Source organism: Tychonema sp. LEGE 06208 (assembly GCF_015207505.1).
GTDB lineage: Bacteria > Cyanobacteriota > Cyanobacteriia > Cyanobacteriales > Microcoleaceae > Microcoleus.
Genome location: NZ_JADEWT010000033.1, coordinates 1 through 53995 on the forward strand (window position 1 = coordinate 1; position 53995 = coordinate 53995).

General features: G+C 45.4%; 57 protein-coding genes and 2 pseudogenes. 30 read left to right on the forward strand and 29 right to left on the reverse strand.

Annotated features, from left to right (window positions below):
* Window positions 1-163 precede the first annotated feature (163 nt).
* The 3 genes from glpX (at window position 164) to IQ263_RS11240 (ending at window position 5944) form a co-directional block, all read left to right on the forward strand.
* Complete coding sequence (glpX, locus tag IQ263_RS11230) at window positions 164-1201, forward strand: class II fructose-bisphosphatase (RefSeq protein WP_194067500.1); 1038 nt, start codon at window positions 164-166, stop codon at window positions 1199-1201.
* 180 nt (window positions 1202-1381) lie between these two features.
* Window positions 1382-2674, forward strand: a complete 1293-nt coding sequence (locus IQ263_RS11235) for a glutamyl-tRNA reductase (RefSeq protein WP_194067501.1) — start codon at window positions 1382-1384, stop codon at window positions 2672-2674.
* 258 nt (window positions 2675-2932) lie between these two features.
* The gene (locus IQ263_RS11240; protein WP_194067502.1) at window positions 2933-5944 is read left to right on the forward strand and encodes a UPF0182 family protein; all 3012 of its coding nucleotides are present in this window, start codon (window positions 2933-2935) and stop codon (window positions 5942-5944) included.
* A gap of 183 nt (window positions 5945-6127) precedes the next feature.
* On the opposite strand, the gene IQ263_RS11245 is transcribed toward IQ263_RS11240, so the two are convergent.
* The 9 genes from IQ263_RS11245 to IQ263_RS11290 all read right to left on the reverse strand — a co-directional run bounded on the left by IQ263_RS11245 (window position 6128) and on the right by IQ263_RS11290 (window position 13178).
* On the reverse strand, window positions 6128-8815 hold the full coding sequence (locus IQ263_RS11245) for a two-partner secretion domain-containing protein (RefSeq protein ID WP_194067503.1): 2688 nt from the start codon (window positions 8813-8815) through the stop codon (window positions 6128-6130).
* A 606-nt stretch (window positions 8816-9421) separates the two neighbouring features.
* Window positions 9422-9751 (reverse strand): HesB/IscA family protein, encoded by a 330-nt coding sequence (locus IQ263_RS11255; RefSeq protein WP_194012285.1) that lies wholly within the window; start codon window positions 9749-9751, stop codon window positions 9422-9424.
* Window positions 9752-9971: 220 nt separating this feature from the next.
* Window positions 9972-10391, reverse strand: a complete 420-nt coding sequence (locus IQ263_RS11260; protein ID WP_194012284.1) for a phosphomannose isomerase type II C-terminal cupin domain — start codon at window positions 10389-10391, stop codon at window positions 9972-9974.
* A 362-nt stretch (window positions 10392-10753) separates the two neighbouring features.
* Entirely contained in the window at window positions 10754-11095 is a 342-nt protein-coding gene (locus IQ263_RS11265) for a DUF5615 family PIN-like protein (protein WP_194067504.1), read from the reverse strand.
* Window positions 11096-11098: 3 nt separating this feature from the next.
* Window positions 11099-11446 carry a DUF433 domain-containing protein gene (locus IQ263_RS11270; RefSeq protein ID WP_194067505.1) on the reverse strand — a complete coding sequence of 116 codons (348 nt, stop codon included), beginning with the start codon at window positions 11444-11446 and terminating at the stop codon, window positions 11099-11101.
* A gap of 164 nt (window positions 11447-11610) precedes the next feature.
* Window positions 11611-11967, reverse strand: coding sequence for a type ISP restriction/modification enzyme (locus IQ263_RS11275; protein ID WP_370589095.1), 357 nt, complete (start codon window positions 11965-11967; stop codon window positions 11611-11613).
* Between the two features lie 163 nt (window positions 11968-12130).
* Window positions 12131-12268, reverse strand: coding sequence for a VapC50 family PIN domain-containing toxin (locus IQ263_RS11280; RefSeq protein ID WP_194067507.1), 138 nt, complete (start codon window positions 12266-12268; stop codon window positions 12131-12133).
* Window positions 12269-12721, reverse strand: a complete 453-nt coding sequence (locus tag IQ263_RS11285; protein ID WP_194067508.1) for a PIN domain-containing protein — start codon at window positions 12719-12721, stop codon at window positions 12269-12271. It abuts the gene before it with no gap.
* Entirely contained in the window at window positions 12699-13178 is a 480-nt protein-coding gene (locus IQ263_RS11290) for a helix-turn-helix domain-containing protein (protein ID WP_194067509.1), read from the reverse strand. Before IQ263_RS11290 ends, IQ263_RS11285 begins: the two co-directional genes overlap by 23 nt.
* A 365-nt stretch (window positions 13179-13543) precedes the next feature.
* On the opposite strand from IQ263_RS11290, the gene gltB reads away from it, so the two are divergent.
* The 15 genes and pseudogenes from gltB to IQ263_RS11370 all read left to right on the forward strand — a co-directional run bounded on the left by gltB (window position 13544) and on the right by IQ263_RS11370 (window position 24111).
* A complete protein-coding gene (gene gltB, locus IQ263_RS11295; RefSeq protein WP_194067510.1) occupies window positions 13544-18130 on the forward strand; it encodes a glutamate synthase large subunit in 4587 nt (1528 codons plus the stop codon).
* 95 nt (window positions 18131-18225) lie between these two features.
* Window positions 18226-18750 carry a hypothetical protein gene (locus tag IQ263_RS11300; RefSeq protein WP_194067511.1) on the forward strand — a complete coding sequence of 175 codons (525 nt, stop codon included), beginning with the start codon at window positions 18226-18228 and terminating at the stop codon, window positions 18748-18750.
* Window positions 18751-18993: 243 nt separating this feature from the next.
* Window positions 18994-19659 (forward strand): Panacea domain-containing protein, encoded by a 666-nt coding sequence (locus tag IQ263_RS11305; RefSeq protein WP_370589094.1) that lies wholly within the window; start codon window positions 18994-18996, stop codon window positions 19657-19659.
* Complete coding sequence (locus tag IQ263_RS11310; protein WP_194067512.1) at window positions 19652-20044, forward strand: hypothetical protein; 393 nt, start codon at window positions 19652-19654, stop codon at window positions 20042-20044. The genes IQ263_RS11305 and IQ263_RS11310 overlap by 8 nt, the downstream gene beginning before the upstream one ends.
* 145 nt (window positions 20045-20189) lie before the next feature.
* The gene (locus tag IQ263_RS11315) at window positions 20190-20510 is read left to right on the forward strand and encodes an RNA-binding protein (protein WP_194067513.1); all 321 of its coding nucleotides are present in this window, start codon (window positions 20190-20192) and stop codon (window positions 20508-20510) included.
* Between the two features lie 30 nt (window positions 20511-20540).
* A pseudogene (locus IQ263_RS11320) lies at window positions 20541-20957 on the forward strand (element excision factor XisH family protein).
* Window positions 20945-21286, forward strand: a complete 342-nt coding sequence (locus tag IQ263_RS11325) for a XisI protein (protein ID WP_194067514.1) — start codon at window positions 20945-20947, stop codon at window positions 21284-21286. Before IQ263_RS11320 ends, IQ263_RS11325 begins: the two are co-directional and overlap by 13 nt.
* 93 nt (window positions 21287-21379) lie before the next feature.
* Complete coding sequence (locus tag IQ263_RS28465) at window positions 21380-21664, forward strand: DUF2281 domain-containing protein (protein ID WP_228049972.1); 285 nt, start codon at window positions 21380-21382, stop codon at window positions 21662-21664.
* Between the two features lie 147 nt (window positions 21665-21811).
* Window positions 21812-22021: a type II toxin-antitoxin system RelE/ParE family toxin gene (locus tag IQ263_RS29805; RefSeq protein WP_339384840.1), complete on the forward strand. Its 210-nt coding sequence runs from the start codon at window positions 21812-21814 to the stop codon at window positions 22019-22021.
* A 2-nt stretch (window positions 22022-22023) separates the two neighbouring features.
* Window positions 22024-22272, forward strand: coding sequence for a DUF4926 domain-containing protein (locus IQ263_RS11340; protein WP_194067515.1), 249 nt, complete (start codon window positions 22024-22026; stop codon window positions 22270-22272).
* Between the two features lie 53 nt (window positions 22273-22325).
* Window positions 22326-22736 carry a hypothetical protein gene (locus tag IQ263_RS11345; protein WP_194067516.1) on the forward strand — a complete coding sequence of 137 codons (411 nt, stop codon included), beginning with the start codon at window positions 22326-22328 and terminating at the stop codon, window positions 22734-22736.
* Window positions 22736-23218, forward strand: coding sequence for a type II toxin-antitoxin system HicB family antitoxin (locus IQ263_RS29810; RefSeq protein WP_333090360.1), 483 nt, complete (start codon window positions 22736-22738; stop codon window positions 23216-23218). The genes IQ263_RS11345 and IQ263_RS29810 overlap by 1 nt, the downstream gene beginning before the upstream one ends.
* Window positions 23205-23408, forward strand: a complete 204-nt coding sequence (locus tag IQ263_RS11360) for a hypothetical protein (RefSeq protein ID WP_194067517.1) — start codon at window positions 23205-23207, stop codon at window positions 23406-23408. The genes IQ263_RS29810 and IQ263_RS11360 overlap by 14 nt, the downstream gene beginning before the upstream one ends.
* A gap of 182 nt (window positions 23409-23590) precedes the next feature.
* The gene (locus tag IQ263_RS11365; RefSeq protein ID WP_194067518.1) at window positions 23591-23839 is read left to right on the forward strand and encodes an AbrB/MazE/SpoVT family DNA-binding domain-containing protein; all 249 of its coding nucleotides are present in this window, start codon (window positions 23591-23593) and stop codon (window positions 23837-23839) included.
* A complete protein-coding gene (locus tag IQ263_RS11370) occupies window positions 23833-24111 on the forward strand; it encodes a type II toxin-antitoxin system PemK/MazF family toxin (protein WP_228049973.1) in 279 nt (92 codons plus the stop codon). Before IQ263_RS11365 ends, IQ263_RS11370 begins: the two co-directional genes overlap by 7 nt.
* 117 nt (window positions 24112-24228) lie before the next feature.
* On the opposite strand, the gene IQ263_RS11375 is transcribed toward IQ263_RS11370, so the two are convergent.
* The 3 genes from IQ263_RS11375 to IQ263_RS11385 form a co-directional block, all read right to left on the reverse strand.
* On the reverse strand, window positions 24229-25005 hold the full coding sequence (locus IQ263_RS11375) for a class II glutamine amidotransferase (protein ID WP_194067519.1): 777 nt from the start codon (window positions 25003-25005) through the stop codon (window positions 24229-24231).
* Between the two features lie 350 nt (window positions 25006-25355).
* Window positions 25356-26246, reverse strand: coding sequence for a thermonuclease family protein (locus IQ263_RS11380; RefSeq protein WP_194067520.1), 891 nt, complete (start codon window positions 26244-26246; stop codon window positions 25356-25358).
* 125 nt (window positions 26247-26371) lie between these two features.
* Complete coding sequence (locus IQ263_RS11385) at window positions 26372-26971, reverse strand: acyl carrier protein phosphodiesterase (RefSeq protein WP_194067521.1); 600 nt, start codon at window positions 26969-26971, stop codon at window positions 26372-26374.
* A 43-nt stretch (window positions 26972-27014) separates the two neighbouring features.
* Here IQ263_RS11385 and IQ263_RS11390 point away from each other — a divergent pair, with 43 nt between their 5' ends.
* Entirely contained in the window at window positions 27015-27302 is a 288-nt protein-coding gene (locus IQ263_RS11390) for a hypothetical protein (protein ID WP_194067522.1), read from the forward strand.
* 82 nt (window positions 27303-27384) lie between these two features.
* Here the strand turns inward: IQ263_RS11390 and acs are convergent, their stop codons facing one another.
* The 3 genes from acs to IQ263_RS11405 all read right to left on the reverse strand — a co-directional run bounded on the left by acs (window position 27385) and on the right by IQ263_RS11405 (window position 30165).
* Window positions 27385-29355, reverse strand: coding sequence for an acetate--CoA ligase (gene acs / locus IQ263_RS11395; protein WP_194067523.1), 1971 nt, complete (start codon window positions 29353-29355; stop codon window positions 27385-27387).
* A gap of 119 nt (window positions 29356-29474) precedes the next feature.
* Window positions 29475-29837 carry a DUF5615 family PIN-like protein gene (locus tag IQ263_RS11400; protein WP_194067524.1) on the reverse strand — a complete coding sequence of 121 codons (363 nt, stop codon included), beginning with the start codon at window positions 29835-29837 and terminating at the stop codon, window positions 29475-29477.
* Window positions 29815-30165 carry a DUF433 domain-containing protein gene (locus IQ263_RS11405; protein WP_194067525.1) on the reverse strand — a complete coding sequence of 117 codons (351 nt, stop codon included), beginning with the start codon at window positions 30163-30165 and terminating at the stop codon, window positions 29815-29817. The genes IQ263_RS11400 and IQ263_RS11405 overlap by 23 nt, the downstream gene beginning before the upstream one ends.
* A 255-nt stretch (window positions 30166-30420) precedes the next feature.
* Here IQ263_RS11405 and IQ263_RS28470 point away from each other — a divergent pair, with 255 nt between their 5' ends.
* Both IQ263_RS28470 and IQ263_RS11415 read left to right on the forward strand, forming a co-directional pair.
* A complete protein-coding gene (locus tag IQ263_RS28470; RefSeq protein WP_228049974.1) occupies window positions 30421-30609 on the forward strand; it encodes a hypothetical protein in 189 nt (62 codons plus the stop codon).
* 453 nt (window positions 30610-31062) lie between these two features.
* On the forward strand, window positions 31063-32268 hold the full coding sequence (locus IQ263_RS11415; protein WP_194067526.1) for a DUF4336 domain-containing protein: 1206 nt from the start codon (window positions 31063-31065) through the stop codon (window positions 32266-32268).
* A gap of 248 nt (window positions 32269-32516) precedes the next feature.
* Here IQ263_RS11415 and IQ263_RS11420 read toward each other — a convergent pair whose 3' ends face one another.
* A complete protein-coding gene (locus IQ263_RS11420) occupies window positions 32517-34301 on the reverse strand; it encodes a metallophosphoesterase family protein (protein ID WP_194067527.1) in 1785 nt (594 codons plus the stop codon).
* Window positions 34302-34957: 656 nt separating this feature from the next.
* Here IQ263_RS11420 and IQ263_RS11425 point away from each other — a divergent pair.
* Window positions 34958-35242: a hypothetical protein gene (locus tag IQ263_RS11425; RefSeq protein WP_194008076.1), complete on the forward strand. Its 285-nt coding sequence runs from the start codon at window positions 34958-34960 to the stop codon at window positions 35240-35242.
* A 239-nt stretch (window positions 35243-35481) separates the two neighbouring features.
* Here IQ263_RS11425 and galT read toward each other — a convergent pair whose 3' ends face one another.
* From galT to IQ263_RS11440, 4 genes and pseudogenes are all read right to left on the reverse strand, one after another.
* Entirely contained in the window at window positions 35482-36507 is a 1026-nt protein-coding gene (gene galT / locus IQ263_RS11430) for a galactose-1-phosphate uridylyltransferase (RefSeq protein WP_194067528.1), read from the reverse strand.
* Between the two features lie 343 nt (window positions 36508-36850).
* The gene (locus IQ263_RS28475; protein WP_228049975.1) at window positions 36851-36970 is read right to left on the reverse strand and encodes a CRISPR-associated endonuclease Cas2; all 120 of its coding nucleotides are present in this window, start codon (window positions 36968-36970) and stop codon (window positions 36851-36853) included.
* A gap of 20 nt (window positions 36971-36990) precedes the next feature.
* Window positions 36991-37086, reverse strand: a complete 96-nt coding sequence (locus IQ263_RS29815; RefSeq protein WP_333196492.1) for a CRISPR-associated endonuclease Cas2 — start codon at window positions 37084-37086, stop codon at window positions 36991-36993.
* A gap of 23 nt (window positions 37087-37109) precedes the next feature.
* Window positions 37110-37409 (reverse strand): annotated as a pseudogene (locus IQ263_RS11440) (DEAD/DEAH box helicase); the annotation flags it as partial.
* A 164-nt stretch (window positions 37410-37573) separates the two neighbouring features.
* On the opposite strand from IQ263_RS11440, the gene leuB reads away from it, so the two are divergent.
* On the forward strand, window positions 37574-38659 hold the full coding sequence (gene leuB / locus IQ263_RS11445; RefSeq protein ID WP_194067529.1) for a 3-isopropylmalate dehydrogenase: 1086 nt from the start codon (window positions 37574-37576) through the stop codon (window positions 38657-38659).
* 86 nt (window positions 38660-38745) lie between these two features.
* On the opposite strand, the gene IQ263_RS11450 is transcribed toward leuB, so the two are convergent.
* Window positions 38746-40224, reverse strand: coding sequence for a bifunctional orotidine-5'-phosphate decarboxylase/orotate phosphoribosyltransferase (locus tag IQ263_RS11450; RefSeq protein WP_194067530.1), 1479 nt, complete (start codon window positions 40222-40224; stop codon window positions 38746-38748).
* Between the two features lie 397 nt (window positions 40225-40621).
* Between IQ263_RS11450 and IQ263_RS11455 the strand changes: the two genes are divergently transcribed.
* The 3 genes from IQ263_RS11455 to IQ263_RS11465 all read left to right on the forward strand — a co-directional run bounded on the left by IQ263_RS11455 (window position 40622) and on the right by IQ263_RS11465 (window position 42612).
* The gene (locus IQ263_RS11455) at window positions 40622-40798 is read left to right on the forward strand and encodes a pentapeptide repeat-containing protein (RefSeq protein ID WP_194067531.1); all 177 of its coding nucleotides are present in this window, start codon (window positions 40622-40624) and stop codon (window positions 40796-40798) included.
* Window positions 40799-40930: 132 nt separating this feature from the next.
* A complete protein-coding gene (locus tag IQ263_RS11460; RefSeq protein WP_194067532.1) occupies window positions 40931-41641 on the forward strand; it encodes a DUF547 domain-containing protein in 711 nt (236 codons plus the stop codon).
* A gap of 542 nt (window positions 41642-42183) precedes the next feature.
* Window positions 42184-42612: a hypothetical protein gene (locus IQ263_RS11465; RefSeq protein ID WP_194067533.1), complete on the forward strand. Its 429-nt coding sequence runs from the start codon at window positions 42184-42186 to the stop codon at window positions 42610-42612.
* Between the two features lie 215 nt (window positions 42613-42827).
* Here IQ263_RS11465 and IQ263_RS11470 read toward each other — a convergent pair whose 3' ends face one another.
* Window positions 42828-43742, reverse strand: a complete 915-nt coding sequence (locus IQ263_RS11470; RefSeq protein ID WP_194067534.1) for an SH3 domain-containing protein — start codon at window positions 43740-43742, stop codon at window positions 42828-42830.
* Window positions 43743-44367: 625 nt separating this feature from the next.
* Between IQ263_RS11470 and IQ263_RS11475 the strand changes: the two genes are divergently transcribed.
* Complete coding sequence (locus IQ263_RS11475; protein WP_194067535.1) at window positions 44368-44811, forward strand: hypothetical protein; 444 nt, start codon at window positions 44368-44370, stop codon at window positions 44809-44811.
* 201 nt (window positions 44812-45012) lie between these two features.
* On the opposite strand, the gene IQ263_RS11480 is transcribed toward IQ263_RS11475, so the two are convergent.
* The 3 genes from IQ263_RS11480 to IQ263_RS11490 form a co-directional block, all read right to left on the reverse strand.
* Entirely contained in the window at window positions 45013-45156 is a 144-nt protein-coding gene (locus IQ263_RS11480; protein WP_194067536.1) for a hypothetical protein, read from the reverse strand.
* Window positions 45157-46161 (reverse strand): phenylalanine--tRNA ligase subunit alpha, encoded by a 1005-nt coding sequence (pheS, locus tag IQ263_RS11485; protein ID WP_194067537.1) that lies wholly within the window; start codon window positions 46159-46161, stop codon window positions 45157-45159. It lies immediately after the preceding gene.
* A 457-nt stretch (window positions 46162-46618) separates the two neighbouring features.
* On the reverse strand, window positions 46619-46897 hold the full coding sequence (locus tag IQ263_RS11490) for a hypothetical protein (protein WP_194067538.1): 279 nt from the start codon (window positions 46895-46897) through the stop codon (window positions 46619-46621).
* A 94-nt stretch (window positions 46898-46991) separates the two neighbouring features.
* Between IQ263_RS11490 and IQ263_RS11495 the strand changes: the two genes are divergently transcribed.
* Window positions 46992-48110 (forward strand): hypothetical protein, encoded by a 1119-nt coding sequence (locus tag IQ263_RS11495; protein ID WP_194067539.1) that lies wholly within the window; start codon window positions 46992-46994, stop codon window positions 48108-48110.
* 233 nt (window positions 48111-48343) lie between these two features.
* Here the strand turns inward: IQ263_RS11495 and IQ263_RS11500 are convergent, their stop codons facing one another.
* Window positions 48344-48637: a hypothetical protein gene (locus tag IQ263_RS11500; RefSeq protein ID WP_228049976.1), complete on the reverse strand. Its 294-nt coding sequence runs from the start codon at window positions 48635-48637 to the stop codon at window positions 48344-48346.
* A gap of 3 nt (window positions 48638-48640) precedes the next feature.
* Entirely contained in the window at window positions 48641-49282 is a 642-nt protein-coding gene (locus tag IQ263_RS11505; RefSeq protein WP_194067541.1) for a class I SAM-dependent methyltransferase, read from the reverse strand.
* A 100-nt stretch (window positions 49283-49382) separates the two neighbouring features.
* Here IQ263_RS11505 and hemH point away from each other — a divergent pair, with 100 nt between their 5' ends.
* Entirely contained in the window at window positions 49383-50546 is a 1164-nt protein-coding gene (gene hemH, locus IQ263_RS11510) for a ferrochelatase (protein WP_194067542.1), read from the forward strand.
* A 194-nt stretch (window positions 50547-50740) separates the two neighbouring features.
* On the opposite strand, the gene IQ263_RS11515 is transcribed toward hemH, so the two are convergent.
* Entirely contained in the window at window positions 50741-51352 is a 612-nt protein-coding gene (locus tag IQ263_RS11515) for a DUF4126 domain-containing protein (protein WP_194067543.1), read from the reverse strand.
* Window positions 51353-51689: 337 nt separating this feature from the next.
* Here IQ263_RS11515 and IQ263_RS11520 point away from each other — a divergent pair, with 337 nt between their 5' ends.
* Window positions 51690-52976, forward strand: a complete 1287-nt coding sequence (locus IQ263_RS11520) for a Glu/Leu/Phe/Val family dehydrogenase (protein WP_194067544.1) — start codon at window positions 51690-51692, stop codon at window positions 52974-52976.
* A gap of 200 nt (window positions 52977-53176) precedes the next feature.
* On the opposite strand, the gene IQ263_RS11525 is transcribed toward IQ263_RS11520, so the two are convergent.
* Window positions 53177-53866 (reverse strand): formylglycine-generating enzyme family protein, encoded by a 690-nt coding sequence (locus tag IQ263_RS11525; protein ID WP_339384842.1) that lies wholly within the window; start codon window positions 53864-53866, stop codon window positions 53177-53179.
* Window positions 53867-53995 lie beyond the last annotated feature (129 nt).

The following is a 53995-nucleotide window of genomic DNA, read 5'->3' on the forward strand; positions in this document are numbered from 1 at the left end:
GTCCCCATCTCCCCCATCTCCCCTCCGAGTCTGAAAGAAGCAAAAGTTAACACAAACAAAGCAAGTGCTTACGCTCGCAGAGATCCCCGCCTCTGATAAACTTGATGGCTGGGAGTGCAAAAGAGCACAAGGCACGCAGGACTCAGTTGGGAGGATATAGTTCGTGGACAATGTAATCGGTTTAGAGATTATCGAAGTAGTCGAGCAGGCAGCTATCGCCTCCGCTCGCTTGATGGGCAAAGGCGAAAAAGATGAAGCCGACAGAGTGGCTGTAGAAGCCATGCGCGAGCGCATGAACAAAATTCATATGCGCGGCCGCATCGTGATCGGTGAAGGGGAACGCGACGACGCACCCATGCTTTACATTGGCGAACAAGTAGGTATTTGTACTCGCGAAGATGCTAAAGATGTCTGCAACATCGATGAATTGATCGAAATTGACATCGCTGTTGACCCCTGCGAAGGTACTAACCTGGTTGCTTACGGTCAAAACGGTTCGATGGCAGTTTTGGCAATCTCTGAAAAAGGTGGTTTGTTTGCTGCACCGGATTTCTACATGAACAAATTGGCTGCTCCTGCGGCTGCTAAGAATCATGTAGATATTCGCAAAACGCCAACTGAAAACCTCAAAATTATCTCTGATTGCCTCGGCCGCAGTATTGAAGATTTGGTGGTGGTGGTGATGGATCGCCCCCGGCACAAAGATTTAATTAATGAAATTCGGCAAGCGGGTTCAAGAGTTAGACTGATCAGCGACGGCGACGTTTCGGCAGCGATTTCTTGCGCGTTTTCTGGTTCCAACATCCACGCACTGATGGGTATTGGCGCAGCACCCGAAGGTGTGATTTCTGCAGCAGCAATGCGCTGCTTGGGCGGTCACTTCCAAGGGCAGTTAATTTACGATCCGGCTGTTGTCAAAACTGGTTTGATCGGTGAAAGCAAAGAGAGCAATCTCGCCCGCCTTAAAGAAATGGGTATCACAGACCCAGATAAGATTTACAATGCTGAAGAGTTGGCATCTGGAGAAACTGTTCTGTTTGCAGCTTGCGGAATTACTCCCGGAACGCTGATGGATGGAGTTCGCTTCTTTGGCGGCGGCGCTCGTACTGAGAGTTTGGTAATTTCTTCTCAGTCGAAAACTGCTCGGTTTGTGGATACTATCCATATGTTTGACCAGCCGAAATCTCTGCAATTGAATTAGTCATTAGTTAGCGGTTAACTGTTGGCTGTTGACTGTTGACTGTTGACTGTTGACTGTTAGCTGTTGACTGTTGACTGTTAGCTGTTAACAGTCACCCGTGATTGGTAATTAGCGATAAACTAAGAACTAATAACAGGTGACTGTTAACAAGTAAGAAATAAATAGTGACAAATCACAGATATGAATATTGCAGTCGTAGGTCTCAGCCACAAAACAGCCCCGGTTGAAGTTCGTGAAAAACTGAGCATTCCAGAACAGAAGATTGAAGCGGCGATCGCCCAATTGCGCGGCTACCCCCACATTCAAGAAGTTGCCATCCTCAGCACTTGCAACCGCTTAGAAATTTATATTGTTACCAGCGAGTCGGAGCCTGGAGTGCGAGAGGTGATTCAGTTTCTTTCTGAATGCAGCAAAGTTCCCTTGCTGTCTTTGCGCCCTCACCTGTTTATTTTGCTGCACGAAGATGCGGTGATGCACTTGATGCGAGTTGCTTCTGGCCTCGATAGTTTGGTGCTGGGAGAAGGACAAATTTTGGCTCAGGTGAAACAAACTCACAAACTCGCCCAGCAGTACAAAGGTGTGGGCAGAATTTTAGAGCGTTTGTTCAAGCAAGCTCTCACAGCAGGGAAGCGAGTTCGCACCGAAACTAGCATCGGTACGGGTGCGGTGTCGATCAGTTCGGCGGCGGCAGAATTGGCTCAATTGAAAGGTCAGCATTTAGCTAGCAGCCGCATTGCGATTATCGGTGCTGGTAAAATGTCGCGGCTTTTGGTGCAGCATTTGCTCTCGAAAGGAGCGAGCCATATTGCGATCGTCAATCGATCCGTGCGGGGCGGCCAGGAGTTAGCCAATCACTTTAAAGATGCCCAATTGCACTTGTATCTGCTGTCGGAAATGATGCAGGTAATTGCAGATTCTGACTTGGTTTTTACCTGTACGGCTGCTACAGATCCGCTGTTAAATAAAGCTAAATTAGAAGCTGTTTTAATCGTGAACCGCCCTTTGATGTTGGTGGACATTTCAGTGCCGCGCAACGTTGATTCGGACGCGAAGGAAATCGCTCATGTCAAGTCGTTTAATGTGGACGATTTGAAAGCAGTGGTAGCTCAAAATCACGAAAGCCGCCGCAAAATGGCAATGGAAGCTCAGGGCTTGCTGGAACAGGAAGTAGAGGCTTTTGATGTCTGGTGGCGCAGTCTGGAAACTGTTCCTACTATTAGCTGTTTGCGGGATAAGATAGAATTGATTCGGGAACAAGAGTTAGAAAAAGCTTTGTCGCGTCTGGGCTCTGAATTTTCGGAGAAACATCAAGATGTGATTGAATCTTTAACAAGGGGGATTGTAAATAAAATTTTGCACGATCCGATGGTACAGTTGCGCGCTCAGCAGGATATTGAGGCACGCAGACAAGCGATGCAGACTTTGCAAACGCTGTTTAATTTGGATGTGGATGTCAATCAGCAGTACAGCTAGCTGGTCATTAGTCCTTAGTCATTGGTCATTAGTCATTAGTGCTGTCTCCACTCGCGAACGTTATTAGTCATTGGTCGCTTGTTATTGTTGAAAATTATCAATTATTCTCAACTAATGACTATTCCCAACTAATGACTAGCCTGCGACTTCGCTCTTCGGCTAAAATGACTAATGACTAATGACTAAGGACTAAGGACTAATGACTAATGACTAATGACTAATGACTACTGACTAATGACTATTTTCAAATAATTATTAATGACTATTAAGCGAATTTATCAATTAATTTTATTGCTTGTAGGGCTGTGGTTAATTTTTGAATTTTCCTCTCGTATTGCGGCAGAAATTTTCTGGTTTCAGGAAGTGGGATATCTTCAGGTTTTGCTGTTGAAGCTGACAACTCAAGGGTTGCTGGGGACGATCGCAATTACGGTTTCTTCTGCCTTTTTGCTGGGAAATTTGGCTTTGGCGCGCCGCCTGCAACATCCGGCTGAGGAAATCAAATCGCCGGGGGCGGCGGGGCTATTCACTTCGCCCTGGGCGAACAAAACGGGGAAGAATTACGACGAATTACCTGTTGCTAAATCTCAAATTACTTTTTATTGGCTGCTGTTGGCGGTATTCGGATTGAGTTCGATCGCCACTTTGACAGTAATTCACTGCGGGCTGTTAGCTGCCAACAGCCTCACCTATCTGGGTATAGGGGGCAATGTGCCTCCACTGCCCATAAAGTTAGGAATTGAGTCAATTCAGCCAGGGCTGGTACAGCTATTTTCTGGGCGGTGGCAGTTGGGCTTGCTGGTGGGGACAATGTTAGCTGTGGCAATTAAGCCGGATTTTTGGCTGCGGGCGATCGCTCTTTTTCTTAGTGTGGCGATCGGGATTGTTGCCGTCAGTCGCTGGACAAATGTTTTGCAATATTTCCACCCTACTAATTTTAATACAACCGACCCTATTTTTAACCAAAATATTAGCTTTTATGTATTTATTTTTCCAATTTTAGAGTTGCTAAGCTTAGGGCTGACAGTTGTATTTTTGTACGGTTTAGTCTCTGGTGCTTTAACATATTTGCTGTCGGGAGATAGCCTGAGTAAAGGTAGATTTTTGGGGTTTTCGCGATCGCAGCAGCGCCATTTGTACGGCTTAGGTGCAGCTTTCATGTTAGCCACCGCACTCCGGTACTGCCTGGGGCGGTACGCATTGATGTACTCGCGCGGAGACGTTACCTACGGAGCGAATTACGCTGATGTGACGGTGCGGCTGCCCGTCTACGGATTGTTGAGCGTGTTGGCTGGGGCGATCGCACTTTTGATGCTGTACCAGGTTTGGCAATTCAAAACTCCCAATAAACTGATTAAAAAGATTATTTTAGTGTGGATAATTTTGAGTGTTTTGGGAGGTTGGCTGCTGCCAAAAATTGTGCAGCAACTGCTAGTCAAGCCCAACGAAATAGTGCGAGAACAGCCGTACATCAAGCGCAGCATTGCCTTTACTCAAGAAGCTTTCGGTCTCAAGCAAATCGAAATAAAAACTTTCGATCCGGCCGGGAAACTTACATACGAAGACTTAGAAAGAAATCAACTAACTGTTAGCAACATCCGGCTGTGGGACAAGCGGCCGCTGCTGGAAACCAACCGACAGTTACAGCAAATCAGACCGTATTATACATTTCCTGATGCGGATATCGATCGCTACACGATCAAAAAGAAAACCGCAAAAAAGGGAGATACTGAAAGCCAACAAGTAATTCTGGCGGCGCGGGAACTAGATTATGCAGCAGTTGCGCCGGAAGCTCAAACTTGGGTGAACGAACATCTGGTGTACACGCACGGTTACGGCTTTACTCTTTCTCCCGTAAACACAGTCGGTGTCGGCGGTTTACCCGATTATTTTGTTAAAGATATTGGAGTTCCAGCCGAGAAAGGAGAGACTGCTTTAGATATAACTAGCGATCGAATTAGGGTGAGTCTCCCGATCGGCTATCCGCGCATTTACTACGGTGCCCTCACAGATACAAACGTGATGACACCGACACAAGTCAAGGAATTCGACTATCCCAGCGGCGAAGAAAATGTTTACAACAATTACAACGGCAGAGGCGGAATTGCGATCGGTTCTCTGTGGCGGCGCTGGCTGTTTGCTAATTATCTCAAAAATTGGCAAATGGCGCTGACTCGCAATTTTACGCCCGAAACTAAATTATTGTACCGCCGAAACATTAACCAAAGAGTTCAGGCGATCGCTCCTTTTTTGCGCTACGATTCCGACCCCTATTTGGTAGTAGCAAACGCCAATCTGAGTAAAGATGATATAGAAAAAAATAACAATAAAAATGGTAATAAAAATCAGCCATCTTCCTCAAATACTAATAGTGACGATCCTCCTAACTATCTTTACTGGATTATCGATGCCTATACAGCGAGCGATCGCTACCCGTATTCAGATCCGGGTCAAAATGAATTTAACTACATCCGCAACTCAGTAAAAGTAGTCATTGACGCTTACCACGGCTCGGTTGACTTCTATGTTGCCAATCCCTCAGACCCGATTATCAACAGTTGGGCTCAGATATTTCCCGGACTATTCAAACCCCTTGACCAAATGCCTCTGGCTATCCGCAAACATATTAGGTATCCCGTAGATTTGTTAAACGTTCAATCAGAACGCTTGCTAACTTATCACATGGAAGACCCGCAGGTATTTTACAATCGGGAGGATTTGTGGCGAGTTCCTATGGAAATTTACGGCAGCGAACAGCAGCCGGTAGCACCGTACTATTTGATTACGAAACTGCCGACGGAAACTTCCGAAGAGTTTATTTTGCTGCTGCCATTTACACCAGTAGGGCGCAACAATTTAATTGCTTGGATTGCAGGGCGATCGGACGACAAAAACTACGGAAAATTGCTGTTATACCAGTTTCCCAAACAGCGATTAGTTTACGGGCCGGAACAAATAGAAGCATTAATCAATCAAGATCCGGTTATTTCCGAACAAATATCTCTCTGGAATCGCCAGGGTTCAAAAGCAATTCAAGGAAATTTATTAGTCATTCCAATAGAACAATCTTTGCTGTACGTTGAACCTCTTTATTTAGAAGCTGAGCGCAATAGTTTGCCAACTTTAGTCAGAGTTATTGTTGCCTACGAAAACCGCATCGTCATGGCCGAAAATCTAGACTTAGCACTCAAGGCAGTTTTTCAAGAAAAATCTACGAATAAACCGCCAATTATTCGACCTGTAGAATCACCAGTTCCGGCGGTGAATTGAGCGGCGATACCGGGAGGGAAACGGTCTTAAATCCTGTCCGGTCTAAAATTGATTGGTTCGCAGTGCGGACGACCGTCCGCTTTTTTACAATACTGTTCACTTAGGATCGACAATGAGATCAAAAGAAACAGCATTTTTAGGGCCTGGTTCAAAGCCCGCCGCACAAGATATATCGATCGCGAATCAGTGGCAAACAGGCGCTCTCCCAGGGCTGTAAGGAACCACAGCAGCCGAATTTGCCACCAATTCAATCTCCCCCTTAGCATTAATTATCCAGCCTTGAGCCTCCACAATCGGCTCCTTCACGGCCTCAAAATTATGCTCGCTGCTGACTCGTTCCCTGGGACTAGGGGGCAAACCGCCGCGCCCGGTGATGACAAACCGACTTGTCCTTTGGCCTCTAGTTTGACAAGTTTGTGCAGGTGCCGGGGGAACTCCGAGGATTTCTGGTTGATTTAATCCTTTTACGGGGTCAGTATCGGGTGTTCTGAGTTCGACATTGCCGTCAATTCCTAATTCTGAACTGGCGTCGATGTCGCTGTCTAAAGATTGAAAAATGCCTTCTGCAGTAATGATAATATTTCCGCCTCGGCCTCGGACTGCGTTAGCGCGGATGTCGCTATTTTCTAAAGCAGCTACAGCCCCAGCTTCGATATTAATATTGCCGCCAGTCGCAGTTCCAGACGCATTAGTAGTAATTTGACTGTTACGACGCATTTGCAAATTTCCAGTTTGCAAGGTGATGTTGCCAAAGTTTCCGGCTTGAGTTGTGGCTGATATCGTGCCATTATTTAAACGAATTGAGTCTGCCGCAACTCTCAAATTTCCGGCCGCTCCTTTGCCGTCCGCACTGACAGTAACTTTAGCTCCATCTCTAACTATTAACTGGCCGGTTATAATATTTAAATTGCCGCCTGCACCTGCGGAATCTTTCCCCGTACTAGCAAATAGTCCGCTAGCGGCACCTTCATTGTTACCGACGATGTTTGTATTGAATAGCGAGGCTCGATCGGGGAAGTTGTGATCGCTCCCAGAGAGAACAATTTTATCAGCAGCATTCACTGTCAAATTACCAGCTTGACCGCTGCTGCGAGTTGTGGCGATCGCCTGTCCGCCACCACGAGCTTCAAAGATATTGGAGTTAATGGTGATATTTCCCCCAAGATATTCGTTCTGGGTTTGAGAGTTAACAACCGCTCCATCTGAAACTCGAAAAATATTAGTATTAATTGTAATGTCTCCACCTCTGCCACCAGCCCCTGGTTCTGTTGGAGCTAGCAAAGCACTAGATGAGTTATCTGAACCTACCCCATCAACAGTAACGAAATCAGCAGCATTCACTGTAATATTTCCAGCTCGCCCCTGCCCTTCTGTTCTGGTAACAATAACACCACCATTTGCGATCGACAGAGAGCCAGTGGTGACGCGAATATTTCCACCTTCACCGACTCCTGTTCTTTTGACACTGCTGAACAAACCGCTGGATTGTTGGAATTGAAGCACTTCGCCAGATGCGTAAATAATTTCCTGTAACGGCCCCAATCCATCCAAAACAGTATCGTTGCGGACGTAAATCTCGACATTTCCTGCATTGCCGCGTCCTTGAGTGCTAGCTGTAATCACAGCACCGTTTGTGACGAAAAGGGAACCAGTCGAGATGTTAATATTTCCTCCATTACCCACTGCTTCGTTAGCTTCCGCTCTGCTGTAAACGCCGCTGAGGTTGCCGTTAGTATCCGCACCCTCAAAGGAGCTGACATTGCGAATACGAATGTTAACATTGCCGGCATTTCCCTCTCCTAATGTGCTGGCTTTTACTTGAGCTCCATTAGTTAAAGAAAGTGTTTCGGCTGTGATATTAATATCACCCCCTTCACCAACAGCTTCGACTGTCACCAGATTGTACGCACCGCTGGGTACATCGCTGTTACCGACTCCATCAAAAGTGATAGCCCCCGTCGCATTAACATTAATGTCTCCCGCCAAGGCATCAGGCGCACCCAATATTTCCGCTATCCCCGCCTGCAGTTTACTTCCTTCTGAAAAATTCAAGTTATGAGTGTTGACAACTATATCCCCGCCACCTCCAGCGCGTACATTCACGTCAGCGCCGTTTGTGAGAGATATATTGGCTCTGGCTATCTGCGCCGGAAAATTTAAACTCACATTGTTACCGAAGGCATTCAGCCCGACAGTTTCCCCTGCTGAAACGGCCGCGAGTTCGACTCGGCCGCCCGGTGCCAAGATTTTTCCGCCGTCGAATCTCACATCGCCGCCGGCAAGTATCAGACTGTTGCCCGATCGCACTTGCAATCCGTCGGTCGATCGATTTACTATACTTCCAGAAGACTGTCCGTATTGCAGGCCCAGAGGCACGCTAACGATTAACAAAGGCGTATTTTGTCGAGCAAAAGTGGCCGAGAAATTCGCCCCACCGCCAAAATCTACAGCATTCGCCGTAGTCGCCAAAAACGAACCGCCAATATCTAACGAAGCATTCGGGCCAAAAATAATCCCGTTAGGATTGAGCAAAAATAGATTTGCAGCCCCGTTAGCCTTCAACTCGCCGTCAATATTAGAAATCGAGCCGCCGGTAACGCGGGTAAAAATATTTTGGATGTCTGCGGAATTGTTGAAAACAGCCGTGTTTCCCGTCAAAACCGAAAATTCTCGAAAACTGTGAAATAGGTTGCTTCCGGCTGTCGTACCGCCCTCTATCGAGCTGTTTTTGCCGCTGACTGTCACAGTAGAATTGACTGGCAGCGTGGCATCGGGGACGATTTGGGCTATGCTGGGGGTGATGCTGGGGGCGATCGGGTTAAAGCTACAAAATATTATACTGAACCATAATTTGCGAGTTCTCAGTTTCATTAATTAACTATTTTTAAATTAACCTCAAATTGTACTGTTTGGTGTGTTAATTGTATATAGAAATTTTGGCGGGACTTTGATTTTTTTTATAAACCGCGAAGACGCAAAGGACGCGAAGGAAGAAAAGAGAAAAAGCGTTAGATTTTTTTAGCAATATGAAAGGCGGAAAGATAGGAAGCTTTGATGCTGTGGCCGCAGTTTTTTTCTAGCGCTTCTCCCAAATTTGCTAACAAAGAATTTCTATTCTCTTCTTTCGCGTCCTTTGCGTCTTCGCGGTTCGTTCAAATTACTTATATTAAAATGCGAAATTATGCTTGAGTTTCTGCTTCAGTAAAAATAGGCGGCCACAGTTGACAAATTGGCAATTCCCAACCGGGAAAAAGTTCGGCTACTGTCAAAACATCTTCGTTTCCCAATACAATAGTTTCGCATTCCTGACGGTACTTTTGTGAGAACCGCTATATTGGAGCGATATTTTACTCTGAAAACCGCAGATTTTCAGCAGATGTAACGCGGATAAACGGAGATGATTTTAAGAAAATTTGGTTGCGAATGCCGTGGGTTTCTTGGAGATTGAAGAATTGTCTGCGACTGACTGCTGTTTGATTATTCTTTTGCAGAAAAGGAGTTGCCGCAGCTACAGCTTTGGGCTGCATTGGGATTGTGGAACCGGAAACCTCCGCCCATCAAGTCTTCTGAATAATCTAAGGTTAGTTGATTGAGATATTTTAAGTGCTGGGGGTCGATCGCTACTTGAATTCCCTCGGACTCGTATACAGTGTCTTCTGGGCTGGCGGCATCGTCAAATGCCATTGTATAGGATAAACCGGAGCAGCCGCTCGATTCTACGCCCAGACGAAATAAAGCATTGCGGTTTGAATGTTTTGACTTGAGGCGCTTTACTTCTGTGGCTGCTGTTGGGCTCAGATTAATCATGATTGGTTATTAGTTATTGGTTACTGGTTACTGGTTATTGGTTACTGGTTACTGGTTACTGGTTACTGGTTACTGGTTATTAGTTACTGGTTATTGGTTACTGATTATTGGTTACTGATTTGTGCGAATAACAAATAACAAACAACAAATAACAAATAACAAACAACAAATAACAAATAACAAACAACAAATAACAAATAACAAATAACCAGTTAATCAGTTACTTGGCTTTTTCGGTGCGGGCGTAATCGTCTTGAAAGCGGATAATATCATCTTCTCCGAGATATTCGCCGTTTTGTACTTCAATTAAAATCAGGGGAATAACTCCGGGGTTTTCCAAGCGGTGAGAAATGCACTGAGGAACGTAGGTAGATTGATTTGTAAACAAAACTTGTTCTGTTTCGCCGCAGGTAACTTTTGCGGTACCGCAAACTACGATCCAGTGTTCGCTGCGGTGGTGGTGCATTTGCAGGCTGAGGCGGTGTCCGGGTTTAACTTCGATTCGCTTAATTTTATATCCAGGGCCTTCTTCTAGGGTGGTAAACGAGCCCCAAGGGCGCAATTCTGTAGCGGCTATTCCGTTGGATGCTGCTGATGCCAGCAGAGTAGATATTTGAGAAATTTCTTGAGTTTGAACCATGATTTTGACTCCTTGAGGATTGCTTTCTGAATCCTTTGGTAAACGACGTTGGGTTTTGAGGGCAGCTAATTTGTTGTTAAAATCGCAGCCCACCCGCGCGGACGAGTTAGCGAACTGTACAGTTTTACCGAGAAATCTTATCAGCCCGATCGACCTGCCTTAACAACCATAGCAAAATTACCCTAGCTACTGTCACCCGGTATGCGATCGAATTTACCAATCTACATCAACTCTTCACAGAACTTACGCATTTCAACATAATTGTGATTCTATACGCAGTCAAGGCTACGTACATAATCTCACAATTGCTGTGGATTTAACAAGGGCGATCGCGCCCAGGCCCCGCAAGCTACTGCTTTTTTTCACATCAAAGGACGGTTAACTCGAATCAATTTACCACTCAAAGTATTCAGGGTAGAAATAGCATCATTAATTCGCGTTGCCAGCCTTTCAAAATTCGGGTCTTCCGTGCAAACAACAATACCACTATGGTCAGAGTTTTGAAGGTGTAATCGCATGAAATGACGGCGATTTCGCGTTAAAACTGTTCGGTAATTGCTTGCAGCAAAAGCTAACACATCTTCGTCAGGAATTTGAAGATTTGCATTCCCTGCTTCCCTCGCTGTTAATACATCGTGACCCAAAGCCCGTAATAATTCTACGACTGCTAGCGGGAAGTTTTCATCTGTGTAAAAACGTGCCAACTTTTAATAAACCTCGCTTTCTTCCATAACTTCATCATTTTCTTTAATTGCCTGTTCAATTTCCTCTGGATAAGCATCAGCATAAGCCCAAGCATTTACCAAGTCAGCGGCGGTTAGATCGGGAAATGATTCTAGGATGATACCATCGGAAGCACCTAAACGTCGATCGCACACCAGTGACCAAACTGGTATGCGAGTATTGCCAACACAGGCATCGCCGCCACACACGCCGGGAGTCTTTTTAATGCCTAGAGAACCGTTGGTTAAAGTTTGAAGTAAAATTTCTATAGCGGCTGCTTTGTCGGCTGAATTTAAGGAGGCTAGATCGATTTTTAATTGGGTGAGTGTCATTATTTACTATCCCGTTTTTACAGATAGAATATTCTAGCTAAATTATAACGTAATAGGACTTACGCATAGCCCCAGAAACCGGGTTTTTTACAAAAAAACTTCGTTACTGTACACAGATTCGGTAAAAACCCGGTTTCTTTGTCGGAGTCAGTAAGTCCTGAACTTTACTCTATCGGAAAACCAGGAATCAGTCGCTCTATTTCTACCATCAGTTCCATAGTTTCTTTGAGCGCCACCACCACCTTTTGATAGTGCAGCACATCATCAAAGGACAAAGTGCGTTTGGCTTTTTTGCGGTCTTTCAGCCATTTTTCCAACACCTGATAACCGCCAATTTGAAACTCCCAAACTTCGGATGCGATGCCTTCAAGATAGTGGGTTTTGTTAATGTAAACTCGTTGTCCTGCAGGTTTATAGGTAACTTCGGTAACGGCATTGTCACCATCGCCATTCATTTTAATAATCAGCTTGTTCAGCGGTTGGGAAAAATTGCAGACAATGTATTGCTTAAAGCTATGCACTGACAATCATAACTTGTTCTCTGGTTGCCATTGCTAAAATGGCTAAAACTTTGGGAGCTAAAGGCTTCCAATCTGCCAAGCGATTGGATGGTGCTTGCATAACAATGACCGAAATATCGAACTGTGGGAATTTTTGTGCATAGCGATCGCCCTTAACTACAATCTACGAAATATTCTCATAATAGCGTTGAATATTATCTGCAAAAACCGGAACTTCTTCCCTCAACCTGACAAGTAATTCATCAACAGTCAGGGGTGGATTTTTCAAATCCTCAACTTGTTTGCTGACTACATTAGCCATCTAATCCGGTGCAACCTCATAAAGACGATTCAGAAAAACATCGGGGTGCATAGCTGTAATTCCCCAAGTATTTAAAGACTCTCGTGGAAAATCTCTCAGGTTGGATGTAACAATAACTTGAGCTTTAGCAACTACCGCAGCCGCAGAGACATGGCGATCCCCTGGATCGTTAGTCATCTGTTGAATCAAATTCTCTGGAACTTCAACCATTGCATTAGAAAAAGCTGCCTTAAGTGCAGCCTCAAAACGCGCCGCCCTCTCACTTTTCATCCTTCCAGTATTAACAAGATTGCGAGTTGCACCGTCTAAAATTTCTTGCGACCAATATAAATCATACAACCCAATCTCCGCAGCACGAAATAGCGTATCGCGCAAGTGCATAGGAAATATCACGCAGGAATCCAAAACAACAGGATAAGGAATCAACCTGCTAGCTGTATACTCTGGTCTCATGCAATTCCTCTTCTTGGCTAAACTCAGCTAATTCCTTGAGAATTTCACGGCGCTTAACACTGCGCTGCTGTTTGTACGCGATCGCACTTGCCAAACTAATCCGTCGCTGATTTCCTACTTTTCCATAGGCAATTTCCCCGTCATCGAGCAATTTGACCACAAATTCTGGTGACACATTCAGCAAACTAGCAGTTTCTTCAACAGTCATATCTTGCTCAATTGGCACTAAAGATACTGCTTTACCAGCCGCCATCAAATGTGTGGCTTGACACAACAATTGATAGAGAGATTCAGGAACTGCGATTTCTTCCCCGCCCACTTCCACAAGTTTTACTTTTAATGTCTCAGAATCACCCTTTTCTGTCTTGAGAGATAGCATTTTATCCAACAACTTGATAGCTATTGTTTCTGCTTCTGTCGGCAAAACCGGATCTAGGAGTATTTTTTGCCCGTTCATGAAAATGTTTCCTGAATAAGTTTAATGGTATTATAATAATGATGCAAGATGTCAGTTGACATCCTAATTATTTCTCTCCCTTCTCTGACTCTGCGTTCTCTGCGTTCTCTGCGGTAAAAAAATCATTCCAATCTAGACGCGCTAATAATTAGATATTTTTTCAGCATAAATATTTAGCCCGGAGTTCCTAACACTTAACTCATCGGTTATAAATATTTTTGCACGATCGATCGCACCAGCAATAATTTTTTCCTGCATCTACCCAATGCAGTAAATCTATATATAATACATCATACTAGATCGATCGCCATCCCACGCTCTGCTCTAGATCGCAATTTTTTGATCACTTTGAGAGACTTATCCAAATGAATAGCAACGGACTGCCAGCAAAACAAGGCCTTTACGATCCGCAGTTCGAGCACGACGCTTGCGGAGTCGGGTTCATCGTACACATGAAAGGAAACAAATCCCACGAAATCGTCGAACAGGGACTAACAATCCTGCTGAACCTCGACCACCGGGGGGCCTGCGGCTGCGAACCCAACACCGGAGACGGAGCGGGAATTTTGATGCAAGTGCCGCACAAATTCATGAAAAAAGTAACGGCGGCCCTCAACATCCAACTTCCAGAAGCCGGCGAGTACGGAGTTGGCGCGATTTACTCATCGCCAAATCAGACGGAACGGGAAAACGGCCAGCGCATATTTGAGGAAATCGCGGCAGAAGAAGGCCAGGAAGTGCTCGGCTGGCGCGAAGTTCCCACAGACAACTCATCCCTGGGCGACACCGCCAAATCTAGCGAACCCTTCATGCAGCAAGTGTTCCTCCGGCGCGCCGCAGGTATCGACGAGGCTGCCTTCGAGCGGAAACTGTACGTCATCCGCAAACGCGCTCACAACGCCATCCGCAGGACGGAAGTAGACCCCTATTGGTATAATTCCACACTCTCCTGCCGGACGATCGTCTATAAAGGTATGTTAATGCCCGTGCAAGTGGGAGATTACTATCCCGAACTGCACGACCCCGACATGGAAAGCGCTCTAGCCCTAGTTCACTCGCGCTTCAGCACCAATACTTTTCCGAGCTGGGAACGATCGCACCCTTACCGGTACATCGCCCACAACGGCGAAATCAACACCATGCGCGGCAACATCAACTGGATGCACGCGCGGCAATCCTTGTTCGAGTCGGAGTTGTTCGGAGACGATTTAAAGAAAATCCCGAATTTAATCAACATCGAAGGTAGCGACTCGACAATCTTTGACAACGCTTTGGAATTGCTATATTTGGCCGGGCGTTCTTTACCCCACGCCGTAATGATGATGATTCCCGAACCTTGGACGGCCCACGAGTCCATGAGTGACGAGAAAAAAGCTTTCTACGAATACCATTCCTGCTTGATGGAACCTTGGGACGGCCCGGCTTCCATAGCATTTACCGATGGTACATCGATCGGCGCAGTGCTCGATCGCAACGGTTTGCGCCCTTCCCGCTACTGCGTCACCAAAGACGACTTAGTAATTATGGCATCCGAAGCCGGAGTTTTGCCGATCGCCCCAGAAAGAATCCTATCAAAAGGCCGCCTGCAACCGGGGCGGTTGTTCCTAGTAAATACTGAGGAAGGCCGCATCGTTTCTGACGAAGAAATTAAGACCAAAATCGCCACAGAACACCCGTACCGCCAGTGGATTGACCAGCACATGGTCGAGATTGCCAAACTCCCAGATGCGCCAGCAGTCGCAGAATCCGACCCCGAAACATTGATCCAGCGCCAAATGGCCTTTGGCTACACCTTTGAAGAACTGCGGTTGCTGTTAGCGCCGATGGCAACAAACGGCGTGGAAGCTGTCGGGGCGATGGGCGCGGATACGCCGCTAGCCGTGCTTTCCAACAGACCAAAGCTGCTTTACGAATACTTCCAGCAACTGTTTGCTCAAGTTACCAATCCGCCGATCGATTCGATCCGCGAAGAAATTGTCACTTCTGCCGAAACGACGATCGGCGCTGAAGGCAATTTGCTCAAACCGCAACCGGAAAACTGTCATTTAATCGAACTGAAAACACCAATTCTCAGCAATGAAGAATTGGCCAAACTCAAACAGGTAAATACAGGTAATTTCCGCTCTACTACACTGCCAATTTTGTTCGACCCAAAAACCGGAGTAAAAGGTCTAGAACAGGCATTAGAAGATGTATTTGCAGCCGCAGATAGCGCGATAGCCTCTGGGGTGAATATCATCATTTTGAGCGATCGGGGTATCAGTCCAGACAAAGCCCCAATTCCGGCGCTGCTGGCAGTTGCGGGCCTGCACCACCACTTGATCCGTCAAGGTACGCGCACGCGGGCGGGACTCGTTCTCGAATCCGGCGAACCGCGAGAAGTGCACCATTTTGCAACTTTAATCGGCTATGGTTGCGGTGCAATTAATCCCTATTTGGCCTTCGAGACGATCGCCGATTCGATCAAACAAGGTTTGCTGCTAAATGTCGATTACAAAACAGCTTGCAAAAACTACATCAAAGCCGCCACCAAAGGCGTGACCAAAGTTGCCTCAAAAATCGGGATTTCCACAATTCAAAGTTATCGCGGCGCGCAGATTTTTGAAGCAATTGGCTTGAACAAATCCGTAGTCGATAAATACTTTGCTTGGACAGCTTCCCGGATTGAAGGTGTAGACTTGGAAGTCATCGCCCGAGAAGCAATTTTGCGCCACACCCACGCCTTCCCCGAACGCCCCAGCAGCGGACATACTCTCGATGTCGGCGGCGAATATCAGTGGCGAAAAGAAGGCGAGGCGCATTTGTTTAGCCCGCAGACAATTCACGCGCTACAACAAGCAGTTCGCGAAGGAAGTTACCCGCTTTTCCAAAAGTATTCCGCCCTGGTAAACGAACAAAACCAGCAGCATTTTACCTTGCGCGGTTTGTTGCAATTCAAGCAGCGGGAATCAATCCCGATTGAGGAAGTCGAACCCGTAGAATCTATTCTCAAACGCTTCAAAACTGGGGCGATGAGTTACGGTTCAATTTCCCAAGAAGCCCACGAATCTTTGGCTGTAGCGATGAACCGGATTGGTGGTAAATCGAACACTGGTGAAGGCGGCGAAGATCCGGAAAGATATACTTGGACAAACGATCGCGGCGACTCGAAAAACAGCGCGATCAAACAAGTTGCTTCCGGGCGTTTCGGCGTTACCAGCTTGTATCTTTCCCAAGCCAAGGAACTGCAAATCAAGATGGCGCAGGGGGCAAAACCCGGAGAAGGCGGACAGTTACCGGGTAAAAAAGTATACCCGTGGATTGCGAAAGTACGGAACTCGACTCCTGGTGTGGGTTTGATTTCGCCTCCTCCTCACCACGACATTTATTCGATCGAGGATTTGGCCGAATTGATTCACGACTTGAAAAATTCCAACCGGGAAGCGCGGATTAGCGTCAAATTGGTGTCGGAAGTGGGAGTCGGGACGATCGCCGCTGGGGTTGCGAAGGCCCACGCCGATGTCGTGTTGATTTCCGGCTACGACGGCGGTACCGGCGCATCGCCGCAGACTTCGATCAAACACGCCGGATTACCTTGGGAGTTGGGATTGGCCGAAACTCATCAAACTTTGGTACTCAATAATCTCCGCAGCCGGATTGTTGTCGAAACCGACGGACAAATGAAAACAGGCCGCGATGTAGCAATTGCTGCCTTGCTTGGTGCGGAGGAATTCGGATTTGCTACCGCGCCGCTGGTGACATTGGGCTGCATCATGATGCGCGTATGTCACCTGAACACTTGCCCGGTGGGTGTTGCAACCCAAGATCCGCTGCTGCGGAAAAACTTTACCGGCGATCCGGATCACACGGTAAACTTTATGACCTTCGTCGCCCAGGAAGTCCGGGAAATTATGGCGCAGTTGGGTTTCCGCACGCTGAATGAAATGGTGGGGCGGACTGATGTTTTGGAACCTCAGCAAGCTGTGGCGCATTGGAAGGCCAAGGGTTTGGATTTCTCGAAAATCCTTTACCAGCCGGATGTTGGGGCGGATGTCGGGCGCTACTGTCAGATGGCGCAGGATCACGGGTTGTCCAAGTCGATGGATATCAGTGTACTGCTGGATTTGTGCAAAGGTGCGATCGAAAACGGCGAAAAAGTGCACGCCAAACTGCCGATTACCAACATCAACCGCGTTGTCGGCACAATTCTCGGCAACGAAATCACCAAACGCCACTGGGAAGGTTTACCCGATGACACGGTACACCTGCACTTCCAAGGTAGCGCGGGACAAAGCTTTGGCGCATTCGTACCCAAGGGAGTCACCCTGGAGCTCGAAGGCGAAGCCAACGACTATTTGGGCAAGGGCCTCAGCGGCGGCAAAATCATCCTGTATCCGTCGCCGGCTTCTACCTTTGTCGCAGAAGAAAATGTGATTGTCGGCAACGTGGTGCTTTACGGAGCCACCGCTGGCGAGGTTTTCATCCGGGGGATGGCGGGCGAACGTTTCGCTGTCCGCAACTCCGGCGTTAACGCAGTAGTTGAAGGTGTGGGCGATCACGGTTGCGAGTACATGACTGGCGGCAAAGTTGTAGTTTTGGGTGAAACCGGGCGCAATTTTGCAGCGGGTATGAGTGGCGGTGTTGCTTACATTTTGGATGAAGCGGGGGATTTTGCAACTCGCTGCAATATGTCGATGGTGGATTTGGAAAAACTGGAGGATGTTGAGGAGATTGCTGATTTGCGGCTGATGCTTCAAACTCATGTTGATTTGACTGGAAGTGCGAAAGCATCGAAGGTTCTGGCTGCGTGGGATGAGATGGTGCCGGTGTTTGTGAAGGTGATGCCGCGCGATTACAAGCGGGTGTTGCAGGCCATTGAAAGGGCGATCGCATCGGGTTTAAGCGGTGATGATGCGCTGACGGCTGCGTTTGAAGAAAATGCTCGCGATGTCGCCCGAATTGGCGGCAGCTAGGGTTTAAAATGAGGAATGGGTAATGAGTGTTACTAACAACCCATTACCTATTCCTCACTAGCGATCGATTACTAATTATTAATTACAAACTACCAATGTTACAAAATATCAGTAATACCGAGGATGCGATCATTGAAGAAATTCTTAAACGTTGGCAACCGCGATCGAGTCGATGTGGTCGCCTAGTGCAACGGTTCGATAGCGTTTTGCATTGGCATTACAGCGTTACTCTATCGGATGTGTTTGCGATCGGTTGGGGGCCGGAGCGATCGGGCAGTCCATCAGATAGAGGACGCTTGGCTATCGAAAAGCTAGGGGATAATTTTCATGATGCCCTGAAAGTTCCCTATCTCGATAGATCAGCAATTCTGACCAATTTAATTGCTTCTGTCCCGGCGTTTCACGAGCAATGGAACTATGGTGTTCAAGGCTGGAATTGCGAGCATTGGGCGCGTTTAGTAACGACCGGGCAACCGATTTCGTATCAAATCAAACATCAAGGTTTTGGACTTTTCGACCTATTTGGTACGTTGTACAATCGCGGGGAGGCGATCGCCCACCTCAATGGTCACAGAGACTATGCGACTCAACGAATCCGCGCGATCGCTGACAATGGTTAAAGCCTATGTAGGGTCCGTCAGACATCAAGATTTTCGGGCGTATTTTCTCTCGTTTCCAGGATCTGCCTCCATTTCCCTCATTTTTTTCTTGAGATATCTAGAAAACCTCAGAATGATAGCTAAATGCACGTTATCAGTCGGAAACAATTAAGAGAATACAGTCGTCACACAGATTTCTATTATGCTTTGTCAAAGCACTAATGACTGACAAATCATTATGGTTTACAATGAAGTTGTACTACTGTGAAGCACTCTTCCAAAATGCTTATGCCCATCCAATTTCGGTTTCATCCAGAGAAAGCTATTGAAGCAGCAGCAGTGCTTTTAAAGCTGCACGGTAAGCCTATGAAATATTTAGGCTTACTGAAGATGCTTTATATAGCTGACCGTATTTCATTCAAACGCATAGAGCAACCGATTACTGGCGATCGTTATGTATCGATGGATTATGGTCCTGTCCTCAGTGGTGTTTACGACCTGATTAAGGGGAAGCCCATTGATAATGCCCTACCTCTCTGGTCTAAGTTCATTGCCACGAAAAATGAAGATAATGAACATCTTGTTTACCTGTTGAACGATCCGGGGAATGCAGATATTTGTGAAGAGGAGGAGGAAATTATTCAACAGGTTTATCAAGCTTTTGGACATCTCGATCCTTTTCTGGTTGCTGAATGGACTCATGACCTTCCAGAATGGCAAGATCCTCACGGTTCAGCCATTCCGATTGCTGTAGAGGATATTCTAAAAAATGTGGGTAAAAGTGACGAAGAAATAGGTGAAATTCAGCAGTCAGCCATCCGAGAGGCATATCTAGATAGAGTTTTGATGGCTAAGAGTGATGAGGAAATAGGTGAAATTCAGCAGTCAGCTATCCGGGAGGCATATCTAGATGAGGTTTTGAATGGCTAGCATCATCATTAATTTGGGAGATGCTTTTTTGCTGGATACACCTCCTAACAGCGAACATCTATATATTGCCATTGCACAAACTTCTGAAAGCAGCTATCTCTTCGTTAATATCACTAGCCGCAGACCTAATTCTGAAGATGCCTGTGTTCTCCTACCAGGTTCGGGTGTACCAAGCTTTATAGTCCGTGAGTCTGTAGTAGCTTACCAATTTGCCCGTGAGATAAATGCTACTGAACTAGCTGGATTAATTACGGCTGGTAGTCCTATTCCAAAAGGCTTTTGTTCAGAGGCTGTTCTGGCACAGATCCAGCAGGGTGGTTTGATTTCCAAACGGTTGAAGAACAGGTATAAAGTCGCCCTCAAAAGTTTCTTGGGAATATCGTGAGATTTTGTTGAGCGTTTAATTATGAAATTTGAAATCTTACACTCCGATCGCGAATTTATAAGCTGTGAAGCAGAGGAGGGCTAATGTTAGATATTGCATTTTATTCGCACAATTTCCTAGAATCCTAAAACAGCAATAGTTGACTATGAATCAAGAATTTTGGAACTCGATCGAGTCCAAGTATCCACTTGGAAAACTAATATACGGCAAAGTTGAATTTCATGCACCTTTTGGAGTGTTTGTCAATCTTGGTGATGCAGAAGTAAAAGGACTTATTCAAATTTCCGACTTTCTCGATACCGGATCGATGACAGCAGAAATGTATCCCGATATTGATTCGCCTGTTGGTGCTGTTGTCATTGGCTACACTAAAGACGATCGCAAACAAGTTTGGTTGAGCGTGAAACCCAGTGTTCTACAAAAATCCCTTGTCAAGTTAAAAATTCCTGTGGCAAGTCAGCTATAATACTCATTTATTTTAGTCTATAATAAGCCTATGCCCAAGCTAGACATCATCCACTACGCTGTCAAAAACGCACTGATCAAAGACGGCTGGACGATTACTGACGATCCCTATGTAATTCAGTATCGCAGAACAACGCTGTACGCCGATCTCGGTGCGGAACAACCCATTGCTGCTGAACGGCCGGGACAGAAACTTGTAGTTGAAGTGAAAAGCTTTATCGGTGCGTCAAAAATACAAGATTTAAAAGAAGCTCTCGGTCAATAGGACATCTATCTTTACTTGTTAGAGGAAACTGCACCCGATCGCAAACTTTACGTCGCAGTTAGTGCGATCGCATATAAAAGTTTCTTCACTCAAGATGTAATTCAATTAATTGTAAACAGACATCAACTTCCGCTAATTATCGTAAATACAGAAGTAGAGGAAATTGTGCAATGGATAAACTAATCGAGTATCCCCAATTAATCAAACGTATTTTGACCGAGTATATAGAATTGTGCCGCCCTTCTCAACAAGACATCGAGACATTCTTGATTACCGACGAAGAAAACGGTCATTATATGTGGATGAATCTGGGCTGGCAAAAGGGAGAACGTATTACCGGGATGACTGTTTACGTTCGGATTCGCGATGGTAAATTCTGGATCGAAGAAGACTGGACAGAAGATGGGATTGCAACGGATTTGGTGCGTGCAGGGGTTCCCAAGGAAGATATTGTGTTGGCATTTCACGAGCCTGGAATGCGGCAGTACACAGATTTTGCAGTAGTTTCCTAGTAATTTATCAAACTGTGAATTGCTGTTGACCCACCCCTTTGATATAATGTTGTTACTAGATTGTAGAATAGCAATCAAAAAAAAGAGATCATTATGACCGTCGAACAAGCCATTTTGGAAAATGTGAAGGTCTTATCGCCAGACCAACAACAAGAAGTCTTAGCTTTCATCAAATTCTTGCAGTCCGATAAATGGGAAGATATCTATAAAGGACGCTTCAAAGAACTGCAACAAAAAATTCGTCAAAACACTGATATCGATCCCGATGATGACCCCACTGAAACTGTCATCGAAGGGATTCAGCAAGGCTTCCATGAGGCAATTACCGGACAAACTCTCCCCTTGTCTCAACTGTGGGATGGCATCGATGACAATTGAGCGACAACCGATCCAAATTGAACTCACCCCCCGATTTCAACGAGACTTGCGAACTTTAGGCAAACGCTATCGCAACATTCGCAACGACATTCAGCCTGTAATCGAACAACTTCAAGCGGGGAACTTCCGGGCGATCGCATTCCGGGAATGGAGTACGAAATTTTCAAAGTCCGAATTAAAAACAGCGACATTCAAAAAGGCAAAAGTGCTGGCTACCGTGCTATTTATTACCTCAAAACTAGCGATTCGATCGTTTTGGTGACTATCTATTCTAAATCAGACCTATCAGACATCGCCGCCGAAACAGTTCGAGAAATTTTAGCCCAATACGAGCAAAAATTTCCTGAATCAGAATAATTATGAACTATCGACTTTATTCGGATGTCATCTTGCTGTGCAACCTTCCAGAAGAAGGACTTGATACCGGCGATATCGGTACAGTTGTGGAACAGCATCACGTTGAAGAACTAGAAACAGGTTATAGCGTTGAATTTTTCGATCTGTTTGGAAATACTGTAGCAGTTGCGACACTACCTGGAAGTTATTTGCGATCGCCCACAAGTGCAGACCGACCTACAGTTAGACTGGTTAATAGTTTGGCTGCGTAAGTAGAGGCAATTGTGGAATGGATAAATTAACAAATTAAAGCCACTTGAATAAAATGACAAAAAAAGGTGCAATAAGTGGCAGACCCTTCAATCCATCAAAAGCGGGCGGAAAAATTCTCAACTTATCTTATCAAAATGTTAAAATTACTGATAAAGGCGTTTCCTTAGTTGAAGCTCATGTTCGCAGATTTAATCCAGTTGGTGAAGCTGAGCTAAAAATGGTAGAAAGGTTAAGAAGTATCGCTACTCAAGCCCTTGTTGCTGAGCCTGTTGATTTACGCTTCTATACTCACGAGTTGCGCGAGTATCTGAGGTATAAAAAACTAGGCTATCCAACGGGACAGCCAACAAACCCCGACGATGCTTATGAACTTTGGAACAATGCTCATACAGCTACTCTTGAAGATTATAAATTAAAAGAAGGATTCGGTATTTTATTTCATCCAAGCGTAGAGGACTTTTAATGAAAAACCTAACTCAATTAACCCAGCTAGAATTAGTGCTGCTGGAATTAGTAGCTAAAGGTCAAGGAAAGTGGAGTTGGTACGAACTCGCGAATGCACTTTCTCGTCGAGATGTACCGCGAGAACCTGACATGATGGTGGTCTTAAAAAAACTGGCTGCTGATGGCTTTGTTAAACGATATATCGAAACAGGTTCGCCGCGCGACAGATGGGAATTGACAGCGGAAGGGTCAATTTTGCTGACAGACGCAGCCGCAAATCGGCAGCGCGAAAGTATGCGTTATGCAATTGCGATTAAAAAAGCCAACAGCAATTATTCTGCTTACGTTCTAGATTTACCGGGATGTGCGGCAACAGGTACAACTCTCGAAGAGGTAGAACAGCAAATTAAAGAAGCAATAGTCTTGCACTTGGAAGAGTTGCGACAAGCAGGTTCGTTTATTCCTGAACCGAGGACTTTGTGCAAATATGTTGAAGTTTAACTTAGAAACTAATTTTGTAGTTTGCATTAACAATCAAGATTATCCAGTATCCTTGGAATTGCGAAAAATCTATCAGGTGATACCGGATATTCGCGCTGCGAAACATCAATATATCCGAGTTATTGATGAATCAGGCGAAGATTATTTGTATCCAGTTGCATATTTTGTGCCGCATTGCCGAAAGCCGTAGCAGCCGTATTTGCATAGCCCACCCGGCGGTTGAAACCAATTTTTTGACTTTTTAGACACTACCTGCAGTCATGATATTGCCCGAAGGCGATCGCCCTCAAAATATTTACAACACTAAATCTGGTAGGCGATTTATATCTAGCTGTTATAATAGATAAACCTGAGCATTAAAATCGCAAATGTATGACAGCAAAAATACACCTCAGCAACTTGGATAATTCCTTAGCTTTGCCAATACCAGACTATATTGTAAAATTGTTCAACCTGAAAGCAGATGATTCAGTAATTTGCAGTATAGAAAATGGAAAAATGGTCATAGAGCCTATAAATCATAAAATTTCAAAATACACCTTAGATGAACTATTAGCAGGCGAAATAGAACCCAGCGAAGAAATCTCTTGGGGAAAACCAGAAGGAGAAGAAGTTTGGTAAACTACATCCCCGAACGAGGTCATTTCATTCGCCTCAATTTCGATCCTCAAGCAGGACACGAACAAATGGGTACTCGACCTGCACTGGTTGTGAGTCAAACTAAATTTAACCGAAAAATGGGGTTTGTGTTTGTCTGTCCCATTAGCACCACACAACGCAAAAATCCGTTTTATATTCCCATTCCAGAAGGTGAAACGGTGACAGGTGTAATTATGACTGCTCAACTCCGTTATGCAAGATTATCGCGCAAGGCAAGCAAGTTTGATTGGTGAATGTCCAGAAGATTTAGTTAAGGAAGTATTGAAGCGAATTGAACCTATTTTGTTTGAAAATATGATTCTTGATGAGTAGTTAATCATCAATAACCAGAAGCGATTTAAATCGCCAAGTTATCTCTCAAAATTAATAGGAAAACCATCCTGAAATACCAGCAATTCTCCCGGCTGAATCTGCGTCCAAACTTCATCATCCGTAAGCGGCAAAGTGGCAATTACAGCCACGCGATCGCCTTCCTGTGTCAATTCCCGGAAATCGACAGTTACATCTTCATCGATCGAGTGCGCCCTAGCAAAAGGTGCTTGTCGCACAATATAATGCAGATTAGTAGAACAGTGTGTAAATAAATGTTCTCCATCAGAAAGTAAATAATTAAAAATTCCGTGCGCTGCCAAAGTTTTAGTAATTTCGTTCAGAACATCGTAAATTTCCGTCAAAGCAGGCTTGTTTTGAGGGAAACTTTCTCGCAACTTTTCTAATATCAAACAAAATGCTTTTTCGCTGTCAGTTTTGCCTACAGCTTGATAAAATCCCGCACTTTCAGGATGAAAATTTTCCAGATTACCGTTGTGAGCAAACACCCAATAGCGTCCCCAAAGTTCCCGACTAAAAGGATGGCAATTTTCCAGAGAAATTTCGCCTTGAGTAGCTTTGCGAATATGAGCAATCACGTTAGTTGAATGAATGGGATAGCGGCGCACTAATTCAGCAACCGGAGAATCAATAGCAGGTTTAGAGTCTATAAAAAGGCGACACCCCAAACCTTCAAAAAAAGCAATTCCCCAACCGTCTTGATGAACGTCAGTTCTGCCACCTCTTGCAGAAAAACCCTCAAAAGAGAAGCAAATATCGGTTGGAACATTGCAGTTCATTCCCAGTAATTGACACATGGCTTTGACCTCTCTGGAGTTGGGATTGATGGCGCAGCTCTTGGCAGCTACAGATTGGTAATGATAGTATTATAGTATAAATTGATTTAGTTTCATAAAATAAACAGAATAATTTGGATTGTTTAACCGTAATGCTACTGAAATCAAAACAATGGGTGAATCGAAGCTATCTGGTTCGCTTGGAAGCATCTCCGGCTTGGCAAAAAGCATTTTTTTACGACTTGCGAAAGGAACCGCTGGCGGGCATTGTATAGCAAGCAACCGGGGAACCTCGCACTACAAATTCTTTCGGATAGATGCAGCCCTGCTATTTGTCCGTTTTTTTTATTCAATTCATGTAAAAGTAAATTTTAGGGAGGGAAATCAGAAAATTGTTTGAGATTGTTTAAAACTATTTGAGGCTTACCTTTGTATTGTTCTATCTTACCGCTGATATACACATATCCCCGTCCCATACCCGCATAACGCTTCTCGATTAGCCGCTTCAAGGGAGCCTTTTCATCAGTTTTAGCATCAGGTATCCACAAATCTAATCTATGATACGAGGAACCCGCATAAATTCTAGCATGACCGCCGATCCATTGATTAATTCCAGACAGTAAATCGCAGAAAATAGTAATAGGTTTAGCTGTCTCAGAAGCTGCTAAAATTTTCTGGTAGTGCAACCTCACAGAAAGCGCTTCTGTAGTTGCTTCACACAAGCGGAAATCTTCAACAATCGAGCCGCGCATCGACCACCAAGGCAGTAAAATAGTATAGTTGCGACAGGGAATTTTGGCATTGGTAATCGGATTCCAAATCATCAAATTGTAAGCTTTTGCAGCCGATTCTGCTTCAGTCATTGGTCGGTGATACAATCGGGAGCGCCCGTATTTGACAAAGTAGGGACTCCAGCCTTGTTGAATCAGTTTGAGGTTGTAATTTTCTCCATCTTTATGTACGTAACAGAGGAGACGGCCGTAGTTGTCGCGATGTTTTTCTAGAGCAAGTTTAACCGGATCGTCTGTATCAAATTCTATGTCAATTTGAGCAAATTTACCATCTGCTGTAGTGAAGTATTTTTTAGCCATTTCCGAAGCTGCTTTGCCGGCTGCTGTAACAGGTTTTGAACTGTTGGAGTAACTTTCTTCTGTATCGACGCAAATTAGCCGCAGAGACTCGGTTTTGCCGTCGAGAGAAATTTTGATGCTGTCGCCATCAACTACTTGAGTTACTTGCAGGTTCTGAATTCTGGTTGCCATATTTTGAACCTTGTTGGACTTGAGATTAGATTCGCATATTTAGGCTAAATTGTACATGAGTTTGCTGCCCAAAGCAATTAGTGAGAACAGATCGCAGTCAAGTGCACCCAAAAACACCCTACTGATTAGTGTTGGTATTTTTGATATTGATTTTTGCAAGTTGCTGCGTAACTTATTAAGTCTGGGAAAAAAGCCGTAAAATCTGATTCAAGCTGCTGATAATTAACTGTCAAATCTTCCACTCCACCTGCTAAGTTATTTGTCCGCTTGATTCTTGCCGACATTCGATGGAGAGCAATATCTATTCCGCTAATTTCCTGATAAGAACCGAGCAAGTCGCGGGCGATTATTTGCGGCATAATCCGCTGAAGTGATTCGGGCAATATATCGCGGTTGTCTTGCAGGACTTTGTAGGCTAGGCGGGCAAAATCGCAGAGTGGAACTTCTGAATATTCCAGCCAATTTTTAGCTAAAAAGTGGTCGTAAAATACGTCTATCAAAACTCCAGCAAACCTGCGTCTCTGGGCGCAAACCAGGCTTGTACTCGATCGCACTACTGCATGAGAGTCCGTGTAGCGATCGACTTTCCGGTGCAAATCGATGCCGTTTCTAATTTCCTCGGAATAAAGATTGACTGCCGAACCCTTGACAAAATCGCCTAAGAGGTTGCCAATCAGCGATGCTGGCGTACCGTCTGATAAGAATAGATGAGCCAAATAATTCATTGCTACAGTAAAAAAATCTAAGATAGCATAGGGAGAAAGAGTAATGGTTATTCTCGAATGTGTAAAACCGGGTGCTAAACTCGGTCAAATTATTCTGGCCGTCGATCTGACTGTTGCCGGTTCAGTCGATCGCGTTTTAGCAAAAATTCAACACTTAGGATATGACCCAGAAATCCGTCATGTCAACTATCCGTCTGGAGTTCACGTCTTAGCAATTCTCAAAGACGAACAGCATTCAGAAGCAGTCGATGATGACTACTTGCTAGAAGATTGGCTGCAAGTAAGGTCGGAAATTAACAGCGATGCCGTTCATTTGTGGCGAGGTAAATAAGCGAATTAACAATTAAACCGCAGATGAACACAGATGTAAATCTTATCTGCGTTCATCCGCGTTTATCTGCGGTTACACAGCCCTAAGAACCGCCGCGCAACTTATCCAAAACAGTCCGATCTTCCAAAGTCGAAGTATCCCCAGAAACCTCTTCTCCGGCGGCTAAAGAACGCAGCAAGCGGCGCATAATTTTACCGCTGCGCGTTTTCGGCAAAGCATCGGTAAATCGAATTTCGCCGGGACGGGCGATCGCCCCAATCTCCTTAACAACGTGCTGCTTCAATTCCTTCTCCAATTCTGGACTCGGTTGCTGCGAGTCATCCAGCGTCACAAAAGCGACAATTTCCTCACCTTTAATCTCATCCGGTTTGCCAACAACCGCAGCTTCCGCCACCGCTGGATGCGACACCAAAGCCGATTCAACTTCCATCGTACCGAGTCGGTGTCCGGCGACATTAATTACATCGTCAACGCGGCCCATTACCCAGAAATAACCGTCTTTATCCTTGTGGGCACCGTCTCCAGCAAAGTAGACAAATTCGCCATTTTTGGGGTGCAAATATTCCCAATAAGTGCGGCGGAAACGATCGGCATCGTTGTAAAGTGTACGCATCATTCCCGGCCAAGGATGTTTGACAACTAAATAACCGCCGCTTTGATTAGTTACTGATTCGCCATCTCGATCGACGACATCGGCAACAATTCCGGGAAAAGGAAGGGTGGCAGAACCGGGTTTTGTAGGAATTGCACCGGGCAAAGCGGCAATCATAATTCCGCCTGTTTCTGTTTGCCACCAAGTATCGACGATTGGACAATTTGAGTTGCCAATTACGCGCTGATACCACATCCAAGCTTCTGGATTGATCGGTTCGCCGACTGTTCCTAACAATCGTAAAGATGACAAATCGCGCGCCTTGGGCAAGTCTTCACCCATTTTCATAAAGGTGCGAATTGCTGTTGGTGCGGTGTAGAAAACAGTGACGCCGTATTTTTCAATTACGTCCCAAAAACAGCCGGGATTCGACGCGCGGGGCGCACCTTCATACATTAAAGTTGTTGCACCGTTGGAAAGCGGCCCGTAGAGGATGTAACTGTGGCCTGTAATCCATCCGACATCGGCAGTACACCAATAAACATCGGTATCTTGCAAGTCGAAGATCCACTTGGTTGTCATGTGGGTATAAAGGTTGTAGCCACCGATTGTGTGGACGACTCCTTTCGGTTTGCCTGTGCTGCCGCTGGTGTAGAGTACGAATAGCATATCTTCGCTATCCATTGGTTCGGCGGGACAATTTGCTGAGGCGTTTTTTTGCAGTTCGTGCCACCAAATATCGCGCCCCGGTTCCATCTCAATTTGTTGTTTGGTACGCTGAACTACGAGAACGTTGGTAACGCTTGGTACGGCGTTATTTGCTAATGCTTTATCGACTTGTGCTTTGAGGCCGACGGCGGTATCTTTGCGGAAGCCGCCGTCGGCGGTGATGACGAGTTTTGCTTCGCCGTCCTTGAGGCGATCGCGCAATGCTTCAGCGCTAAATCCGCCGAATACTACGCTGTGTACTGCACCGATTCTGGCACAGGCTAGCATGGCGATCGCAGCTTCGGGAATCATGGGCATATAAATGCCGACGCGATCGCCCTTTTGCACTCCCAATTCTTTGATGACATTCGCCATTTGGCAGACTTCGCGGTGGAGTTGCGCGTAAGTCAGCGTGCGGGAGTCACCGGGTTCGCCTTCCCAGATGAGGGCGGCTTTGTTTTTGCGCCAAGTGGTTAAATGGCGATCGAGACAATTGTAAGAAATGTTAATTTTGCCATTGACAAACCATTTAGCAACAGGTGGCTGCCAGTCGAGTACGGTATCCCACTTTTGGAACCAGTCTAATTCTTGGGTAGCGAGTTCGGCCCAAAATGCTTGGGGGTCAGCAGCGGCTTTGTCGTAGACGGCGCGGTACTCTTCTAAGCTTTTGACGTGAGCTTTTTGGGAGAATTCAGCCGTGGGCGGGAATAGGCGTTTTTCATGCAGAATTGATTCGATCGTATCTTGTGACATCGCTGTTAGTTTTTTCTTGAGTTACTCTTTGTAACTATTGTTTGCATAAGTTGGGGCCAAAGTATGTTTATTTTCCTTAAGACAGGGGCAATTTTGTCAATGTTGGGGATGTGTGAGAATTATGGTAGCGGTAAATGCTCAATTTTATCTTGGTACTCATCATCAAACGATCCTTGATAAATCAAAATCAGTTCCTCAATATTTTGACCGATACTCAGCTTGGAATTCAGGATAAATATTCCTGGGATATGGCGATTTTGCTCTAGATGATCTGTTAAATGAACGGGCATAGAGCGGCGATTGTTGGTAACGAGAATGAAATTGTGGATTTCGCACCAAATGAGAATTTCTGGGTCGAGAGTCCCTTTGGAAGGTGCTGTTAGTTCTGCCACTGCGAGAACAACCAGATCGGGATTGCGCCTGCGAATTTGGTTAACATATGCAGGATCGACATTTTCATCAAACAGATACTGGATTGCCATCAGCTTTTCTCATTGCATCTCTTGCTGCTCTCAGTTTGCGGATTTTTTCATACACTGGACGAGGATTGCGGCGCTGTTCTTCTCGCATTTTTTCGCCCCATTCCAGCCATTCGGTTATGTACTTACCGACTGCTTCTTTGTTGTGCAGGTAGTACAAAATTGTTGCATAAACTTGTTCGAGGGTGAGGGATGTATAAATGTTAGCTATTTCTTCGGGAGTTCGGGCGCGAAACAGGTATTCGTAAAGAATGGTTTCGATGCCGATTCGGGAACCTTTGATCCGAATGTCGTCAGGTCTTAGGAAGTTAAAATATTCTTCTAGCTGCATGGCTGGTTCTGGGTGATATCTGGTATGATTGTATCACAAGTAATTGTCTGTTTGGGGATTGATATTGTTTACGGTTTTTTCGGAATGATTTAACCGCAGAGAGCGCAGAGAGCGCAGAGGAAGAGAGAGATGAATGATTCTGATACCAATGGGTTTTAATGGTTGCTCACACATCATCGATTTATCCCAATTTTAAGATGAGATTATACCAAGTTTGCAATATACTTGACATGAACAGCCGATCGCACTAAAGCTATGACTCAAAATTTAGAAGCCAGCCAACTTTCGTTAAATGACGTTTGCCGCCTTCTCAAACTGGAAGAACGAGAAGCAGATGCCTGGAACGATTTTTTCTATCGGGAACCGCTGAGTGAATTTGAACAGCAGCAACTCTTGCAAATCAGCAATGACTTTTGGGGATACCTAGAAGTGGGGAAGGTTTAGGAATAATTGGTTAAGTTTTTATCACTTTCACCGTTGATGAGATTAACGGAATTTTTTAAAGTTCCTGTTGTGCTGACAATGGAAGATAGGATTCCGATCTAAGTTTAAGATGGAGATACTTTGATTAAAGGGCGGTTGGATATTTTCACTGTGAATTGGCCGGAGGCGGAGATTGGGACGGCAAAGTAGACTTGAGTTGCAGAAGTCACGGGATTGATACATAAACCGCAGATTTCTGGTAGATCAATACTGATTTAGGCAGATAATTTTAGGGTATTTTCCGATTTTTTAAATTAAATGCTACTGATGTCTGCAGTCAAAATCGAAACTTTCAAAAGCCCGATCGCCCGCAACCCCTTGTCAACTCCTCGAATCCGCGTCGCAACATTGAAATAAGATTAACAAAAGTTCGATCGCGCGCAAGTACCAAAAAATCGGCAAGGAGTCGCACCAGTGGCAGAGGGAGAAGGCACACCAACACCAACACAGACAGACAATCGGGACTATTCCTGGCCATTTTGGCCGATCGTCCCCATATATCCCTACGGCAAGCGGCGCACCATCCGCAAAGAAATAGTCAAAGACAAAATCTGGACTTTTGACCAACTGCAAGGCATTTTCTACGTGATTGTGCCGGTGCGGATGACGGTTATTAAACTAGAATCCCAAGGCCTTCTAGTCTACGCCCCCGTCGCACCGACTCGCGAGTGCATCCGCTTGCTAAACGAGTTAGTAGCAGAGCACGGCGAAGTTAAGTATATTTTGCTGACAACCGGTTCCGGCATCGAGCACAAAGTGTTTGTCGGCCCGTTTGCGAGGTTTTTTCCCGCAGCGCAGGTGTTTGTCGCCCCGCAGCAGTGGAGTTTCCCCATAAATTTGCCCCTGAGTTGGCTGGGTTTGCCGGCAAAACGCACCTCTGTACTGCCCCGTGACAGCAGCAACACCCCCCTAGCAGGTGAATTTGACTGGGCAATCCTAGGCCCGATCGACCTCGGTTTGGGCCGCTTCGCTGAAGTTGCCTTATTTCACAGGCAGTCGCGCACGCTGATGGTAACAGATTCCGTCGTTTCCATTCCCGAAAACCCGCCCGCGATTCTCCAACTCGACTCCTACCCGCTGCTGTTTCACGCCAAAGACACCGCATCGGATGTGGTGGCAGACACCGAGGAAAATCGGCGTAAAGGATGGCAGAGAATCGCCTTATTTGCCATGTATTTTCGCCCCAGCGTGCTGGAAGTGCCGCCCTGGTCGGGGGTGTTTGACAGAGCTATCAAAGCGCCAGAACGCTCTAGAAAAGCTTATTTTGGGTTGTATCCGTTCCAGTGGAAACCTGGTTGGGCGCGATCGTTCGAGGCTTTGCGGGGTGGAGGGCGGTTGTTGGTTGCGCCGGTTTTGCAGGCTTTGATTCTCAACCGCGCGCCGAGGGAAACTCTCGATTGGGCGGATCGAGTCGCGAGTTGGGATTTTGAGAGGATTGTACCTTGTCACTTCGATCGCGCGATCGACTCCCGCCCCCGCGAATTTCGGCAAGCATTCTCGTTTCTAGAAAAATACTCGCCTGTTAATTCTTTACCCGAAGATGATTTAAAATTGCTCAGGGATATTGATGCCGGTTTGAATAAAACGGGTTTAGTTCCGCCTGCAAAAGACAAGGTTTAATGGGATAGTTACGGACGCATTTTGACCCAAAAAACCGGTTTTTTTAGGCAGCATCTGAGTTTTGCATTTAATGATAGTGCGATCGTCCCCGCTCGCACTATAATAAATACAAAAAATGTTTTTACCATGTAGCAAATGCTCCTGTTTATTATTTAATTTGGGGCGATTGCGAAGGATTTGTGTAAAAAATCAGGTTTATGAATGCAGGTTTCCGAGCTAAATTTGTCCCAAGTTGCAACCACACAAACTCACGATTTTTTCAACTTAAATTCATCAAATTTTACAACATTTGACTTGGGTTTCCGCGTATCAAAATAATAGCTGCTAACCGTACCGTTCCCAGTTTCAAAAATACTGAAAGCCGTAAGATCGTTGCTCTCAATATACGGCAGCGGCAGCCCGGTTTTCCCCAACAAAGGCGCTACAGTCGGCACCACAGGTTCCAATCCGTTCGGGTCTCCAATAGCGCTGTAATCCTCCCGATATGCCGGCGGCACAAATCGGCGCTTTTCCCCTACAAACGCACCGTAACTGTTGCCTACATTAGAAGTCTCTAAAAAGTGCATTCCAGTCGAACTCACAAACCGATTCCACAAATGCGAGTGTCCGTACAATACCAACTGCACGCCCGCTGTTTCTAGCAGCGGCACCACATCCCGAATAAGATAATCTTGCTGTTTCGGATATTCGTAACGCACCATCTTAATCTCGCCATCCTCAGTGCGATCGACTATTTGTACCGGGTCAGTATAAGCAGGTACAATATTGTCGCCGAGAGAATGCGGCGGGTAGTGAAACATCACAATTTTATATTTTGCCTGCTGAAATTGGACACTGTTTAATTCTTTTTCCAGCCAAGTATATTGATCGCTGCCCTTGACAATTGGCTCGAAAATATGCTGTCCGTATCCCCATTTTTCGGGACGGTCAAAATCTTCGTCCCGTTCCCGATACCTGCCTCTGGCCTCCGGGTCTAAATTCGGAGTCCGCCAGATATTTGTAACATACAAAGTCACTAACCGCACGTCTCCAAAAGTCACGGCATAATAATTTTGGTCGCTTGGTAAGCTAAAAATTTCGTTGTAGGTATCGCTGTTAAAACTATTATTTTTTAACAAAATATCTTTATTTTTTACCCCATATTTTTGAGTGAGGTATGGATATATTTTCTGGACTGCAGCGCGGGGGAAAGAGTCGTTAAACTGGTCGTTCAGGGTGCTGGTAGTTGAAAACCTCCCCATGATTTCATGGTTCCCAATTGCCGGAAATAAGGGCGCGTGCTGGATCAGTTCGCCGCCGCCGTACACTGTTTTGATGCCGTTTTTGTCGAGTTCCGAGAAGGCGCGGCCTTGCAAAGCGGGGAAAAAGGCGCGCCCTCGGTAGTCGTCGAACCATTCGGAAGCGCGATCGGCTATATTAATTAAATCCCCAGCCATGAAAACCGCGTCAACTTTATCAATTGTTTCTGTTACTTTCTGGAGATTGGCTGCTGTCATCGGCATCAATTGATGGTCGGAAGTGAGAAGAATTTTGAGGGGTATTCCTGCTGCTGGTGTCGGAGAAAGTGTAAAAACTTTGCTGCTGACAGATGTGCCGTCTTTTTTGTAGCTGGTTACTAGATAAGGAATCCGCACATCGGGCGTTAAATTGCGGACTTCTGCTTCGTGCCGCCAGATGTCGCGCACAATGGGATTGTTGTTAGTTATTCCCTGTTTCATTTCATCGGGAATTTGCGAGTCTTTGTCTTCTCTGGTGCGGCTTAGCTTGGTAGTATTTGCTGCGGCAGTTTTATTTAAGTTTTTTCCGTAAGTAACAGTGTTTCTAGTACCTAGAAACTCGGTAAACCAAACAACTCGCACCGAGTTGGCTGTGGGAAATTGCAGAAACGGGTCGGTTAAAAGTTGGGGTTTGTTGAAGAATGATTGTACAATCAAACTTAGTAAGAGGACAATTAAAATCAAAACAGCAAAAAACCACAGGTTGCGAGAAGAACCTTGGGAAATTTCTGATTTATCGGGTAAGGGTGTTAACATAAGTTATTAGTTATTAGCTTGTAGGAAAGAGTTTCACCGGATAAATAGAAATCCCAACCCAAATACATCTAAACCTGCCTTGAAAAAAATAAACTGCCAACGCTATCAAAAAGTTGAAAAATCAGTAAAATATCTCACATATAACAAACCTCAACCATCTTTTCACATCTTCTCATCTCTGCATTCCCTTTCTCTGCATTCTCTTTCTCTGCGCCCTCTGCGTTCTCTGCGGTTCATAAAAAAAATACTTTGCACAAATTATTTAGACTTGCTACACACAAATCTTACCACCATCTGACACCTAAAATATCAAATAGAACAGACGGTTTATGGGTTGTAAAAGTTGGCAGGTTTCAAAGAGGAAGATGCTGAGGTTTTGTGTTCTATCGCGGTAATTTTTCGGATGGCGCAGGCTGTCAACAATCCCCAAAAAAAGTTCGCGGAATGGTGCCCAAGTCTATTTTGCCGGAGGTAAAAATTTGTGAGCGCCAACTCTGAGGTAGTATGATAGCACGCGACTGACTAAACAAGCTCGATCGCGATCGCACGAATTACACAAATTTATCACTGCGGTGGGTCGATCGCGATCGCACAAGCGTTAAAAATTCAGCTTAAGATTGGGATAAGCTGCAAATTTTATCTCAATCGAACTCAGCATGAAAAACCACACTGACGATTTTGCCAAACAGGATTTAGTCGATCGGGCTTTTGGAAGTCCAAACATCCCCGATCCCACAGCGTGGGTAGACGAACATTATTTTCTAGCTAATTTCGCCAATACTCTGGCCCACCTTCAAGAACATTTATCAGATGACAGTCGAGAAATCGGCGAGAGTGGCGACTCTGGCGAAGCGAGATTGTCGATCGACGGTAAAATTAGAGATATGTTGAAAGCTACTTTTAGCGATGACTGCTGGCAGTATGTCGAAGGTTTATTGTGAGTTGGGTCAACTTGTACCTCGATCGCTTTAGATCGCAAACTAAGCTGTACTGCATTTCAATTGTACATTAGACCAGATTGCAAAAATCCTCAACTCTTCAGGAAATTATTTGCGTCGATCTCGGTTGATTTGCTTGAAATGTGCGATCCTGTGACTTATGCCAGAGATGATTAAAACTCATCAAATCATCTGCTGTCTTGACCTCGGACATTTTTAAAATCCTTGTGATTTATTATACTTTAGGTTTCTCGTAAATTAAGGTCGTCAGGAATTTTAATCGATCGCAAAAACTCGGCACTTTCCTCCGGCAAAGCACTATTGATAAACATCCCGCTACCCAACTCAAACCCAGCCTGCTTCGTGACTCTGGGAATAATTGCGATATACCAATGAAAGTATTTGGTTCCTTGTTCGGCAGTGGGAACCGAGCGAATACTATAATTATAATCTGGATCGTTCAATCCGTAATAAAGCTGAGCGAGTACAGTTTTCAAAGTATCAGCAAGACCAATAATTTCCTCATCAGTAATATCATCAAACGAAGACGAATGCCGACGCGGAAAAATCCAAATATGAAAGGGCGAAAGTGCAGCAAAAGGGATACAAGCGACAAAATCTTTGCTTTCAAAAATTACTCTTTCACGCGCCGCCAACTCATCTTCCAAAGTCCGGCAAAACAAACATTCTCCAGTGTCGTCAAAATATCTAATAGCTTCGTCTATCCGCCTGCGAAATTGGTTAGGCACAACGGGCGTAGCTGCTATTTGCGAGTGAGGATGTTCGATAGAAGTTCCGGCAGTTGGGCCGTGATTTTTAAAGATCACAATTGTTTCAATATAAGGATATTTTCTAATTTCTAAATAGCGCTGGCGGTATACTAAAAGTATGCTGGCAACTTCTTCAACGGTCAACAAAGCAGTAGTCAAATCATGTCGCGGGTGTTCGACAATTACTTCGTGAATGCCGATTCCCGACATCGTGCGGTAAATTCCTGATGATATCCTGAGCCGTTCTGCTGTCGGGGAGAGGGCGGGATATTTGTTAGCCATCGATCTGACTTTCCAGCCAGCGTTCTCATCCCTCAAACGGCAAGTTTCTAAGGTTCCGTCTTCTTCGTTTCCCACGCAAAACGGGCAATCGGTACGGTATGGCGGCAGTGCTACAATGGATTTTTTTGTGTTAGCAAATTCGTCCGGTCTTTTTGCCCGTTCGGTGGCGATGATTACCCAATCTCTGGTAATTAGATTTTGTCTAAGTTCAGACATTTTATTACTTTAATTTAGAAGGTTTAATCGTTTTCAAGTATAAATAAAAACTTGCCTTATGTCAGTACCTACTTGCGGATATTTAATAAATCTTGATATTGAGGTGGGAAGGTATTAAAGAGATGGTGATGAATAAAGTTAACTAGAGCAATAGTGAATTGCCAACAATTATGATAAAATAGATTCATCGCCACAGCTAGGAACTAATCTATGGTTCTCCAAATTAATCCCGCGAAACAAGAACCGGGGGCAGAGAAACCGGGTTTTTCACCTAATTAGTCGGCCCAAACCAAATATGTTCCCAAACAACCCGGTTTCTCAACCTCCGAGTGCATAATTTTATCTAAAAAATTATTGCCCATTCCTCCCAATGTTTCTCAGAACTGTAAGTAATAGTCCGCCTCACCGAACCCGCATCCAAAACATAAATACACACCGAATCCTCCACCTGCTTAATCAACATTTAAATCTTCTGCTGAAGCTTCACAAAGTCAAAAAATACTCAAAAACACTGTACTGCGTCCACCTTCGGTATCCACACAGCAACTTGTGCAGCCTAGTCCGCCGCTTGGGGAGCACCAGCGGAGACTGTTAGCGAGGGTTCTGAGGGACACAACATAGATGAGTTTTTCGGGAGAATCGAGGTTGAGAGATTGGCTGAAGAGAAAAAGGGCGATCGCACTTTCAGTTTTTCCCGAACCCGTCGCCGCCCTCAGCAGCACATTTTCGCGGTTGAGGATTTGGCGGATTGTTTCTATTGGGAATTGTCGGGGTTGAAATCCAGTCAGGGCGCGAAAGTATTCGTTGATGTCAGTATCTGTATAGAATGTCTTCAGGGGCAAAAATCCCGTTTGTGCGATCGCGCACAGAAGCTGATATAATCCTAAGTTTCTGTACGCCATATTATATCCGCTCAACTACCATAATAAAAACGGTTTGTAGTCAGGACTTTAGTCCGCATCAATGCGAGCACTTTAGTCCTCATTACAAACTAATTTTATGACGATCGTGCGAGCAGATATAATATAATTCCTCAAGAATCTACAATCAAAACCCCAAAATTGATATGACTCAAAACTACCGCATCACTCTTTTGCCGGGAGACGGCATCGGCCCGGAAATTATCGCTGTAGCGGTAGATGTCCTGAAACTTGTCGGCAAACAATTGGACATCGGCTTTGAATTTCAAACAGCATTAATAGGCGGCGCTGCTATTGACGCAACAGGCAATCCGCTGCCCGAAGAAACTATGGAAAAATGCCGCAACAGCGATGCAGTATTACTAGCAGCCATCGGCGGTTACAAGTGGGATAATTTGCCGCGCGAACAGCGCCCGGAAACAGGATTATTAGGAATGCGCGCCGGATTGGGATTGTTTGCAAATTTGCGTCCTGCAACTATTTTACCGCAATTAGTCGATGCTTCTTCCTTAAAAAAAGAAGTTGTCGAAGGCGTTGATATTATGGTAGTCCGCGAACTTACAGGCGGCATTTATTTCGGCAAACCCAAAGGCATTTTTGAGACAGAAACCGGGGAAAAACGCGGTGTAAATACAATGGCTTACACCGACTCGGAAATTGACAGAATCGGGCGAGTCGCTTTTGAGACTGCCAGGAAGCGCGGAAAAAGGCTATGTTCCGTTGATAAAGCGAATGTTTTGGATGTTTCGCAACTGTGGCGCGATCGCATCATTTCCCTTTCCCAAGAATACCCTGATGTCGAACTTTCTCACCTCTACGTTGACAACGCAGCAATGCAGTTAATTCGCTGGCCAAAACAGTTCGATACCATAGTCACCGGCAACTTATTCGGCGACATCCTTTCCGACGCGGCAGCGATGTTAACTGGTAGTATTGGAATGCTACCTTCTGCTAGTTTAGGAGCAAGCGGGCCTGGAGTTTTTGAACCAGTGCACGGTTCCGCGCCGGACATCGCCGGACAAGATAAAGCAAACCCCATCGCTCAAGTTTTAAGCGCGGCAATGATGTTGCGCTATGGGTTAAATCAGCCAGAAGCTGCTAATAAAATCGAGCAAGCAGTTATCAAAGTTTTGGATAAAAATTACCGCACGGGCGATATCATGTCAGAAGGCATGAAACAGGTCGGTTGTCGGGCGATGGGCGATGCTTTAATTGAAGTTTTGCAAGGTTAATCTAATTGGCTCGTAGGGGCGGGTTTATGAGATTATTTGTGGGTTTCATAGATATCGGTGAACCCGCCCCTATAGGAAGTGCGGGTTTAACCTTCCGCAGTCAACATATTAAATTGCTCCGTATTAATGCGATTTGCTTGATACAATATTTGAGCAATTTCTGAAAGCGCTAGCACAGAATGTGCGCGATAACCGTTGACCTGCAATTTATCTTTTACACCCTGTTCGTGGTCGATCAAAACCACAATATCTTCTACATTTAACCCCGCAGATTTTAACTTGCCCGCACCTTCCATCACGCTTTTCCCACTAATCAAAATATCATCGACTACGACAATCGTTTCTCCCGCTTGAAAATGCCCTTCAATTAACTTACCCGCACCGTAAGTTTTCACTTCTTTGCGCGGAAAAATCATCGGACGTTCCATCCGCAATGCTAAACCAGTTGCTGTGGGTAAAGAACCGTAGGGAATTCCGGCAATGCGATCGAATTTTAAATCCTTGAGAATGTCTGCATAGGCGCTGACAATTTGATGAAAGATTTGCGGAATTGAGATGATTTTTCGCAAGTCGATGTAATAGGGAAATACTGCGCCCGATGCTTGTACGTGGTCGCCAAAAACTAGGCAGCCGATGTCATAAAGTTGCAAGATTAAATCGCGGTTGGGTTCTGGTTGCAAAAAACACACGTCGGGCAGCCACAATTCGCAAGTTGGACTGCCTGCGATCGCCCTCCGCCTCTGTTCGTTAATTCTATCCCGCAATTTTTCAATTTCTCGGCGCGGCTCTTGTTTCGCGAACAAACTCGGAGGAATTGGCAGCAATAAATCCTCACCATTCTTGCTTAAACCGGCCGCCAGCAGTTGTACGAGGTCGTTCTCTTCTGCGATGTCATTTTCTTCGGCGATGTCTCCTTCAACTAAAATCAGCCGTTCTGGAGCCGCTTGGCGGATGCGCGCCAACAAATCGGGCATTACTCCTACTTCCAAACCGAGTTTTTCGGGAGTTCCCCAAGTCTGAGAAAGTCGGACTAATTGCAAGTACAAAGGGTTTTCTGCAGTGGGGTATTCTTGCAAGGCGGCGGCTGACGGGTTGGCAGTGGCACAGAGGACAAAAACAGTTTTTCCGGCATATAGTAAAAATGGTGCTACTTCGTCGAATCCGGCATAGGGACTTAGGGTAATAGCGTCAAATTGCCAGTCTTCAAATACGGTTTTGGCAAACACTCCGCTGGTGTTTAAATCGCTGTGTTTGGCATCTAAAATTACGGGAATATGACGGGGAATTATTGTTAAAATTTGTTGCAGCAGTTCCCAGCCGGGGATGCCGAGACATTGATAAAAACCGAGGGTGAGTTTGCAGGCACAAATTAAATCGGCTGTTTGGTCGATCGCACTTTTGAACCTTCCCAACAAATCAGTCACAAAACTTTGAGTTTCTTCTCCAGTCATCGAAACCAGCGCCGGCAAGGTTTCCGGGTCTGGATCTAGGGCTAAATACAGCAAACTTTGATTGCTTTCAACAGCCGCTAACAGTTTATCGAAAAAGTGGCTTTTATTGGTCATATTTGGTAGGAGAGGTAAGGGGAAATACAAATTTGACTCAAAAACTGGGATTGGTGTTGTGCCGCAATCAACCGAGTTCCGTTGAAGTTTAAATTAAGAATCTTTTATCATTGTAGAAGGTAAAGACCATGAAATCTGTAACTTTTGGAGCAGTTTCATTGGGACTGATTTTCGGGTTGGCTGCAGGGGCGATTGCAGGTAATCTTCAGCAAGTAAATTAGTTGCTGTCAACTAACCAGTGTCGCGGCTGCGATTTGAGAAGCATTCCCCAGCCGCAAGCTAGTTTAGTAAATGCCGATTTGCAAGGGGCGGATTTGATATCGTTTCCGGTTGCATCGGAATGATGTTAACTGTTGACTGTTAACTCTTGACTGTTAACTGTTAATTTACTATTCCGATGAAGCGAGGATTTGATATGAGAGGTGCAAATCTCAGAGAAGCTAATTTATCCTGGGCAAATTTCAGCGGGGCTTTTTTGCGACAAGCTAATTTAATTGGGGCCGATGTTACCGGGGCAAATTTGGACAATGCTAAGCTAAAAGGGGCGACTTGGGTTGACGGTAGTATCAAATAAGCTGTACTGTATTTAAATTTAACTTTTGGCCTGCGTCGGAATACCTAGTCCACTCATTGTTAAAAAAAAATAAGCGTACAAATAGAACTAGAACCTAAAGCAATATCCGCCTTAGAATGTGGATGGTAATGAATGATAAATTCGATCGACTTTTCGACTTGGGACGACTTGCTGCAACGCTACGTTGATGCTGGGGGCCGCGTTAATTATCGGCGCTGGAAAGCTGAGGGGGCAGATGTTTTGAGCGCTTGGCTGGCAACTTTGGCAGATGTAGATTTAGCTGCTGTTACGGATGCGGATGCGCGGCTGGCGTTGTGGCTGAATGCGTACAATGCGATCGCAATTTCTCAAGTTCTCGAAGTATACCCGATCGCGTCCATCCGTCCCAAAATTTTAGGAATTCCGAATTGGCTAGCTTTTTTGGATTTCTTCACCCGTTCAAACTCGATTATTGGCGGCAAAAAGTACAGTCTCAATCAAATCGAACACGCAATTTTGCGGCCCTCCTTTGCGGAAGCGCGCATTCATTTTGCCTTAGTTTGCGCTGCACTCGGATGTCCGCTGTTGCGTCGCGGCGCTTATTTTCCCGAGTCGGTGCGGGCGCAACTAGAGGCTGATACCAGCAGTTTTATTCGCAATCCCGATAAGGTGCGGTACGATGCTGCGAAAAAGACGCTTTATTTGAGCAAAATTTTTGAGTGGTACGGGGAGGATTTTGTGCAGGCGGCGGGTTCGGTGGCTGAGTATGTGGGCGGTTATTTGAGGCCGGAGGTGGCTGTGGATGATGAATGGGCGATCGTTTTTTTGCCTTACGATTGGAGTTTAAATCAAGTTGAGATTTGAGATTTTCCCAAAGCAGCAGTTATTTTTTGATGGTTGATATATAGCCTTTCTCAGAAAGATGAGGTACTATCCGGGATTGGGCATTGGCCAAACAGGGCATTGGCCCGCGCAGGGCATTGGGCATTGGCCAAACAAGGCATACCTCACTTTTTTGAGAACCGCTATAGAACCCATTTGAGTATCTATTCTGCGTAAATCTCAGAAACCAGTTTCTCTCTATATTTCTCGTCACCCAACCCAAAAACTCAAAGATATCAAATGGGTTCTATAGACAAAGCTGCATAAATATTTGATTGATGAGTTAACCCCAGATTTCAAGCGGATAAACACTGATGGACGCAGATAATTTAATATAGTCGGCCAATGAGTTTCAACAGTTGACAGCTTGCTTGTTGACAGTTACCTCTTCCTTCCGCGAAGAGGTTTGCGGGTGAGGGAAATTAATTTTTCCGTTCTTCCGACAAAGGGGAAGCTTTAAACCCATTTTTTCTGGTAAAAAGCAGGATTTCAACCTGCGCTACAAGAGTTATTGGAGATGTCTAATGAACAAATCTACTCTCGCTCGATCGCTCTTTTTCCTAGCTGTGTTCGCCTGCATCCAAATTCCCGCCGCAGCATTTTCGCAACCTGCAACTCGCTCTGGCTACGAAACAATTAATCCTAAACAGTTCATAACCGATCGCAAAATTACGGTTTCCAACCCCAAAGATATCGCAGCCAAACTCTTTATTCTCGATCGAGAATCTGAAGGCAGAAAAAGCGATGGCATTTTGGTTGAATATCCCACGCGAGAAACCGCCGTAATTGTTCATACAGTCGTCGGCTTGGCTGACGATTCTGTTGCGGGAATGCGCCACCGCATCGAACTCAGGCTCAGGCAAAATAAGTGGGAAATTGTCTGGATTGGCCGACAATCGAAGTGTCAGCCAAATCGCGGACACCAAAATTGGGCAAGCGGCCGCTGTAAGTAGAAAGATCGATCGGCTTTTTGCTGATTATCCCTGCTACCGAAAACTGCACCCCAAAAGTTTGAGGGTTTCTCAAAAAGTACGATCGCCCTTCAACATCGCATCGAATGAATTGCCCACAATTAAATTGGTTTGCAGTCAGGACAAAGAATGCTTACCGACTCAAAGGCGGTTGAGAAGACTCAAATCCTCACTACAAACCGATCGAACTTCTCAGTTTACTTGCACATGATCAAATTTCCAGCCGAGATAAATCCCGGAACAGGCCCTGAAATCTCAACCCAGTTGCGGTTTTCTCCATTCTTGTCTTTCACTAACTGGAAATTCGGCACAAGCGTTACTTGACCGTTAGCTGCTACGCCACCTTTAATCGCAGAAGTCTTTGAAGGCTCGGTGCGAATAGCCAGACCCTTGGGCGCTACCCGAGGTTCTACCTGGCGGCACAGACTGACGGGGCCTGTCGCTGCGGGCGCTGGTGTCGCTGCGGGCGCTGGTGTCGCTGCGGGCGCTGGTGTCGCTGCGGGCGCTGGTGTCGCTGCGGGCGCTGGTGTTGGTGCGGGCGCTGGTGCGGGTGCTGGTGAGGGCGCTGGTGCGGGCGCTGGTGAGGGCGCTGGTGCGGGCGTTGGTGCGGGCGTTGGTGCGGGCGCTGGCGTTGGTGCTGGCGCTGGCGCTGGTGCCGGTGCTGGTGCGGGCGCTGGACTTGGGGAAGGATTTTGACTAATTGTGCAGGAAGCTATATTAGCCTCGTTGTTGGGGTATCCGGTAGCAATGTATCCTTTTACCGGAGAGGTAATTTGAATCCAGAGGCGACCGTCGGAGGCTTTAACAGAAGTGGCACCTTGGAACAGTGTTATCTGAGTATTCATTGCTACACCGCCAACTCTTGGGGATTTGGGGTCTGGGTTCTGACGAACGGTCAAACCTTCTTTGGGAGTGACTTTGCGGCAAAGGGGGCCAGTTTGGGCTATTTCAAAGGTGGCGCTGTTTTCAAAGGAAATATTTTCAGCATCCTGACTGGTGGTGGATATTGGTGGGGCAGCATGACCGATCGCCTGAGCCTGCAAACTTCCGGCTACAAGTGCGATCGCGCCCAGCAATACAGCGGGCTTGTTCCAGCAATTCAAGTTTTTCATCCGTTCAACTCCTCATCTCATCAAAACCATTATCTTTATTGGAGGTCAATATAGCAAAAAAATCGATTTGTATTCCATAAAAATGTTTTACATAACATTGTTTATCCTTTTTACTAAAATTTTATTCAAAAAAATTAATCTTTGCTGAATTAAGCCAAGACAAATTAAGGTGCTGCACCTGTCAATTGCTGGCTATCTTAGAACCGGAGAGGGAAAAGGGAAAAGGGGGAGGCTCAACAGTCAACAGTTAACAGTAGCTTAAATGCGTGAGTGTCGATCGCACCTCAGTCGATCTAGCCACCAAAAGTCCCAATCGCTAGCATTCCTGAAAATTCCCTAATCTGCAGATATAAAGTCAACTGTTTAATCGCCCATCACAAATCACAAATCTAAAATAGACTGTTGAAACCCGCCAAATCTGGTATTTGGAGTCTATTCTAATAATTTCCAATCTAAAATCTAAAATCTAAAATCTAAAATAGATAGACTGATGTTTTTTGTTTCAATCTATCAAAAGACTGATCTTTTTAAATAGAGCGTCGTTGCATAAGCTCTATCTAGAGAATGGTTCAGTCGATCGCTGCGATAGGGTAGAAATAGAATGTCAAACTTCAATTTTTAATCTATGAAACTGAATTATTTTACCAAAGGGCTTTCGACTGTCGGGCGCTATCTAGCTGCAACCGTGCTTTGCGTATCAGCAATGGCATTTGTTTGGCAGGGTGCGTATTTCTCGAACACCGCAGCCCTAGCCTCTCCTGCTATAAACTCCATCGCAGCAGCAGATATTGGCGATAACGTGCAAGACAAAGCCAGCAAAGATGCTGGACGCACCAAGAATTTCATCAAAGATACAGAAGAAAAAGTTAAGGACGCCGCCAAGACAAATGCCGCCAAAGTCGATCGAGCATCGGATAATGGTAGTTTCGTAGAGCGCAAAGCGAAGGAAGATGCAGCTACGATTGAGAAAAGAGCCGAAGAAGATTCTGCTCGCACTCAAGAAGCAGTAGATAACACCAAGAACGCTGTCGAGCGCGTTGTTGACAGCATCAAGGATGCTTTTAACTAGACAATCAATAATATAGTGTTGGCTCGCTCCACCACGGTCAAACTGGTTCGTAGTCAGGACTTTAGTCCTTTTTGCCCCAAATACTAAAGTCCTCACTAAAAACCAAAAGTATTAAAGGTTCGTAGTGAGGACTTTAGTCATTCTTTTTAAGGTTCGTAGTCAGGACTTTAGTCCTTCTTTTCCCAAATACTAAAGTCCTAACTAAAAACCAATCCAATTCGGGTGAAACTCTTCAGACATCAGAGCGTGTTTTTTCGCCCTTTTCTCATACCTGGAAACCAACAGCATCACTCTGCATTTAGCCAAACCTCCAAACAGAGCCTCAAACCGATCGCAATTCATCATTTAAAATTGCCGCAAAAAGCGCAAATCGCTAGAATAAACCCGGCGAATATCGTCAATTTCATAAAGTACCATTGCGAACCGCTCCACACCAAAACCCGCCGCAAATCCAGTATATTTTTCTGGATCTAAACCGACTCCTTTAAGAACATTCGGATCGACCGCGCCGCAGCCCAAAACTTCCAGCCATTTGCCGTTCCACTGCAAATCAACTTCAGCAGAAGGTTCTGTAAATGGAAAGTAACTCGTGCGGAAACGAATCGGCAAATCTTGCCCGAACATTTGCCGCAAAAACTCTTTAATTGTGCCTTTTAAGTCAGTAAATGTCAGGCCTTCACCGATCGCTAAAAGTTCGATTTGGTGAAAAACTGCTGCGTGAGTAGCATCCACAGTATCGCGGCGGTAAACGCGGCCGGGAGAAACAATCCGAATCGGCGGTTTGTGCTGTTCCATGTAGCGAATTTGCACCGATGATGTCTGAGTCCGCAGCAAGTCGCCTCCCGGCAGATAAAATGTATCTTGCATATCCCGCGCCGGGTGGTCGGGCGGGGTGTTCAGCGCCTCAAAGTTGTAATAATCTGTTTCCATTTCCGGGCCGTTGGCGACGGTGTAGCCGAGACCGACAAAAATATCGAGAGCGCGGTCTATGACGGCGTTTAAGGGGTGAACGCGGCCTTGGGGGCGAAAAATCCCCGGCATGGTGACATCGAGGGTTTCTGAGGCTAATTTGGCTTGGATTTGGGCAGTTTGGAGGCCGGCGCGTTTGTCTTCTAAGTCGGCTTGCAGGGCTTCTTTTACCGTATTGGCGATCGCGCCTACTTTGGGCCGCTGATCTGGCGACAGTTTGCCCATCATGCCTAAAATCTGAGATAGTTGGCCTTTTTTGCCAAGGTAGCCGACGCGCAACTGTTCGAGTTGTTCGAGGGTATTCGCCGTGGCGATCGCACTTTTGGACTCTTGACCGAGGGTTTCTAGTTGAGTTTCAATATCGCTTAGTTGGACAGTCATCTTGATTTTAGATTTTAGATCTGAGATTTTAGATTGAAGGCTGTTTTGAACCAAGCTGAGTTTACCGCAATCTTGGCACTACCGGCTTGTATATTTGAGATTTTAGAACAAACCGTGAAAAATGGGCACTGCGGGCGATCGTTAGTCATTAGTCATTAGTCATTAGTCAGCAGTCATTAGTCATTAGTCATTAGTCATTAGTCATTAGTCAGCAGTCATTAGTCATTAGTCATTAGTCATTAGTTAACAGTTAACAGTTAACAGTTAACAGTCAACAGTTAACAGTCAACAGTCAACAGTGCCACCGGAATTGTTGATACAATTAATCTGCGTTAATCTGTGTTTATCAGCCCTCATCTGCGGTTTAAAAAAGAGATAATTTATCACCGCAGATGACAATTGATTGACGCCGATTCACGCAGATGCAGAGAAATCATTAGTCAATTGTAAAATCCTGTCAACAGTCAACAATCACTGACGCTGCAACCAGGGTAAACGCATCTTGGTAGACAATGCTGTGCGTGTGAGTTTGTGCGCGATCGCAATTATCGATTTTAGCCGGTTTAGCCACCCGATCGACCGGGCGACATTGTTTTGAGTATTTTTGCTTAGGCGATCGTTGATGGGGCGATCGACCTTTCGGCTCAAATCCGCTGAAATATAAGTATTGCGGGTATGCAGACAGCAGTGCGCCTTCCTGCGGATATCGGTAACAGTCGATCGAATTTGAATTCAATTGCCGACAACTCAAGAGAATCTATTAAGATATATAGACTTGCCCAAATCTTGCCAGTTCAAGATTGCAAGTTCAGACTCTACTGGAGCTTCTCATGTTAGCCGAGCTAATCTCTTCCAGACGCATACTCAAAGCCAAACTCCTCGACTTCTTAGGACTTCCCGAAAATTGCGAAGACAAAACAGATAACATCGTCAACCGAATTGTATCCGTACTAGAAATAAACGCAGCCGAACAACAAAGATTTTTGGAGACATTCAAAAGTGAATTAGCCGTCGCTCCGGTAGAATTAGAAGCAATGCTCAAGTGTTCGGCAGCAGAACGCCAGCAATGGATCGAACAAGGCAAACTTCCTATTTTAGAATACCGCTCTTTCCTCAAATCTGGAATTCATTTAGAATATCCCGTTCACGACAGAAGATTCATCTTAACTCTCACGCCAGCAGATATTAACAACTGGCGCAAAGAACCCAAAGCGCCTATCAAAACTAATGACCAAACAGCGGCTGCTGTCAGTACAAAAAACCCCGAAGAAAACGAACAATCCCGAATAGCTTTTAGTTCAGCTTGGGAAAAAATAATTGCCGACTGGAAAGAACAAGGTTCGGCGGAAATTTCTGCAACCTTCCAGCTAGCTTACTGGACAGTTTGGGCATCACGGTGGGCCAAAGAAAATCAGATCAAAAGTCAAGGAAGTGAATCTAAGAAAATCTACGAAACTCACCAGCAGGAATGGTACCATCGCAAAAATCAAGCAGTTAAGTTACTGATTGAAATGCCCTACGCCATGCTTTACTTTTATCGTCCTCCCGATGGTGACAAATTATATCTGGAACTGTGCGACGACCACCAGGATATGATGAAAGATGACTACTATTGGGACAAGTGGGAGTTTTTTAATCAGAATCGCAAACTGGTAAATAGATGCCGCGAATGCGTGTACTGCGAAACCAAAGATTATTACTCGCTTTACTATCTCGAAATCAAGAGCGACAAGTTTCCCGATTTTAGTTTTTCCTACCACACGCCGTACACCATCGGCCGAAAATTTTTGCCGCATCCCGAAACGCTTCCTCCCGTTGACCACGTAGAACAAGACGGCATTTTTCGCTTTGGCCGCCCGCTGCTACAACAAGAAAAAGTTATTCACACAGAAAAGGATGTGTTGCTCAAGTTTGAGGCGGCTTTGGCTGAGGCCAAAAAGTTTGTTTAGTCAGTAGTCAGTAGTCAGTAGTCAGTAGTCAGTAGTCAGTAGTCATTAGTCATTAGTCATTAGTCATTAGTCATTGGTTTAAAAGTAGAGTAATGTGCACGCGCGCCGACTTGAGAAACCGGGTTTCTTTTAATATTTCTCGTCACTCAACCCACAACCCTTAGAAATCGGGTTTCTTAGTCACGCACTCACGACCAGAGAAACCGGGTTTCTTTCAATATTTATCGTTGCTGTTACGAATAATCGTAGAAACCCGGTTTCTTACCGTGATATGCACGTCCGTTACTGATGACTAATAACCAATAACCAATAACCAATAACCAATAACTAATAACCAATAACCAATAGCCAATAACCAATAACCAATAGCCAATAACCAATAACCAATAACCAATAACCAATAGCCAATAACCAATAACCAATAACCAATAACCAATAACCAATAGCCAATAACCAATAGCCAATAACCAATAACCAATAACCAATAACCAATAGCCAATAACCAATAACCAATAACCAATAACCAATAACTATTTTTGAACTTGGATTACTTGAATACTGCCGCCCGCATAAAGTTTGGGTTGTTGAGTTGCTTGGGAATTGTTAGGTTGAAATCCAACTTCTGCTAACAAACTATTCAAGTCAGTTTCGATTAACTCCCAAGCGGTTTCAGTCTCAAACAACCACAAAAATACAGCTAACCCCGGCCAAAATACTGGATTTGTGGGTCGATGAAAATCTACCAAAGTGAATACACCCCCGGGCTTGAGTACGCGGTAAACTTCTTGAAAGATTTGCCTCAACTGTAGGGGCTGCATTTCGTGCATCGCTACGCTGCTGTGCACCAAGTCAAACTCACCGTCGCCAAATGGCATGGATTCGGCAAAAGCTTCTACATACTTGGCTGACGGTACATTTTTTCTGGCCCGTTCCAGAGATAATGGCGAAGCGTCAAGTCCTGTGACATCCTGGGAATATTGCACGAGAAACTGCGTAGTCTGGCCGCTACCGCAACAAAGGTCTAAAATTTTAGTTTCCGCCCTAGGGGTCAAATTTTGCAGGGCTAGCTGGCGAAAACGAGCCTCGCCACCTACGCTCAAAGAAGCCAGACGGGCGATCGCGTCGTACAGCCACTGATACCGATAACTTAAATCTCTAAAAATTGTTGCCACAGTCAAAATTATGTATAGCTTGTTATCGACTTAAGATATCATGAGGCTATATTGTTAAAATAAGTAACAGAACTGAGACGATGGGAGAGCTGTAACTGCTATGGGCCGTGTGGGAGTATTGCTATTAAACTTGGGCGGGCCAGATCAAATCGAGGATGTCCGTCCTTTCCTGTTCAACTTGTTTGCTGACCCGGAAATCATTCGCATTCCGTTTCCGTGGATGCAGAAACCGCTCGCCTGGTTGATTTCGACCCTGCGATTTCAGAAATCCCAGGAAAACTACCGCCAAATCGGGGGCGGCTCTCCTTTGCGCCGGATTACCGAAGAACAAGCCGCTTCGCTGCAAGAACTCTTGCAAGAAAAGGGACAAGATGCCCGAGTATACGTGGGGATGCGCTATTGGCATCCTTTTACCGAAGAGGCGATCGCCAAAATTAAGCGCGATCGCATCGAACAGTTGGCAATCTTGCCGCTATATCCTCAATTTTCCATCAGTACCAGCGGTTCTAGCTTCCGGCAGTTAGAAGAAATGTGGGGCAAAGATCCAGCCCTCAGCGAGATCGAATACACCGCTATTCCTTCTTGGTATCAACGACCTGGTTACATTCAGGCGATGTCGGAACTGATCGCCCAAGAATTAGACAACAGTCCACATCCCGATCGAGTTCACATCTTTTTCAGCGCCCACGGTGTCCCCCTCAGCTACGTAGAAGAGGCTGGAGACCCCTATCAGCGCGAGATTGAAGATTGCACTCGTCTGATTATGGAACATTTGAACCGATCGAACGAACACACCCTCGCCTATCAAAGTCGGGTTGGCCCGGTGGAATGGCTCAAGCCTTACACCGAAGACGCGATTACTGAATTGGCAGAAAGTGGAGTCGAAGATTTGTTGGTAGTTCCGATTAGTTTTGTTTCGGAACACATCGAGACTCTGCAAGAAATTGACATGGAGTATCGAGAACTAGCAGAAGAATCGGGCATTGAAAATTTCTACCGAGTGCCGGCACTGAATACTCATCCGGTGTTTATTGAGGCCTTGGCCGATTTAGTCATCGAGTCGATCGAATCTCCCAGCGTTAAATTCTCTGATGTAGTACGCCCTTCCAAGAGAGTCAAAATGTACCCTCAAGAGCAATGGGAGTGGGGTTTGACGACGGGGGCCGAAGTCTGGAACGGTCGTGTAGCAATGATTGGTTTTATAGCATTAGTGCTCGAGTTAATTACGGGTCAAGGCCCGCTACACTCGATCGGCTTGCTTTAAATAGGGAATTGGGAATCGGCCCGCGCAGGGAATTGGGAATTGGGAATTGGAAATTGAGGCATTGGAAATGGGGGCATTGCTAATTGATAGCAATTAACCATAACTAATAACTCATAACTAATAACCAAGAACCAACAACTAATAACTAATACCCGATGCTCTGTTTGGCCGATGCCCGATGCCCAATAATTAAATTAATCAGGATCGCGCTTGCGGCGGCGGGGATTTCCCCCATCGCCCGCTCTTCCCTGAATTCTGTACCAGCGATACCACTCTTTAGAACTGCGAATTGCCAGCCACAGCAGCAGCATAGCAACTAACGCTCCCTGTCGCGGGGCATCAAAGGCAAAGAAAACCAAAGAAATGCACAGAACATCTTGCAAAAAAATTACCCAAATCGGCAAACCCCTCAGCCGGTAAAGCCATCCTGCTTGTACCAGTTGCAGCACTAAAGCCAACAAACCTCCGACAATACCAATAATCCACAGCATCCAAGGATGAGCAATAATTTCGTTGATCGAACTTACCTGAGCGATCGCAATTCCCATAATTGCTCCTACAATGGGACTGAAAATAATCTGCACAACTTGCAGCATCCGCTGTCCCGCAAAAGTTTTAGAAGCAAATAACTCTAACAGCGACCAACTCACCAAGATGGTAATAGCCACTTGGGGAGGAACCCCCGATAATAGAGGTATTTCCGACCAAAGTTTATCAATCCGCAACAAACCAATTAACAGCAGGGGCAGGGCAATTCTCATACCCCCCGCCGCCGATGCAGATAACGCGGCTAGGAGTCCAACCATAATAATAATTGAGTTTAGAACATATGCTAGAGCCTCGATCTATGTCACAATTTACTTCCCCTGGTGACTGGCTGTGATTTGAGCGATCGAACTCAAATTACCCCTTGAGCTTAAATATATCTCTCTATTTTAAGTGTATTTGCTTAATCTCTGCTTGGGAGTGCGATATTGTCGATCGATACAAAGTAGTTGAGTGTTGTTAGTTGACTGTTGTCAGAAGAAAGGAGGCAGCATTCAACCAGGATTGTGATTAAATTAGCTTAAGCACCAGAAGCTTTCTTCTCTCTGACAACAGTCAACAGTCAACAGTCAACAGTCAACAGTCAACTAACTTCTTATGTCTGACTCATTATTTACCGATGCCAGTCGCCGATTAGAACGAGCCTTAAAATATGTATCCCTCTCCGAAGATACGATCGAACGGCTCAAATATCCCAAATCCAGCTTAATTGTATCGATTCCCGTGCGGATGGACGACGGTTCCCTGCGAATTTTCCAAGGTTATCGGGTGCGCTACGACAACACCAGAGGCCCCTCTAAAGGAGGAGTGCGCTACCATCCAAATGTATCCCTCGATGAAGTGCAATCCTTGGCATTTTGGATGACTTTTAAATGTGCGGTTCTCAACATACCATTCGGAGGAGGCAAGGGCGGAATTACTGTCAATCCCAAAGAATTGTCCAAATTTGAATTGGAAAGGTTGAGCCGGGGTTACATCGATGCGATCGCAGATTTCATCGGCCCCGATGTCGATATTCCCGCGCCGGATGTCTACACCAATCCCATGATTATGGGTTGGATGATGGATCAGTACAACATTATTAAGCGACAGCTTTGTCCGGGAGTAGTGACAGGTAAACCCGTAACAATGGGCGGCAGTTTGGGTCGAGATACCGCAACAGCAATGGGCGCTTTTTTTGTAATAGAAACTCTTCTACCCAAATTTGAACTAAATCCTCAAGACACAACCGTAGCAGTGCAAGGTTTTGGTAATGCCGGTGCAGAAATAGCAGAATTGCTGTGGAACGCCGGTTACAAAGTTGTTGCAGTCAGCGATTCCCAAGGGGGAATTTATGCCAAACAAGGCCTGGACATCCCCAGTATTCGAGGGTTTAAAGACTCTAATAAAGGTATCAAAGCTATTTACTGCGAAGGTTCAGTTTGCAATATTGCCGAACACGAATTTTTAACAAATGAGCAACTTTTAGCCTTAGATGTAGACGTGCTGGTTCCAGCAGCTTTGGAGAATCAAATAACTGAAGCCAATGTTAATGATATCAAGGCTAAGTTTATTTTTGAAGTAGCTAACGGGCCGATCGATTCGGCTGCTGATTTGATTTTAGAAGCGAGGGGAATTCAGGTAATTCCTGATATTTTAGTGAATGCTGGGGGCGTAACGGTTAGTTATTTTGAGTGGGTGCAAAATCGCAGCGGGCTTTATTGGACGCTGGAGGAAGTCAACCAGCGGTTGCAGCACAAAATGGTCGAAGAAACTCAGGCAATTTGGAAAATATCTCAAGAATTTTCAGTTTGCATGAGAACTGCGGCTTACGTGTACGGGTTAAATAGACTCGGAGAAGCTATGAATGCGAAGGGAACCCGGGATTATTATGTGAACGGTTGAGGGAAGTGCGGTAAGATTGTGCTATCGCACAATCTTACCGCAGTTATTCGAGAAAAGCGCAGTCTACGAACCAACATGGCAAAACTTGGCTTTGAATTGGGGAATTTTAGGCGTGCACGCAGCAGTTTATTTAACCGTAACCTTGCTGCTACAAAAGAGAAAAGATATTATTAAATAAGTAGGTCATCTAGCTACGGAGATTACGCGAAAACCAGAGCCACGCGAAAACCTATGAGCTGGAAGCGATGGCCCACACAAACCCTGACACGATAGGCACTGCGGCAAGTAAGCGCAGTATCGAACCAGGAACCGCCACGCAGGACTCGAACATCCCTTCTGCCAGTTTCCCAGGAACTTCCGTCAGTTGGTGCACCGTTCCAGTCTTCGTGCCACGTATCGCTGCACCACTCCAAAACATTGCCGTGCATATCGCACAGTCCAAAAGCATTGGGGGGAAAACTCCCGACATCGGTTGTTTGTTCACGGGAAAGTCCTGTGGGGGCGTTTGCGTAGCGCCCGTATCCCTTATAGTTGACTAATTCCGGGGTAATGGTTTCCCCAAAATGAAATGGGGTTGTTGTACCCGCACGACAGGCGTATTCCCATTCTGCTTCACTCAATAGGCGATATTTTTTCCCGGTTTGTAGCGAGAGTTTGCCACAGAATTCTACGGCATCATCCCACGATACATTTTCTACAGGACGTTTTTCACCTTGGAAACGGGATGGGTGGTTTCCCATCACTGCTTGCCACTGTGCTTGGGTGATGGGGTATTTGCCTGCATAAAAAGTGGGTACTGTGACTTGATGCTGGTGACTTTGCTGATAATTTACTCCCTCTTCGTCGTTGGGGGAACCCATCATAAATGTGCCGCCGGAAATGTAAACCATTTCTAGGGCGTCGGTTCAGTATTAGGAGTTGACAAAACAAACTGAAAATGATATGTGAATTGAAAAGCCTGTTAAATTCTGACAATCAGGAAGAAGGAAGAAACCTTATGCGCCCTCCCTTATGGCATC

Coding starts and splice junctions, on each gene's coding strand:
- IQ263_RS11235 (WP_194067501.1), top strand. CDS start 1,382: ATGAATATTGCAGTCGTAGGTCTCAGCCACAAAACAGCCCCGGTTGAA.
- IQ263_RS11240 (WP_194067502.1), top strand. CDS start 2,933: ATGACTATTAAGCGAATTTATCAATTAATTTTATTGCTTGTAGGGCTG.
- IQ263_RS11245 (WP_194067503.1), bottom strand. CDS start 8,815: ATGAAACTGAGAACTCGCAAATTATGGTTCAGTATAATATTTTGTAGC.
- IQ263_RS11255 (WP_194012285.1), bottom strand. CDS start 9,751: ATGATTAATCTGAGCCCAACAGCAGCCACAGAAGTAAAGCGCCTCAAG.
- IQ263_RS11260 (WP_194012284.1), bottom strand. CDS start 10,391: ATGGTTCAAACTCAAGAAATTTCTCAAATATCTACTCTGCTGGCATCA.
- IQ263_RS11270 (WP_194067505.1), bottom strand. CDS start 11,446: ATGACACTCACCCAATTAAAAATCGATCTAGCCTCCTTAAATTCAGCC.
- IQ263_RS11280 (WP_194067507.1), bottom strand. CDS start 12,268: ATGGCTAATGTAGTCAGCAAACAAGTTGAGGATTTGAAAAATCCACCC.
- IQ263_RS11285 (WP_194067508.1), bottom strand. CDS start 12,721: ATGAGACCAGAGTATACAGCTAGCAGGTTGATTCCTTATCCTGTTGTT.
- IQ263_RS11290 (WP_194067509.1), bottom strand. CDS start 13,178: ATGAACGGGCAAAAAATACTCCTAGATCCGGTTTTGCCGACAGAAGCA.
- gltB (WP_194067510.1), top strand. CDS start 13,544: ATGAATAGCAACGGACTGCCAGCAAAACAAGGCCTTTACGATCCGCAG.
- IQ263_RS11300 (WP_194067511.1), top strand. CDS start 18,226: ATGTTACAAAATATCAGTAATACCGAGGATGCGATCATTGAAGAAATT.
- IQ263_RS11310 (WP_194067512.1), top strand. CDS start 19,652: ATGGCTAGCATCATCATTAATTTGGGAGATGCTTTTTTGCTGGATACA.
- IQ263_RS11315 (WP_194067513.1), top strand. CDS start 20,190: ATGAATCAAGAATTTTGGAACTCGATCGAGTCCAAGTATCCACTTGGA.
- IQ263_RS11325 (WP_194067514.1), top strand. CDS start 20,945: ATGGATAAACTAATCGAGTATCCCCAATTAATCAAACGTATTTTGACC.
- IQ263_RS28465 (WP_228049972.1), top strand. CDS start 21,380: ATGACCGTCGAACAAGCCATTTTGGAAAATGTGAAGGTCTTATCGCCA.
- IQ263_RS29805 (WP_339384840.1), top strand. CDS start 21,812: ATGGAGTACGAAATTTTCAAAGTCCGAATTAAAAACAGCGACATTCAA.
- IQ263_RS11340 (WP_194067515.1), top strand. CDS start 22,024: ATGAACTATCGACTTTATTCGGATGTCATCTTGCTGTGCAACCTTCCA.
- IQ263_RS11345 (WP_194067516.1), top strand. CDS start 22,326: ATGACAAAAAAAGGTGCAATAAGTGGCAGACCCTTCAATCCATCAAAA.
- IQ263_RS29810 (WP_333090360.1), top strand. CDS start 22,736: ATGAAAAACCTAACTCAATTAACCCAGCTAGAATTAGTGCTGCTGGAA.
- IQ263_RS11360 (WP_194067517.1), top strand. CDS start 23,205: ATGTTGAAGTTTAACTTAGAAACTAATTTTGTAGTTTGCATTAACAAT.
- IQ263_RS11365 (WP_194067518.1), top strand. CDS start 23,591: ATGACAGCAAAAATACACCTCAGCAACTTGGATAATTCCTTAGCTTTG.
- IQ263_RS11375 (WP_194067519.1), bottom strand. CDS start 25,005: ATGTGTCAATTACTGGGAATGAACTGCAATGTTCCAACCGATATTTGC.
- IQ263_RS11380 (WP_194067520.1), bottom strand. CDS start 26,246: ATGGCAACCAGAATTCAGAACCTGCAAGTAACTCAAGTAGTTGATGGC.
- IQ263_RS11385 (WP_194067521.1), bottom strand. CDS start 26,971: ATGAATTATTTGGCTCATCTATTCTTATCAGACGGTACGCCAGCATCG.
- IQ263_RS11390 (WP_194067522.1), top strand. CDS start 27,015: ATGGTTATTCTCGAATGTGTAAAACCGGGTGCTAAACTCGGTCAAATT.
- acs (WP_194067523.1), bottom strand. CDS start 29,355: ATGTCACAAGATACGATCGAATCAATTCTGCATGAAAAACGCCTATTC.
- IQ263_RS11400 (WP_194067524.1), bottom strand. CDS start 29,837: ATGGCAATCCAGTATCTGTTTGATGAAAATGTCGATCCTGCATATGTT.
- IQ263_RS11405 (WP_194067525.1), bottom strand. CDS start 30,165: ATGCAGCTAGAAGAATATTTTAACTTCCTAAGACCTGACGACATTCGG.
- IQ263_RS28470 (WP_228049974.1), top strand. CDS start 30,421: ATGACTCAAAATTTAGAAGCCAGCCAACTTTCGTTAAATGACGTTTGC.
- IQ263_RS11420 (WP_194067527.1), bottom strand. CDS start 34,301: ATGTTAACACCCTTACCCGATAAATCAGAAATTTCCCAAGGTTCTTCT.
- IQ263_RS11425 (WP_194008076.1), top strand. CDS start 34,958: ATGAAAAACCACACTGACGATTTTGCCAAACAGGATTTAGTCGATCGG.
- galT (WP_194067528.1), bottom strand. CDS start 36,507: ATGTCTGAACTTAGACAAAATCTAATTACCAGAGATTGGGTAATCATC.
- IQ263_RS28475 (WP_228049975.1), bottom strand. CDS start 36,970: ATGTTGATTAAGCAGGTGGAGGATTCGGTGTGTATTTATGTTTTGGAT.
- leuB (WP_194067529.1), top strand. CDS start 37,574: ATGACTCAAAACTACCGCATCACTCTTTTGCCGGGAGACGGCATCGGC.
- IQ263_RS11450 (WP_194067530.1), bottom strand. CDS start 40,224: ATGACCAATAAAAGCCACTTTTTCGATAAACTGTTAGCGGCTGTTGAA.
- IQ263_RS11455 (WP_194067531.1), top strand. CDS start 40,622: ATGAAGCGAGGATTTGATATGAGAGGTGCAAATCTCAGAGAAGCTAAT.
- IQ263_RS11460 (WP_194067532.1), top strand. CDS start 40,931: ATGATAAATTCGATCGACTTTTCGACTTGGGACGACTTGCTGCAACGC.
- IQ263_RS11465 (WP_194067533.1), top strand. CDS start 42,184: ATGAACAAATCTACTCTCGCTCGATCGCTCTTTTTCCTAGCTGTGTTC.
- IQ263_RS11470 (WP_194067534.1), bottom strand. CDS start 43,742: ATGAAAAACTTGAATTGCTGGAACAAGCCCGCTGTATTGCTGGGCGCG.
- IQ263_RS11475 (WP_194067535.1), top strand. CDS start 44,368: ATGAAACTGAATTATTTTACCAAAGGGCTTTCGACTGTCGGGCGCTAT.
- IQ263_RS11480 (WP_194067536.1), bottom strand. CDS start 45,156: ATGATGAATTGCGATCGGTTTGAGGCTCTGTTTGGAGGTTTGGCTAAA.
- pheS (WP_194067537.1), bottom strand. CDS start 46,161: ATGACTGTCCAACTAAGCGATATTGAAACTCAACTAGAAACCCTCGGT.
- IQ263_RS11495 (WP_194067539.1), top strand. CDS start 46,992: ATGTTAGCCGAGCTAATCTCTTCCAGACGCATACTCAAAGCCAAACTC.
- hemH (WP_194067542.1), top strand. CDS start 49,383: ATGGGCCGTGTGGGAGTATTGCTATTAAACTTGGGCGGGCCAGATCAA.
- IQ263_RS11515 (WP_194067543.1), bottom strand. CDS start 51,352: ATGGTTGGACTCCTAGCCGCGTTATCTGCATCGGCGGCGGGGGGTATG.
- IQ263_RS11520 (WP_194067544.1), top strand. CDS start 51,690: ATGTCTGACTCATTATTTACCGATGCCAGTCGCCGATTAGAACGAGCC.
- IQ263_RS11525 (WP_339384842.1), bottom strand. CDS start 53,866: ATGGTTTACATTTCCGGCGGCACATTTATGATGGGTTCCCCCAACGAC.